We start from the raw sequence: 56963 nt of genomic DNA on the forward strand, positions 1-56963 counted from the left end.
CTGGTCGCCCGCATAGGCCGCCGCGCTGCGGGCAAGTCCGGCACGGGACAGAAGATCTCGGTGTTCATTGGCCGGGAAGCTGCCGGAGACGTTGGTCAGATCGGCCCACGGGAAGAGGGTCACCAGACCCTCCGGCGGTACGGCGCCCTCGTCAAGTATTCGTCGCACCAGAGACATGGCGAGTCCACCTCCGGCCGACTCACCGATGATCACCGTAGGTCGGTCGCGCGCCACCTCCGAATAGACCGCCCATGTGTCATCCAGGGCCGCCGGAAACGCATGCTCCGGCGCAAGCCGGTAATCGACACTCACCAGTTCTGCGTTGTTGGACCGAGCCAACCCGGTGTGAGACCGCGCCGCGACCGAACTGCCGGCGACGAACGCCCCGCCGTGTACATGGAAGATCAACCCTGGGCCGGCCCCGGCCGGCCGGAACCAGCGAACGGGTACGCCGGCCACCCTGTCGGTGGACTCCTCGACTCCGTGCGCACGCCGCTGGCGCATCTCCATCGATCGGGTGATCTTGCGTGTTCTGTCGAGGTCGTGGGGGCCACGTGCCCTTGATGCCGCCAGCAGAACGAGCCTCTGCAGAATGGCGAGTCGGCAGCTCGGACCGGGTGACATGGGTTCGGGCATGAGCGCCCCTCCTTCGCATCGGCAACGTTGTGATCAAGCAGCATTCAGCAGCAGCATCAGGCCGACGGCGACGAGGATCACCGCCAGGATCGCGGCGTTATGTCGCTCGAGGGCGATCCTGAGACGGTGTAAGGGCCCGTCCATGCGCTCGCGCCAGATCGAGTAACTCAACACCGGCAGGATCACCGTCAGACTTGCAAGAACGGCGAACGCGGCCACATCGGCCCACGCGTGCACGCCGACGGTCGAGCCGATACTGAATCCGGCTGCGGCGCAGATGGACAGCACCTTGGGGTTGACCATCACCAGAACCGGGGCGGCTGCCAGCGCCCGCCGGGCGGTGACGGAATCCAAGGCGCGCAGCCATGCCGGTGCGTGAGCGGCGCGGCCGCGGCGCATCCAGGTGAGGACACCGGCGAGTACGAGGAGCACCGCCAAAGCCATGATGGCGGGTCGTACCCACACCGGCGCTGGACCTCCGGCGGTGGGCAGGCTTCCGGATAATTTCACGAACAGACCGGTTACCACGGCGAGGGAGAACGCCCAGCCTGCGGCGAAGGACCAACCCGATGCCAGTGGTCGAGGCGTGTGCAGTATCAGGATTGCGGGAACCACCGAGGCGGGCGATACGGCGATGACGAGGGCCAGAGACATCAGCTCTGCCCACATTGCACCCTCGCAGCCGTCGACCGGTCGAATAAATAATGAAACCTCATTATATACCTACTCACCGTCGATCAGTACGATCAGTCAATGCCCACGGAGTCGGACTGCATCGGGGACCGGGCGCGCAGGCGCGGCCGCAACAGCAGCGGAGAAGCGACGCGCATCAAGCTCATCACTGTCGCGGAGACGATGTTCGCCGACCGCGGGATCGCCGCCGTGAGCCTCAATGAGATCAGACTTGCTGCCGGACAAAGCAACGCCGCGGCGGTGAACTATCACTTCGGATCCAAGAACGACCTCATCAAGGCGATTCTCGAATACCGGCTCGAACGCATCGACAGAGAGCGTGGACGGCTTCTCGACGATGCCCTTTCGGCCCGCCGACCGGCCGAACTCAGGGGCCTGCTCGAAGCATTGGTCCTCCCGCAGATCGACAGCATCAACAGGGGCGAGCGGCATGTCGAGCTGGTAGCCCAGCTGATGTTCCACGGATACGCCGAACCGGGCGGGCATGCGTGGATTCTCGCCGATCCCACCATGACCGAGCATGGTCAACGGCTCAACCAGATTCTCTGGCAGCATCTTTCGAAACTTCCCGAAGTCGTCGCCGCGGCGCGACTTCGTTTCGTCTACACGAGTTGTCTGAACGCAGTCGCCGACCACCAGCGCCAGCGCGCAACCGCGGCCGGCGCACCGCCGACAGCCGTCTTCGCGTCCGACCTCATCGATTCCCTGGCAGCTATCATCCGCGCGCCGGCATCGACCCACACCGTCGACGCAGCGAAACGTTGACGGCGCCGCATCACTCCGACTTGAGCGCAGCCTCGAGAAGTTCCCTGCCCGGCACCGAGTCCAGATCGGATTCGACTGTCACCGAGAGCAATCGACCACCCCACTCGAACGGCGGCCGGTAATCGGCGCAGACCGGCAAACCACGGTCCCGACCCAGGAGCAATGCTGTCCCGCCATGCTGCCAGACATGGGGCAGCGTCAGCGGTGTGTACACCGATCCGACGACGGTATCGTCGATCACCGCTTCCACGCGCGTCCCGCCATCGAGGCGATGCAGCCGACAACCCGCGTTGTGCCGCCCCGTAATCAGCAGTCGATCCGATTGCACCCGGACATCGCCGCCGGGTGCGGCGATCGCAATATGCAGCCTGGAGTCGATCACGTACGCCGAAAGTCCGCCGGTCCAGTTGCCGATCGCAAACAACACACCGTGAGCCCCCTCCGGAGGAACCTCGATATCGGCGAACAACCGGCTGTACAACAGGGGGAGCGCTTCATCGACGACGGGTCCGCCCGCCGGCCGCAACACCACGCGTTGCCCGGGCGGAAAGTCCGGCCACACCATCCCTGCTGCCCGGGCCACCAATGAGTCAGTCAGCGGTAACACGTCATGGCGGGCGGCCTCGAGGTCCCACAATGCGATCAGACGCGAGACCACGTCGGGGTGGGCTACCGCGACATCGTGAGCTTCCGAAAAATCGTCGGAGCGAAACAGCGACCACCGATCGGCGGTGAAGTCGCGGCTTCCGTCGAGCAACACCTCCTCGTCCATCACGCCCTGGCTCACGTGGTCGGTCGTTGCCTTCCAGCCCTCGGCGATGATCGATCGAGAACCGACGACTTCGAAGTACTGAGTGGATCGGGGCGCGGGCGCCTCGCCGTCATCGAAGGTCGGAAGCAAGCTTGCGCCGTGCATGGCGCTGTCGGCCGTTGCGGAAGCCGACGTCGGCAGCCGCACTCCGCATGCCTCCAGAACCGTCGGCATGATGTCGATGGCGTGTGCGAACTGCGTTCGGACGGCGCCACCGTTGCGAATGCCACGCGGCCAATGTGCGATCAGCGGTACGCGTGTGCCGCCGAGCCACGCGTACCGCTTCCACAGCCGAAACGGTGAGTTACCGGCCCATGCCCAGCCCCACGCATAGTGGGGGTATCCCGCTGCTCCGCCCCAGTCGGTCAGCTGGTCGAGGTTGTCGGCCGGTGATTCCGGTACCCGATGGGTAAATCGGTGCTCGTTGCTTGTTCCCGCGACACCGCCCTCCGCACTGGCCCCGTTGTCGCTCATGATCAGGACGAGGGTGTCATCGAGGACATCGAGTTCTTCAAGGGCTTTGAGCAATCGGTCGATCTGGCTGTCGGTATGGCTGAGAAATCCCGCATAGACCTCGTGCATGCGCGCGTACACGGCGCGTTCGTCGCCGGTGAGAGTGCTCCAGGCGGGTACCCAATCGGGCCGCTCGGTGAGGGTGGTGCCCGCGGGCACCACCCCTTCGGCGAGCTGGCGCTCGAACACCCGGTCTCGCCAGGCGTCCCATCCGATGTCGAAATGCCCTGCGTAGCTGTCGGACCACTCCTTGTGAACGTGGTGCGGCGAATGCATGGCACCGGTGGCGAAGTAGAGGAAGAACGGTTTACCGGGCGCGGACTGCTGCTGGCTGATCACCATTCTGATCGCCTCGTCGGTGAGGTCTTCGGTCAAGTGGTAACCCGCTGGGCGCACATCTGGCCCATCGATATAGGAGTTGTCGCGTACCAGCTGCGGGTCCCAGTGGTTGGCGTCGCCCAACAGGAAACCGTAGTAACGCTCGAACCCCAGCCCCAACGGCCAGCGGCCGAATGGACCGGCGCTCGTCCGCTCGCCGCGCGGTGCCAGATGCCACTTTCCGACGGCCATCGTGCTCCAGCCGGAATTCCGCAGTAGGCGCGGCAACGTCGGCGTCGAGTCCGGGATCTTGCCGGTGTAACCCGCGTGCGCGGTCGGGATGTCGGCGAGAAAGCCCATCCCGACCGAATGGTGGTTTCGACCGGTGAGCAACGCGGCCCGTGTCGGCGAACACAGGCCGGTGACGTGAAAACGGTTGTACCGGAGCCCATTTCTGGCCAGGCGATCGATGGCCGGAGTACGGATGTCGGAGCCGTAACAGCCCAGCTGGGCGAAGCCGAGATCGTCAAGGACGATCATCACCACATTGGGGCGCCCAGATCGTGTATCCACGTCGTGCCCGTCCATGCGCCACCTCAGCTCACCGCGAGATAATTAATGATCCTTCATTACTATCATGGAATCGCTTCGCCGGCACACGTCAGCTCCCGATCACAGCGCGGTCGTCCCTCGTATGCTGGCGAAGGCAAAGTCATCAAGATCGCATAGGCATCGAGGAGGACCGGCACTGTGACGCTGGACCGAACCCGACCCAGCGTCACCGTGTGCCGAGGGTGCTGCTGTGGCACGGCCAAGAAGCACCCGCGTATCGACCACGAGGCTCAACTTGCCGAGCTTCGCGATTTGGTTCGAGGCGTCGCTGATCTGCGGGTGACGGATTGCCTTGGCCCGTGCGAGCGTTCGAACGTCCTGGTGGTTTCTCCGTCGAGTGGTGGACGCCGCCAGGGCGGACGGGCGACCTGGCTCGGCCAGGTATTGGACGAGCGGACGGGGTCGGCGATTGCCGACTGGCTGCGCGACGGCGGGCCCGGCGTCGCCGATCTCCCACCCGGCCTGCGACGTCATCGTTTCAACCGGCCGAAAGACGCTTGAGACACGGTCATTCAAGCGAGGTGGCGTGGAGAGAGCTGGGTAGTCGCCGAGATGACAGCGGCGAGCCTTGCCTCAGACGGCAAAAGCCGTGAGGTCGGCGCCCGCGCGGGTGTGAGTCGAGGTGCCCCATATCGGCACTTCGCCGACAAGGACGGCCTACTCACGGCGGTGGCGGCCGACGGCTGGGAGCGCCTCGCGGACGAGATGGCGCAGTTGCGCGCCGATGCCGGTCTTTCACCCCTCGAGAAGATGCGGACCGCGCTGGCCACCGTGGTCACCATGAGCCGACGCCAGCCTCACCTGTACCGCCTGATGTTCCGCCCGCCAGAGGGCGATCCGCCATGCTCCTGACGGGTGTACATGGTGCGGTGGGAATGGAGATGGGCGGGCTTCTGCAAACCGACAAGTGGCAGACCACGGCCGACGAACTCGTCGAGAGCCTGCTCGCCCTCGTGTATGACGCGGCTCGCCGCGGTCGCGATTGAGCGGTCGACACGCGCCGCCGGCTGTGCCTGGAATCCAAGTCCGGGGGAGCGGGAGGTCCCTGTGAGTCACTGGATGCACACTTGACTCCGTGAGCCCCCACGAACCTCTGCCGACCCCGACCCTCGTAGCCGTCTGCGTGGTGATGGCGGTGTTGGCTGCCCTGGTGAATCGCGTGGTCTTACACGGATCGCCGTGGGCGGCACCTGTCGCGGCGCTGCGGGCTGCGGTGCAATTGGCCGCCGTGTCAGCCGTCTTGGTGGTCGCTTTGCAAAAGCTGTGGTCCTCGGTAGTGGTGCTTGCAGTGATGTTCACCGTCGCATCGTTCACCGCCGCTAGGCGCAGCCAGGCGCGGCACGGCGCGGGGTGGTTGGCCGTCGCCGTGGCAGCAGGAATGGTCGCCATCATTCCGCTGCTACTGCTCACCGGCATGCTCCCACTTGCCGGTGTCGCCCTGGTTCCAGTGTTCGGCATCGTGCTCGGTGGCACCATGACCGCAACTGCAGTCGCGGCTCGACGTGCTCTGGATGCCTTGGGGGAGCACCACGGCGAGATCGAGGCAGCACTCAGTCTCGGCTTCTCGGAACGCTTCTCGCGGATGATGGTGATTCAACGACCCCTCTCGGATGCGCTCATCCCCAATCTCGACCAGGCCCGCACCGCCGGGTTGGTAACCCTCCCTGGCGCATTCGTCGGTGTTCTGCTGGCGACGGGGTCCGCCGCCCAGGCCGGCGCAGTACAAGTCCTCGTTCTGATTGCGCTACTGCTGGCACAGGTCTGTGGAGTGGCAGTAGCGGGTGAGCTCGTCGCCCGCGGATCGATCACGCGATAGGACCCGTAGCGACGAGATGGACGGCCCGACGCGGTCAGTATCGCGGCAGTCTGGGCATCCTCGGGAGTGAGGGGAGACCCTGTCTCGCACGGGATGATGGTGAGACAACGGCTCCGGGAAACGACGCGTCCATAAGTTGTTCACAGCCGCGACCCGTGGAGCGCACAGGATCACCGGGAAGCATGAACAAGTGCCGCCCTCTCCGACGCCGACGCCGGTCCCAAGCCCCGTCGAGCTCCCCAAAGATCTCGTGGAGATGAGGAACGGAATCTCGTTGCTGGAGGGTTGGCTGCCCCTGACCATCGAGATCGTCGTCGTCGTCGCACTGGTCGTGGCCATCGGGTGGCGGACCAGGCGATGGCGGCTGGTGTGGTTTCCCATATGTGCCGCGGTGGCCGTGCTGGTGGCAGTGGCGGCCCGCACTTATATGAACGATCAGGGCCTGGCCTCGGACCCGGCGCCGTTCGCGCTCTGGGTGTGGATCGCGGTCTTCGGCCTGGCCGTGGCGGTCGGCGTGTTCGGCTGGCGCAGCGCACGCCGGTGGCGACGGATCATCTCGGTGCTGGTGATCCCGTTGACACTGTTGACCTCGGCGCTGGCCCTCAACCAGTGGGTCGGCTACTACCCGTCGCTACAGTCCGCATGGGGAGCCCTGACCGCGGGCCCGCTGCCCAACGAAGTCGCGGCCTCGGATCTGCCGGCGCTGCGCAACACCGAACCCACCACCGGCAAGCTGGTCAAGGTCGACATCTCCGATGCCTCCAGTGGATTCACACACCGGAGCGAGTACGTGTACCTGCCGCCGGCCTGGTTCGCCGGCGACACGCCGCCGACCCTGCCGGTGGTCATGATGATCGGCGGCGAGTTCAACACTCCGGCCGACTGGATACGCAGCGGCGATTTCGTGCCCACGGTGGAGGCCTACGGCGCCGCACACGGCGGGCAGCTGCCGATCTTCGTGTTCGTCGACACCGGCGGGAGCTTCAACAACGACACCGAGTGCGTCAACGGTCCGCGCGGCAACTCGGCGGATCATCTGACCGGGGATGTTCGTCCCTATGTCATCTCCACGTTCGGGGCGTCCGCGGCCGCCACGAACTGGGGAGTGGTCGGGTGGTCGATGGGCGGGACGTGCGCCGTTGACCTGGCCGTCATGCATCCCGATCTCTTCTCGACATTCGTTGACATCGGTGGTGACGTGGGTCCCGTGTCGGGCACCGAGGCACAGACCCTCCAGCGGCTCTACGGCGGGGACAGGTCAGCCTACGATGCGTTCGACCCGCGGACCGTGATGGCCAAACATGGCCCCTACAGCGGTGTTTCGGGGTACTTTGCGGCCACCATAAAACCGGCCAACGCCGAGGCAGTGATGAAGGATTCCTCGTCGGGCGGGCACCATTCCGGCGGTGAGGGTCTCGGCGGCCGCGATGAGATGGGGCCGCAAGGTCCCGAGGCCGAGGCGGCCGCCGACATCCTGTGTGACGCTGCTCAGAAGGTCGCCATCACCTGCAGCGTGCACAAGACCGTCGGCTTCCACTCGTGGCAGTTTGCTGCCTCCGCATTCGCCGACGCGTTGCCCTGGCTGGTCGAGCGGATCACGCCCGCCACGCGAGCCGTCGAAGGCTCACATGCGTGAACTCTTGCATCCAGGCTTCGCAGTGGCAGGTCACGCGACGATTGGTCGAGCAATATCAGTTGGGTCAGTTCACGGTGCGGTAAGTGAAACCCGTCGGCTGCAGTGCGACAGGGGAGAAGCCTTGATCGCCGGCCTGGCCGGCGTCCGGTCGTCTCGCATATTCCAGCCGATATCTGAGTCCGTCTGATTTGCTGTGACATGCGAATGAGAGGGAGATCCAGCACCTCAACTCGGGTCCACCAATACGGGAAATACGACTGTCCTGGTGCGCCACGCGAGTGGCAGGTGCCTCTGGTCGCCGACTCCCATATAGAGCGGCGGCAGCAGCTGCGAGACTGGACGCATGAGTACCACACCGCAGTGCTGGCTGACCGACATGGATGGCGTCTTGGTCCGGGAGGAACATGCCCTACCAGGGGCCGCGGAGTTCCTCCAGGCGCTCAGCGACCGGCAGCGGCCCTTCCTGGTTCTCACCAACAACTCGATCTTCACGCCACGTGACCTGGCGGCCCGGTTGGCGCGGTCGGGCCTGATTGTGCCCGAGGAGTCGATCTGGACCTCGGCCCTTGCGACCGCGGCCTTCCTGCACAACCAGCTGCCGGGCGGCTCGGCCTATGTGATCGGCGAGGCCGGCCTGACCACGGCGCTGCACCACGTGGGCTACACGTTGACCGACGTCGGTCCGGACTTCGTCGTGCTGGGAGAGACGCGCACGTACTCGTTCGAGGCCATCACCAAGGCGATCCGCCTGATTCTCGGCGGGGCGCGTTTCATCGCCACCAACCCCGACGTGAGCGGTCCATCGGCGGAGGGTCCGCTGCCTGCCACGGGCTCGGTCGCCGCGCTGATCACCAAGGCGACCGACAGGGAGCCCTACTTCGTCGGCAAGCCGAATCCGATGATGTTCCGCAGCGCGATGAACCGCATCGAGGCCCATTCGGAAGGCACCGTGATGATCGGCGACCGGATGGACACCGACGTGGTTGCGGGCATCGAGGCCGGGCTGGAGACAATCCTGGTGCTCACCGGCTCGACGACGCGCGAGGAGATCGAGCGCTATCCGTTCCGACCCAGTCGGGTGTTCGAATCCATCGCCGACGTGATCGAACTCGTCTGAAGCGACGTCCGCGGTCGCGGTGGCATCCTGATCACGAATGTCGTCGGGGACACTGGCATTCGAACCCCAGGTTGGACCTCGGGTGCTGCATGGTTCGCCGGATGCACCGCGCGTAGACTAGTGGTAACCCGCCATATTCGATCCCGCCGTATTCCATACGTTGCGCAGCAGCGGATGGGGTGGAATTTGACAGGGGAGAGGCAATGATTGCCGACCAGATCCCGCAGGCGGCCCTGACCGATACGCTACATCGGCCTGCGGGAGGATTGTTTGCTGGTGGCCATTGCGCATCGAGGGCCGACGAGCCGTGGGCCAGTGAGGATTCGGCAACATCGCTGAAGCCCGGCCCCTTCAAGAATCGCCCTCAGCCTCATGATCCGATACGGTGCCGATCCTTGGGCGCTCAGCGTTCGCTGACCCACAACGGAGTCGACGCTTCGAATGGCGATGAAGTGCGTAAACTCTTCCCGTGGCTGAGCCCCGCGACGACACCGACGAGCCTTATCTACGGCGGACACTGGGTGACCTCCCGCTTCCGACGCAATTCGCAACCACACTTCCCACCGCCAACCCCCGGCAGCTTCCGCTGGCGGAGCTTGAGCCCGAGGTCCTCGAACGGCTGGCCGCCGAGTTTGTCGCGTGGCGCAGCAATAGCACGAAGGTCCACTTCTACGGTCGGCGCGGACAGACGCAATACGGGCTCGACATCGTGGAACACCTGGGTGAAGCCAGACCGACGCTGTATCAGGTTCGTCGGCTGCAGTCGCTGCAGGCCAACGACATCACGGGCGCCGTCCGCGACTACGCGGGCGATCCTCACCCGCATCAACCTCGGCGGTTCGATCCAGACAAGTTCGTCCTCATCACCTCTGGGGAATTCGATTCCGACACCGCCAACGTCGATGCTCTCGATGCGCTGAACGTCGAGTACGGGGGCGATCTCGAGGTGGAGGTGTGGGGAGCGGAGACGCTTTCGCGTGAACTGCGTAACTACCCGCGGCTCGTCCATGCGATGTTCGGTCCGCACTGGGCCGACGCGTGGTGCGGATGGCGTCCCACCGATCGCGAACTGGCAGTCCCGAATGCGTTGGCGTTCACAAACGATCCGGCGAGCGTGCTCGGCGTCAGCGCCACGTTGTTAGCGGCGTCGACTGACGAACCGACCCGGCCGCGTGAAGCCGCCAATGCCTACCATCAGGTCGCCGAAACGTTCGAAGCCAAGCGCTTTCCGGCACACGCCACGACCATTCGGCTCAGCGAGGCACGGGCGCTACGCGCGGCGGGAGACTCCGACGACGCATTCGATCTGGAGTTCGCCGTTGCGCTGCAGCACGTTCGGAGTGGGACGCCCTACTTCGAACCCTCGTCCGAGACGCTCCTTCAGAGGGCCGTCACTGAACCGCAGCAGGCCAAGGCGCAGTTGATCGGGACGCTCACCGAGTGGGCTGAGCATGGCGTGAACCTCGAACATGCGATCCCGGCGCTGTCGACCTTGCACTCGGAGGCCGACGACGCGTTCACCGAACTGTGTCTGATGACCGTGGAACACGCCCTCGTCGACGGTCTGTTCGACTTCGATCCACCTCGTTCATTATCGGCCGGCGTCCGGTCCGAGGACTTGTCGGGCGATCTCGACACCTTGCGCCGCCTGCTCGGCGCAACAACGTCTCCAAGCGATGCCGTCCTGCGCGCTAGGTTGGACTGCGCCGTCGCCGATGCGTCATTGCGGCTGTCATCCGGTCCGGCCGCGGTGGACGCCGCATATTCCGCGGTCGCGGCCGTGGCGATGCAGTCCGGTTACCTGCACGCCACGGGCTTGGCGAAGTCACGACTGGCTTACGCGCACGCGCAACGAGGTGGCTATGAAGCAGCACTCACCTGGTGGAGGAGTTCCATCAAGGACGCGTGCGAAGCCGCCTTCAACGGTGACGCTCGGCAAGCCCTGCTGTCGGTGAGAGACCTCGAGAGCGCTCATGGGGAATTCCCCACCCCCGTATTCGATTTGATGGCCGCGCTCGTCGGCGACGCGCGAGTCCTGGCGCAGCGATTCGATCCACAACTCGCCGCGCTGGACGCGGCGCACCGGCACCGGCTACCCGATGCCTTCGGTGACGCCCGACGATTTCTTTGGGAGGCGCGGCTCGCGGGCCACCACGACCGGGTGCGAGTTGCGACCACGCTCTTGGCCGACGTGCTCGAGGCAGGCGGAAGGCCGTCGGCGGCAGTCATCGCACACGTCGCTGCGGGCGAGGCCGACGAGGCAGAGCGGATAGCTCGGTCACAGGACCCGATCGACCTCAGCGCGTGGCTAGGCACCGGCGACGACCGGCGCCGGTCAGCCGTCGTACGAGTGATTGGAGCGCAGGCTGATCGCTACCCAGACGGCCTGGTTCCGTTCGTCGCGGCGTTGCTGCTCGAACACGCAAAGGACCTCTGGTCGGAGATTTCGCTCATGGCGCCCTGCCCGACGTGGGACGCCATCAAGGCGTTGCGTGATTTCGGTTTGCGTATCCCGGCGCTGGCGATCGACGGCATCATCGAACTTGCCCGTCCCACGATCGAAAACCCCAACCTAGTAGGAGCCGAGACGATCGCCGAGCTGCTGGTCAACGCCTACTGTGCCGTACCGAGCCGGCGGGCACACCTGGCGGAAGTACTCGGTGCGCGCATGGCACGTCAGGAAGCGACGCCCGAGCTATGGGACGTTGTCCAGCAGATCCCCGAAGACGCCCGCAGCGAGATCGAAGCGCACGTCGTGTCGGCTGCGACGGCAGGACTGCGCGATGCCATCGCTTGTGCGGCGGCCTGGGGCCTCGACACGTTGCCCAACCAGATCGGCGCTCGCCGAGTGGCCGCGCACCTGTTGCGGCGCCCGCTCAACACCAACGTTGGACGTCAGGTCTTGAGTCACAACGAGGCAGCCACCGTGAACCTGCTGCTGGGGTTGCTGTCGATCGATGGAGCGGACGTCATCGAATTCGACCCGCGCGAGTTCACCCCGGAGCGGTGCGGGCCTGCAGCTGGCGTGATCGCCGCGATGGGCGCTGCCGAAGACAGGGAAGGTGCCGAGCCTAATCCTCCTGCCTCCGGGTCGGCATCCGCGACAGCGGTCGATGAAGCGGCGCAACTCGCCGCCGGGCCACCTGCGGAACTCGCGGCCGCGGTCACGCACAAGTTGTTGGCGATCAGCGAAAACAACCTCGAGGGTGCCGGCACGCGCGCTCACGCTATCGACGCCGTAAGTCGATTGGCCGAGCACCTCGACCCGACAACGGTTTCGGCTGCGGTCCGCGCCGCGAAGGGGGTCTTCGACGATCCGCTTTATTCACCGATCGACCAGCAAAATCGAACATGGGACCACGATCTGAGCCGCATACGCATCGACACCGGCCAACGGCACCTGCGCGCGAGGGCATTGAGGGCCGCCGCGCACATGTACCGCGTCGCCCGTGCGTCGGCTACGAATCCGCTGCCGACGGATACCGACCTAGTCGTCCATCTCACTGCCGGCGCTTGCGAGATGCTGGCAACCGACGATCAGGCGAACCGCCGTGCCGGCGCCGAGGCCCTCTTCGATCTGGTCGAGTCGGGCGACGTCGCGTCCGACGTCCTGACGGTCCTGCTTGGCGATCGCGATGGAGTCATTCGTGCGGCTACAGTGCGCGTGCTCCAGCCAGCCGCTGGCTGGATCGAGACCCTAGCCGGCGACCAGGATGCACGAGTGCGGCGAGCAGTTGCTGGTCTACCAAATCTGACGGACGCCGTTCGTAAGGCCTTGATGGCCGACCCCGACCCGTCGGTCAGCCGACGTGCGCGGGGCGAGGACACCGATGTAGCGCCGGGGTCCTCATCGGGCGACTAGCCGCATTGCCGATCCACGGATCAAACGCGCATCGAATTCGTGGTTCGCGGCTTCCTAACGGGGAACAAGGGCATCATTGAAACGGATGGGACGCATTGGCTATGGGACTTTCCGTCATTCATGGCGGTTATGCCTTATCTGGGGTCCGTACTGGCCCGGTAACCGACTTCTGTTCGTCGCCGACGCACCGTGAGCATCGTCGCTACGTTGCGAGTCGAATGGTGCGAATCGGGGCATGGGCAAACTGGGCGAGCACCTCGTGAGGGTGGGCCAGGAGCGAGGCCATGAGCCGAAAACCCTGGTGGTATTCGGCAGGGTCCTCGGTGTCGGCAAGTGCGTCGCAAAATCGTTCATGGACTTGCACGTTGACCGTGGGTAGGTACTCCGACTCAAGAATCATTTTCAGCTCATCCCAGATCTGCTTGCGTTGCTTGCTGTAGGTACCGAGCTGATCTGCTACTGCTTCGATCTCCAAGCGTCTTGGGTCAGCAGGATCCGGAAACGTTCGTTTCAGAGCGGAGGGGAAGCGCAGAAGCATGTCGTCGATTCCGGTCGTGTCGGGGCGAAGCGGCGCAATCTCAGAGAGAGCATCGACCGCCTGGCATGTTGCTGCGGCGGCTGCGGCTGTTTCGTCGGCGACTGCCTCGACGGGGATTTCGATTGTGGACACGGTGGCGATCACGGCGGGGTGAATCGCCATGGAGATCGAGCCGTGAGCTTCGTTTACGTTGACGTAGCGGACAGCGCGTGCGCCACCGTATTCGTCATCAAGCTTCGACAAGGGGACATTACCTAACCAGTCGGTAGGTTCTTCGCCGACGCCGGGCGCGAGGTCGCCTGGCTCCAGGTCGATCTGAACACGGTGTAACCAATACGAGCGTGGCGAACCATCCCGGTCGTCCTGGTCGTGGAGTCTGCGCAACATATTTTCGATTGCGGCTTCATAAGTGCCGACATGCAAGGCCATAGAAGTGTGCCGCTCGAGTAGCTCTTCCGGAGTGGACCACCCCCGCGAAAAGGCCCGCGCATTGGCGGTCCGCTTTCTGTAGGCATCAGCGTAAGCCGCGTCGTCGGGCCAGTTTTCGTACGTGCTGCTGTGATACCAGAACAGCTTGTCGACCCAATCGTCCTGCAGAGCGGCGTCGTCGAGATTGCGCAGCACCGGGCGCAGCTCGGTCACGTCAACTTCGGTGTCGCACTCGCCGCAACGCGAAAAGTCGGCCCGCGGTCTTGTTGCGGTAGAGGTCGTTTGGAGTTCGTATAGGTCCGCGGCAATGTTGACCCGCGTGCCGCAAGCAGCGCAATCGAACCAGTAGCCATAGTCGAACCCTGTCAGCGGCTGCTCAGCGAACTCCAGCTCGTCCACGGCTTCATCATGCCAGCAGCAAGCGACACGGCGCGTTGGCTCCAAGGGTGACCCGGCGCATGCCGGCCAGCGTCAACTCGACTGAGACGCCGATGGCATTTCGAAGACCAGCCAGCTCCATTGCGAAAGCCCTCAGAGGCAACGGAACCCACCTAGTCGTGGTCGGTTCCTCGGGAAGAAGCTGTTTGGGTAATGATGTGCATCGGTGCGGCACTGAAGCCGCTGGGCCTGCCGGCCTCGCTGAAGCGGAGACCCAGGCGCTCACTGCGCATCGGCCGGAGTGCTCACTTTGTGCCGTCGCTTGATATCCCTCAGCATGTCGTGGCAGATCTTCAGATCGGCAGGCTGAGGTGGACTTGTGTCGTGGTCGGAATCGTTGAGAATACGAGCAAGAGTCGTCCACTGTCCCGGCTCGTTGGGGGCCTTGGCGTGGCCGGTGACCAACGGGCGAAGCTCTCTTAAGTTCTTATTGTCGTAGTCGGAGAGCGAGGCATCCACATCGCCTGCGGCAGCCCGCGCCGCTACCAGAATGTGTTTTGCAAGCCTCTCCGTTGCAATCCGGAGACTGTTTCCCGCGGCCCTTCGATTCTCTATCAGCGGTGAACTCATTTGACTGGAGGCGTCGAGCATGAGGCGCTCAAAGTCATCGCCTGTGCGGACGATGCGCGTGCCAACTCGTGGATCAAGGAGATTGGCGGAAAATTCGTTGATGCCTAGATGCTGATGGAGAGTTTGAAGCGTTCGGGCAAGCTCCGCGTCATGTGTTGCCACGATCACCTGGCGACCATTCTCGAGCAATTTTGCGACGACAGAGCCTGCGAAGGTATAGCGATGCTCCCGGTCGGAGCCTGGTACTGGGTCATCAAGGAAAATGGCAGGGCAGTCCAGCAACTGGCATCGAGCCAAGAAGGCTGCCAAGCCTAAGGCGTTGACCTGGCTATTACTGAGTACGGCGAGCGCGTTGCGGATCACTCCATTGCCAGCTGGCTCGGGCACTAGCGACGCCGTCAAGTCGAGGTAGCGGTTTCCCGAGCCGCGCCGGGAAATGCGATCGAACACGGTTAGTTCGTTGGGACGCATCAGTGACCACCAAGTCCGAATCTCGTCGGCCATCAGCTCGAGCTTTCGGTCGAGGACCTTTTTGATGGCGCTGACAATGACGCGTTGCGCCGCCTTCAAACGAGTGGTGCAGCCATCCGCGTTCCTTTGTCGAACGATGGCCTGCCACACTAATTCGGTATTGCTTGCAAGCTCAGTGAGCACCATCCAGCCGTCGGTCGCACTCAGCGCCGAGAGTTTAGGCTCCACGTCCTCAATACAGACATCTGATGCCGCAAGCGATCTTTCGACTGCCGATACGTGCTTGTTCAGGGATTGTCGAATGACGTCGTCGCGTTGCATCAGCTCGGTAATGTCTGGCGCCGGGACGTCAAGTAGCTGTTCAAGTCGATCGACGATTCGCCCGAGGACGGGCTGCACTGCCTCTATTGCATCGTTGAGGTCGTTGGCCGCGGTCTTGAGTAAAATCGCCTCCGCCACGGCAATATCGAAGGCCTCGGTGCTACCGCCCACTTGGAGGATCGTTCCGCTGTATGCACTGCGCTGCTCGTCGGTCCACGATGCAGCGGTCGGTGTTGTTTGTGCTGACCAGTCTCTGATCGCTTTCAGATCAGCGCCAAGACTGAGGACTGCGGCGCGAAGCGCGGATCCAGACTGCGTAAGGCCTTGTTGGTCGGCTACCTGCCGCCGAATGGCGGAAAGTCGCTCGGCCGTCAAGGCATTGGATGTCTGACACAGCGGGCAATCAATGGGGTCGTCACCGTCATGTTGCACGACCACATTGACACTGAGCGCGGCCGTGAGAAGCGGCAACACGTCGGCGAGGGATCGCTCTAGGCTGCCTGCAAGCGTGCTGTAGTCGGACAATCGCGCTGTTAGCGCTGCTTCGTCGGGCCGCGCTTGCTCGTGCTTTCCAGATCTCGTGATCTCGATGTGAATACCTGGCTGAGGATTTCGACTTGGCCGTAGTTGGCGAACGGGCACAACGCTGTTCTGCCGCGAAGCAAGCTCGCGCTGGACTCGCTCAATTGCCGTGACGAGCGGTTGCTCATCTGGTACGTCTTCCGATGGGGGCGGCACGACCGTGTTCAGCATTGTCAGCATGAGAGTCGCGAGTTGCTGTTCACTCGTCACCTGCGACGTCGTCCGTATTGGCGACAACGCTGGGACTGAGGCAAGCGAGTCAAACTTCTGAACCAACGACTCTCGCGGTCGTGCTTCTCTTTCGGTGACGAGGGAGGCGATTTCTGTGCGTACTAAGTCCAGATCCGCGACTTCGAGCATTGCTTTGAAGTAGTCGCTTCGATCACCCGGCTTGGCAGAAACCGCGTAGCGCAGTGCATGTTCAAGAAGTACGGGGGCAGCCAGAGGAGGATCTGATAGGTGAAGACCGACGTCGGTCACAGACTCGGTCGTTATCCCGTTCACTGTCAACGTGCTCTCGCAGTCGGTAGCTCCGCGATAATCGACGTTGAGTTCTCGGCGGATAATCGCCTCAGTCCCATTTGCGTCGAGCAATCCCACTTCTACGTAGACCTTAGCCGCCGGACCGATATGTGCATTGCGCAATGCCCCTTCGAACTCACCCGGGCTACCGCCGGCGAGTTGACGCCGCGAAATTGTGCCGGTGTGAAGAAATTCAAACGCCTCGGCCAGGCTCGTTTTTCCTTGGCTGTTGTCTGCATGGATGACCGTCAACCCAGCGCTTAGCTCAACCCGCTGTGGCTCGACACCGTATGACCGAAACCCACAGACTTCGATGTACGAGATCGTCAAGAGCGTGCCTCACCCGTAGAATTTTCCCGCTCATCAGGCCCGTCCCAACCGCTAGCGATTCTCCGAAGGTTCGCTTGAACTTCCGGCAAAGAAGAGGCTGAAAAAGCCGCCACCAATTGGGCTGCGTCCGAGTCCTTTTCGAGCAACTGAGCGAGCTTGTCCAGGTTAGGTATGAGGTCATTCATCGAATTCTCCATCTTGATTCGGTGCCGTCTGCAAGCGCTTCGTTAGCCAACCGGCCCAACGCCACTCGGCCCCGGCGACACGCAGTGGTAGCCATGCAGCGATCCTCACCTTTGCGCGCCTGGGGACTTCTGCAGTGTTGAGTCAGCCGGGTTTTCGCTGTCGTCGTGGTCATGGTGCAGGCGGTCGCATAGCCCGAGACCGGGGCCCGTCAAGTACCCCTCAAGATCAGCGTCTTTAAAGTGTTCTGCCCACGACGTGTACGTTGGCTCCGACCGCCAGTTACAGGCACCGCAGACCGTGGACTCGTAAAAACCTTCGCGAGAGTCATCCTCTTCGATGTCCTCCTCCAGTTTGTAAGATTCGCACCTCGGGCACCGCTCAGGTTCTCCATCTTCGTGTCGGCGGATCAGTTTGCCGAGACTCGAAAGAACATGCGCTGTAGCTTCGAGCACGAGATCTGCGTCGTATTCGTTTGCGTTACTGTTGTGTTGGAGCCACACGGCTAGGTCCCAAGTCTTCTCGGCGAGCGCCTTCATGTAAGACCGCATGCGCCCTTCGGTGAGCCTGTCGGCGAAGATACTGGCCCAGCCTTTGAAGTCCGCGGCCTTCGGCCGTTCGGCGATTTCACCAACCCATTCTGAGTCAGCGTGTTCTTTGGCCACTGCGATAAGTGCGTCTCGGCATTTGATGCCGACTGCCTGGTAGTCCTCGGCTTCCGTCGCCTCGTTCATAGCCTGAAGTGCCTGACGATAACGACGCCAGGACGTCGGAACGTGTACTTCGTCCTCGTCCGCAAGTTCCGATCGGCTACGTTCAGCCATCATCACGCCAAGTCCGATATGAAATGTCAATGCATGTTCGGCCTTTGGGAAATCCGTCTGTAGGTAGAGGTTGGTCGGGTCGGTGACCACCCACCATCGCGTCGATGCGCCATGGACGTCGTAGATTTCGTGGGTACGACCAAGGACACGTTGCGACCCAATCTTCTGGACCAACCCGGCTTGGTCGTCATCGGGTGACTGGGTATTGACGTAGTCCCGGATGTAACGCTCTTCACTCTCAGTTAGATCCATCAGTCCGTTCACTCCTTGACGGTGCCGCGTTTCGCGAACCTGCGTAGTTTGTCCAGGTCGTCCCGGCCAGATCCGCGTGTTTCTGGGTGACTTGATCGCTGTAGCCGAGCATTTCGGCGACTACGGGAGCGGGGACCTCGGAGACTAGCGCTTGTAGAGCAGTGTTCCGCGCGCCTTGCAGGTTGATGCCAAGTGCTCGTAGCCGCTGCATAATGGCCTGCGGGTCAATGTGTCGGCCGGGTCGGCTGCTGGTGAAAAGCCAGGGTGTGCCTTCAGCTCCGCCGGCGGTGCGCAGGTTAGGGCGATGGCGAAGGTGGTAGTTGAGCTGGGAGGCGAATGGCTCCGGAACGGGGACGGGGTTTTTTCCCAACGCGATGCTGGTCTCGCCATCAGATCGGGTGATCGCGGTCGTTTGCAGGGCGGCGATCTTGGTGAGCGGTTGGGCGTAGAGAAGCAGCAGGACGCCGGCAACCCGGTAAGGAAGGCTATCGGAGTCGCCGGTGAGCAGTTCTTTGAGCCAGGCCAGTCGTTGGTCCTGCGTGATTGTAGGGGTCGTTCTCGCTTGTCGGAATCCGATCTGCACCGCGACGTTGAGCTTGCTTCTCTTGGCCCAGATGAAGAATGTTCGGATTAGGTGACGGGTGGTCGGGCCTGACGCAAGGTACTCGTCGACGTCTTGTTGTGTGCAGTTGGCGATGGTGCGCCGATGAGTCTGTTCGAGCCAGGTGAGGAACTTGATGGTCTCTGTGACTTCTTGTTTCGCGGAACGCTTTGGGCCATCTGAAGATTGGCCGGGTCTAGATTCACTGCGCAGACGTCGGAGATGGTGCCAGGTTGCGAACTGTTCGACCGGGGCGCGAACTGCGGGGGAGTCGATCGCGTCGAATTTGTCAGCCAGCCAGACTTCGAAGCGTGCGAGGTGTTCATCGCGTTGTGGGAGCAATCCGTGGTGTTGCAGGAGGCTGCGCAGGTGATCGATGTGGCGGCCGGATCCTGCCGCGGTGAGGCCGTCGTGGGTCAGTGGTATCGCGCCGGAGGTGATTCCGCCGAGCAGTTCGAGCACTTGTTGGTTGCGTTTCCAGGTCAGGATGCTCTCGGGCCGATCCACGGCGCAGAGTACTTCGATGAGTGCTTGCATGGCAGCCATGTCGGCGGGGTGGTGCAGCAGAATTCGGCAGAGGTCATCGCGCAAGGCGCAGCGAGCGCATTCGCCCCGGCGGTGAAGTTCGCCTTCTTGACCGCAGGTCTTGCAGGTGAAGTCGCCCGGAATGCCGGCGCACGTCAGGCAGACCGGCCGTGCGTCGTTGTCGTCAACTCGCCCGGGGAGGACACCCTCATGTCCGCAGGCTGGGCAGATGCCGCGGGTGCGCATGGCGGTGTAGAAGCAGCTGTGGCAGAGCTGGTCCTGCGGCCAGTTGACCCGAAGTGTGTTGGCTAGGCGGTGGCATCTGCTGCATTCGAGGGCGCCGGTAGTGACGCGTGGTCGACCGCGGGTTGTGGATCGCGGTGTGGGGTTAATCGTTGCCATCGGTGATGACCCGTGCTCGTCGAGGTCGGATGGACTTGTTGAGTTCGACGACATTGGGTGGTGCAGTGGTGCCCGAGGCGGTCTTCTTCTTGCGAGCATCGGTGGCCGTGACGGTGACGAGGTCGTCGACGCCGCAGCCGAGGATGTCGCACAAGGCGGCTAGCAGCTGTAGGGCAACGCGTTCGGGACGCTGGTGCACGATGCGGTAGACCTGGGGCCGGGACAGCTGTATGCCGCGTTCAGCTAGGCGGGGGATGAGGTCGGTGCTGTTGTGCATGCCGTGCGCGGCCATCAGCTCGGCGAGGCGCCAGGTGTAGTCGACATCGCGTTTCACGTCTCCCCTCCAATTGAGAGAGCGTCTTTGATGGTCTGGTCCAGGACGCGGCGCAGAGTGCGGGTGCGGAAGTCGCTTGAGACGCCGGTGTAGAGCGAGGTGGTACTGGCGTATTCGTGTCCGGCCTGGTCCTGGACGAATTTGGCGTCCCAGCCGTCTTCGATGAGGTGGGTGATGTAGGAGCGGCGAAACGAATGCAGGTCCAGGCCCGCTGAGAGTTCTAGGTCGTTGCAGTACCGCCGGAACCGGCGTAGCAGGGTTCGCTCGGCGACCAGGGCGCCGCGCTCGCTGGGGAAGAGGTCGATGCCGTCGTCGAGGTAGGGCTGACCGTGGGTGAGCCAGTCGCTGATGATGTCCGGTGTCCAGGCGAACACCGTCAACACGGTCCTGCGCTTGGGTGGGGAACCCTTCTTGGCCTTGCCGTAGCGCACCTTCACCACGCCGAAGCGGCCGAACTCCGGGGCGTGCGGGTTGCGAGAGAAGTCGACAGTCTGCAGGTGCCGCAGCTCGTTGACGCGCACGCCGTAGGAGTAGGCCACCTTGAACATCACGGAGTCCCGGTAGGCCGGTAGCCACCCCTTCTTCCTCGAGTTGGCGATCAGCGTGACCTGATCGTCGGCGTGGTCGAAGAAGTCCTGCAGTTCCTGTTTGGTGAACGGGCGTTTCTCAGGATCTTGTTCGTTGTCCTGGACGTGGGTGGCGGTGTTCCACGCGAAGAACACCTGAGCGGGGTGCGTGCCGAATCGTTGTTCGCACACTCGGTCCCAGCCGTAGTCCGGGTCGGCGATGTAAGAGCAGAACAAGCGAAGGCCGTTCTGATAGCCACGCACCGTGGATTGGCGGCGGCCCTTGATGCCACGCAGATCGGCGAAGAATTCCTCGGCGATGGCCGGCGTCCACGACCAGGGGAACTCGTTGGTGTGCGCGATGAACCGGCGAACCAGACCGATACGCCCGTCGATGGTGTCGTGGTCGAGGTTGCGGCACAGTTGCTGGTTGCGCCAGCCGTCCAACATCTCCTCGACCGTTTGGACCTCAGGATGCAGCAGCGGGACCGAGCCCACCAAGAACACACGACCGCTCTTATCGACGGGCAATTCAAGCCTCCTCGGTCGTCTCATCTGATGCATCATTGAATCATCTAGTGAATCCTTACCACATCGGAGCTGGTAGGTCCATCGTGAAACGAATGTTGATAGGCGCGTGTCGCGACAGCTACACCGGAAGGAGGTGGTGTCGATTTGATGCAAACCGCAATAAACCGTTGGGGTCAAGGCGGTTTGGCCGAATTGACCCAGTGCGGCGGGCGAGGGCCGCTCAGAACATGCGTGATTCATCAGATGAACACGGCGTAGTTTAGTTGACATAATGTAGATTATCGGCGAAATGATATTGCTGCTGGATGCAAGCGGTTCGCTCAGAAGCCGGGAAAACCTGGTAGCTGTCCGATTTCTCGTCCTCCCTTCCGGAACGATCTGACAGTGACATCCGCCCAGGTCTCTGCACATGCACCTGCGGAACTTCGGCCGGCGTGGCCATGGCGCCGAGTCTGAATCCATGACTATCTGACAACGTCGGACAGAACGATCGACAGTCCAGGACTACCCGACAGCGGCGGACACTCCGCGTCTTCGAGGTCCAGCCGCAACCGTACAATTCGTCACTGTGACGTTACGTAAGTGGTGCAGCCCGACCCCTGTCGCGCCGGCCGTCGATGAGATACCCGAGTAGTTCCAGCGGTTCTTGGATCATCGGCAGGCAAGTAAACCCTCGGCGCACACGATGAAGGCCTATCGCCCCGACTTCTTCGCCATTGCCAATCTGCTTACCGGTGGTGAGCCGGGCCCTCCATTCCGGGACAATCTGCCGGCGCCACCTACTACCCAGGGCCCCGTCCATGCTCCTGCGCAACTTGGCCGGGCGCAACCATGGCGCCGAGTCCGAGTCTATGACTATCCGACTGCGCTGAACGGCCGGCACGATCGGCAGTCCAGAACTACCCGACAGCGGTGGATACGCCGCGCCATCCACCATCGGCACCTACGGGCGAATTCGTCACTGTGACGTTACGTCCGGTCTGTGGGCGACCTCAGGCCACAGGCCGCGGCGGAATCGGGAGCCTTCAGTGACGAGCCAAAGGCTGACTAATTCGCCACTGCGTCGCGCAGGAACAAGACAAGTCCCAGGGACTTGCAAGCCTTGTGTGGGCGTCGGATTTTGATGCGCTGGAGGTGGCCGAGGTGCCCTTAGGCTGGTAGCCGGCACCATTGAGGGCGGTGGGCGCGATGGAAGGATTCCTGGCGGTGTGGTCGATCGGCGAGACCACCATGGGGCACGGGGCACCACAGGACCGAGCGCAGTTCGATCAGAGTTGGTGCCACCGACTACGCGCTGTTGCAGCGCAGCGAGGGTGCAGTCTCGAACGAACGGGCAACACGCAGAGAGGACCAGGATGATCGGGCCACCCCCTGCTTCCCCGATGTGGCCGCCGCCACCGCCACCGCCGCAGCCGTCGGTTCGGCGCAAGCCACGCCCTCGCTGGCCCGCGGTGGTAGCCGCGGCCAGTCTCGGGGCAGCCGTAGCCGGCTTGCTCACCACCCTGATCACCGTCGTGGCAACCCCGGCACCGACCCCCGCCGCAACGCCCGCCGCGCCTACCATCACCGAGACCGCAGGACCGCCGCCTTCACCGCCACCACTGCCGGTCGCCCAGGCAGATGCACAGACCTGCCACGCATGGGGCACGGCCAACACCTTGGTAAATGCAGCCACGGCCGCGATGCAGGTCATACCCGACGGCTCAGACATCACCAGTCCCGCGGTCCAGAGCAACCCCACCTGGAAAGCGTCGGTGAGCCGCGCTAGCGGCTTGTTCGGGCAGGCGGCGGACACTTTCGAGTCGCAGATCGCGCCCGGAACCAGCTCGCCGCTAGCGGGGATTGCGGACCTAACCGTGAGCTCGCTACGCACGCTGTCGGAGGCTTACCAAACCTTCGACCCCGTAAGTGGCCACTCAGTGGCTGTGTTCCAGGCAGCCCAGCAAGCAATGGATTGGCTCTGCCGTTGACCCGCAACATTTTTGAGGTGCGTGGCTCTCCAACTCCGCAGCGTCCGGATGACCCGGCCCCTGGGCAACCGCCATTAGGCAGCCCTAAGCGGTGGCCGGTGCTGATTGTCGCCGAGGCGATCGGCGCAGTCATTGCCTCGGCTGGGGCTGCTGTCGTTACAGTACATGTTCGGAGCACTTCCGACTCCCAACAAGCTTCGAAGCCCGCGCCGGTGACGGTGACGGTGGCTGCTCCCACCTCCGCTCCGCCGGCTCCGGTGCCGGTGGATCAAGCGAATCGCCAAACATGCCAGGAGGGTTTCGTGGCCACTCAGGCCCCAACGAAGTCGGCTGTTGCGTGGTTGTCCGTTCTCCCCACCGCGGTTAAGGTCCTCGATCCAGTCGTCCAGCAAAACCCCGAATGGGCTGGTGCGGTACGGAAAGCTGGCCCTTACTACTCCCAGGCAAGCGAAGCCCTGCGGGCAAAGATTGCCCCCGGCACTACACCCGTTCTCGTACACGCCGCTGACACCGCAGCGAACGCCTATCGCGTACTGGGCGACTCCTACTCCACGTTCGAGCCCATTGTAGGGAATGCCCACGACCTCGCGGTGGAGGCCTCAGACCAGATGGCTGTTCTGTGCACACGCTTGGCGCCTTAATCGAAGTGAACATACGCGTGATTAACCACATGGACGTAGGACAGGGTCTGGGCTATTCCCATGAGTGAGAACAGATTTGCCGCAGACGTACCTTACCCACCGCCGCCACCTGGCAACACAACGTGGCCACCTAGCCCGCCGCCGAGCGAGCACCGCAACTGGCCCCTTCTCTTGGCGTCGGCGGTGATCGGTGCCGTTATCGCTAGCGCGACGGCTGCTGCTTTTACCTTTCACATGCGTGGCGACCGTACTGTGACCACCGAGTCACCGGCGCCTGTGACGGTTACTGCCGTCGCACCGACCACTCCGTCACCGGTGCCGCTCCCCGCTCGGGACGCAGACCGCCAGACATGCCAGAAGGGATGGCTGGCGGCGGGACGCCTTATCGACTCCGCCACCGGTGCTCTTGATGCGCTTCCGGAAGGAATGCGGATCGATGATCCTGCAGTCCAGACCAACCCAGAATGGTCGGCAGCCGTGATCAAGGCGGGTGACTTCTACCATGAGGCAACCGAAGCGCTGCACCAACAGATCGCTCCCGGGACGACTCCTATCCTGCGCGAAGCCGCGACCACCGTCGTCAAAGCTCTGCGCATCCTGGCAGAAGGAACATCTGAGGCGCGCATCAGCGGCAACGCATTCGAGATCGGCAACGAAGCCGCGGCCCAGCTGGGTGTTCTCTGCACCCGGTTAGCACCATAGTCGATGGACCGGGCGGCTTGCTCGACATCGGCCGCGTCGAGGAAGCCGCAGCCATGCCTATCGCCTAGTTTGAGAAGGCGGAGGTCCCAGTTCAAGTGTGATCGTTCGTGAGCTGTGGGGCTGGGTTGGCCGCCAGCGCGCCCGAGCCCGGGCGTGGCACGCAGTCCGGCCACATCGCTTCGCATGGTGGAATTGATGCGTGCCCGCTGACCCTCACATTCGTACGGGATCCGGCGTCGTCCGCGGCCGGTGGGATGATGACGTCGCCGTCTTCCGCGGTATCCCCTACGCACAGCCGCCCGTCGGCGCTCACCGATTCCGGCATCCCGTCGCGCCAGCCTCGTGGGACGGCGTACGTGAAGTAGCTGCGTTCGGGCCACCCTCGCCGCAAGCCGGGACGCCGTCCGCTGACATCAACGCAACGTGGTTGACCCTCAACGTCTGGTCCCCCAGTCTCGGCGCGACCGGGCTACCGGTCATGGTCTGGATTCACGGTGGACGATACATAGAAGGGCACAGCGCCAACCCCCACCACAACGGAGTTCGACTGGCGGCCCACGGTGTCGTCCTGGTAAGCCTCAACTACCGCCTCGGTGCCGAAGGATTCGCCGAAATCTCCGGGGCTCCGAACAATCGTGGCCTGCTCGATCAGATCGCCGCACTGCAATGGGTCCACGACAACATCACCGCGTTCGGCGGTGACCCGCACAACGTCACCGTATTCGGGCAGTCCGCCGGCGGCGGCAGTATCGCGGCGCTACTCACAATGCCTGCAAGTGCCGGCCTTTTCACGCGTGCAATCGCTCAGAGCATGCCGGGCACATTCTTCACTGAACGGCTGGCTGCCGCAGTGTCAGACGAAATTGCCGGCGAACTCGGTGTACAGGCCACAACGACAGACTTGCAACGCTTTTCACCACAAGCGCTCGCCGCGGCCAGTGAGAGACTCTTGCGTAAAATGCCTCACTTTGCCGACTCGTGGGGTCCGATGGCGATGACCCCGACACCGTTCTCACCCATCGTCGACGGAACCACACTGCCCGACGCCCCATGGCGCGCCCTCGCCGATGGCGCCGCTCGCAGTATCGACCTGCTGGTCGGGCACACCCGTGATGAGTACTCCCTGTTTCATCCGTGGCGCGGCAGAGATGTCTCCGACGAATTGCTGACCGAAACCGTGCAGCGACTCGCTCATCACTCATGCCAGCCAGGCGATTACCGCGCGGCATACCCTGATGCCAGCTCCACGGATCTCTACGAAACAGTGAACGCGGACTGGCTGTTTCGCATGCCCTGCGAACATCTCGCCGCCGCCCACCTTGCAGGCGGTGGCACTGCCCGCCTGTACGAGATGGCATGGAGTTTCAACCCTGCGGACGGCGCTTCACACAGTCTCGACATGCTGCTTGTCTTCGGCACATTCATGCGTGAGGACATCACCAGCCATCCCTCGGCGCTCCCCGGGGCGGCAGACGAGTACGAGCAGGTATCGCGCACGATGCGAACGGACTGGGTCGATTTCGCGACCCGCGGCGCGCCCACATGGCCCTCCTACGAGCGGTCAGGCAACCGCACCACACGCGTCTACAACACCGATACCACCGACCGCCCCTACCCCGAAGAAGTGTCACGTCGACTCTGGGCACACCACCGCTTCGACGCCCTCGACTTGTCGTAATCGAAGGCGTCAACTGTGATCAGCTCCTCACATCACGTGTGCGCCGAAACTCATCGGTCAACGCAACGCCATGTGGCGTGGCGCCATAGCCCTGACCCCAGAAGACATCCACGGCGCGATCCACCGCTTCAATCGGATCGAACTCCTTGGGCCGCGCCATAGAGGCGACGCTATCAGTCGATGTCGACCTTCCGGTCCAGAACTCCGTCGTCGTCGAAGCGCGGTGCGGGTGCGGTGTCTCAGCCGTTGGCGTTCCAGAGGAGCGGCGCCTGGTGGATCCATGTGGGATCGTCGACGGTGTCGACGAGGAAGGCTGCAAGATCGGCACGGTTGATGCGCGAGCCAGGTTTATCGGTTCCGCGCACCGCGGCCCGCACGGGTCCACCGGCCGGCTTGTCGGTGAGCGCGACCGCCCTGACCAGAGTCCAATCGGTAGCGGAGGCACGCACGACCTCATCGACGCCACTGTGGTCGACGAAGCCGGCCTTGATGTTCGAAATGTTCACGAAGAATCTGGCGAACGGGCTGATGCGGTTCCAATCGTCGCCGGCACCCATTGAGGAGTTCACGACGATTCGACGGATGTCCTGCTCGGCCATCACTGCCAGGACGTTGCGGATTGCCTCGGTCATGAACATCGGCGGACTGACGGCCTTGGCCCACGGATTGTCGGATGCGCGCGAGTTGTTCAGCGTGCTGATCACCGCCTCCGCACCCTGAGCGGCCTGGCGGATGTCTTCGATGTTCGCCGGTGAGCCCGCGATCAGGTCGACGCCGTCCGGGGCGCTCACGGCGTCGGGGTTACGCACCAGGGCCCGCACATGATGGCCACGTGTCACTGCGTGCGCGAGCACATGGACGCCGGTGCGACCGCTGCCGCCGAGGACAAGCAGATTTGTCATGTGTTCTCCGTTTCGATGGATTGCGCGCCAGTCATACGAGACGCAGCAGCGTCTCCACCCTTTACTTAATGGACGAATGCATATGGCTGAGCTGAAGCGATATCAGGTTCCGGCCCGTGCCAGCTGTGCGGCGTTTGCATTGAGTTGCTCGATGATCGGTCCGGCAACAAACAGCGCAAGCCGTAACGCTTCTCGATCGCTCGTCGTCAATGTCGACAGTAGGGCTTCGAGCTTCTCGTTGTCCTCGATACGCAACCGGCTCAGCAGATCTCGGGCATCGTCGGTGACGGCGACGATTGTCGCGCGGCCATCGTCAGGGTCGGCCACGCGAGTTACCAGCTTGCGGCGTTCGAGGCGCTGAATCAGCTGGGTCATTGCCGGCTGACTTATGCGGATGGCCTCGGTGAGCGCCGTGAGCCGGGTCGGACCCTCGACGCTCAATGTGTGCAAAACCTCCATCGCGGATACGCTGAGCTCTTCGCGATTGAGAAGATGCCTTGTCGCCAAAAGTGCAGACTGCCGGATGGCTTCGGCGAGTCGGTCAGTGCCGTCTTTGTCCGTGGCCATGTCCTCAATATACATCATGTTGCTATGTATATTCTCGCAAAGGTCGAACGGCGCGACGGCTACGCGACCTTGTCGGCGTCGAACACGCCGCGCTTGTCAGCGGATTCTGATACCGGAGATGGCGCGAGAGATCACCAGACGTTGAATCTCGGAGGTGCCCTCGAAGATGGTGTAGATCTTGGCATCCCGGAACCACCGCTCCACGGGATGTTCGCGGCTGTACCCGGCGCCACCCAGGATCTGCACAGCCCGTTCGGTCGCCCACACGGCCACCTCGCTGGCCTTGAGCTTAGACATCGAGCCTTCGCCGGCCTCGAAAGCTTTACCGGACGAGGCCATCCACGCTGCGCGCCACACCAGCAGGCGGGCGGCATCGATCTCGGTACGCATATCGGCCAGCGCGAAGGCGATCGCCTGGTTGTCGATGATCGGACGACCGAACGCATTTCGCTCCTTGGCGTAACCAAGGGCATACTCGTAAGCGGCCCGCGCAATGCCCAGCGCTTGCGCACCGACGATGGGTCGGGTGAATTCAAAGGTGCTCATCGCATTCTGGGTGCCGGTGCGAGCGCCTTCCCGCGCGCGGGCCAGCCGCTCGTCGAGCCGGTCCTTGCCGCCGAGCAGACAACGCCCGGGCACCCGCACGTCGTCGAGGAACACATCGGCGGTATGCGACGACCGCAGGCCCAGCTTGAGAATCTTACGGTTGCCGACCAGCCCCTTGGTGCCTTCCGGGATCACGAAGGTGGCCTGCCCGCGGGACCCCAGCTCGGGATCGACCGACGCGACGACAACGTGTATCGCGGCTACTCCCCCGTTGGTGATCCATGCCTTCTGGCCGTTGAGCACCCATTCGTCGGTGGCCTCGTCATAACGGGCCCTGGTGCGCAGATTCGACACATCCGAGCCGGCATCGGGCTCGGACACGCAGAACGCCCCGAGTTTCGGGTCGGACTTGTCCCCGAGGCACTGCGGACCCCATTCGGCGAACTGTTCCGGAGTGCCCGCGGACAGTAGTCCGCCCAACGCGAGGTTGGTTCCGAAGAGCACCATCGCCGCACCGGCATCGCCCCAGAAGAGCTCCTCGGCGACCAGACACATCAGCAGGCCGGTCGGGTCGGCGAAGAATTGGTTGAGCGCATCCCAGCTGTACAGTCCGATATCGGCCGCCTCTTTGAGCACCGGCCACGGAAGTTCCTCGCGCTCATCCCATTCCGAGGCGGCCGGGCGCAGGACGTCGGCGGCGAAGCCGTGCACCCACTTCTGCAGATCGCGCTGCTCCTCGGTGAGATCCAGGTTGAAGGCCATGCGGTGTTTCCAATCGTCGAAGGTGGGTGGTCAGTTGGAGGCTGCCTCGTCGGCCACGGCCTCCCGTGTGATGCGTTCGAACTGCTCGGCCATGGCCGCCGAGAGTGCTGTGGCCGCCGAGAGCGGTCGCACCATCACCGTGAAGTCATCGATGAGGCCCTCATCGTTGACGTGCAGAAAATCGCAGCCGGTGACCTGCTTTCCGCCGACGACCGCGTTGAACACCAATGCCGAGTCACGACCACCGGTGTCGGTGATCTGTCGGACATAGTGAAAGTCCTCGAATACCCGCAGCACCGCGCGCAGGATCGCCGCGGTGATCGCCTTGCCCGGATAAGGGGCGAATGCGACCGGGCTGGTGAACACCACATCTTCGGCGAGCAGGTCGACGATCGCCTGCTCATCGCGCGCCTCGACGGCCTGACGGAACCGCTGCATGCGGACCACCCCTTAAATAGTCACCAAATTGAGTAATCGCCCATGACACTAACCACACCGCTGTCTAGTTGTCCAGAAGTGACTAATCAACTTGTTGACCAAATGTTGTAGGGTCCAGGCCATGGCGCTTCGCGATGCGGTACTGGCCTCACTTCTCGAAGGCGAGGCATCCGGCTACGACTTGGCCAAACGCTTCAACCGCTCGGTGGCCAACTTCTGGACCGCCACTCCCCAGCAGCTCTACCGCGAACTGGAACGCATGGACGAGCAGGGCCTCATCGAGGCGCGCGTCGTCGCCGAGGGACGTCGACCGGCCAAGCGGCTCTACAGTCTCACCGCGTCCGGCCGAGAAGCGTTCCGAGCCTTCACCCGTGAACAGCCCACGCCCATCGCGATTCGCGATGATCTGTTGGTCATGGTGCAAGGCCTCGACGCCGGTGACGTGACGACGATCCGCGATGCCATCGCCAAGCAAATTCATTGGGCGACCGAGAAACTCGCCGTCTTGCAGAACCTGCAAACGCGCATGCTCGGAGATCGTTCCGAGGACGACTACCTGGCGAGCACCGGTGCCGCGGTCGGCCCCTATCTGACCCTGCTGCGGGGTATCACCTTCGAACAGGAGAACATCCGCTGGGCTGAACGCGCCTTGGCGGTGATCGATCGCAAGTAATCGCCCTGATTCACCGAGGCCGTTGGGCGATCTGCTGGCCGCGCTGCTCGGGCCCGGGCATGGGCACAAGCAGCCGTTCCGCATTTCTCACACCTGATTCGGGGTGTGATCGACACAGACGGCTCACGACGGGATGGCGACCGCGGTGTCGCGGTAACCGCGCGGATCGCGGCCCGTCCAGGCGATGAGCCGCTCGATGGCTGGAGCATCCTCGGGCACCGGGACCGCCTCGGCGAACGGTACGGTGACCTCGTCGAACCCCCTTGCCGCCGATATCTCCTGGTATCGGGTCAGCCGGTTCTCCACCGGCAGCATGCCGCGCATTGCGGCGAATGCCTCCTCCACCACCTCGTCATCCCATCCGGGCCGCTGCCCCGTGGCGACGGCCAGGTCCCACGTATGAACGGTCAATTCGCTGACGTAAGAGGCCAACACGTTCGCCCCGTCACCTTCGATCCACGGTAACGCCATGGGTCGGTCGAGCACGGCATCGTCCATCCACGCGCCGACGGCTCGCTCCGCCGACGCCCGCCACGCGTCGAGACGGCGATCATCGGTCACCGGATCGTCCTTGACGGCCAGCGGATTTGCGCCGTCACCGAGGGCGGCGATTCTCTCCAGCACACCGATGAGGTGAGCCAGCAGTGCTCGCACATCCATCCCCGCACATGGCGTGGGATCCGTGAACTGCGGCGGCCGGACGCCGGCGACGACTCCCCCAGCCGTGGCAATGGCGCGCGCGAGAGTGCGCCGGGGATCGGTATTGACGTCGTTGCGGAAGCTTGAGATGTTCATGTCGTCATTGTGCGGACCGAAACCGGTCATCTCGTGACCAGTTTTATGTGTCATTGTGATGGCATGCGAGCCGACCGGCTGATCGCCATCCTGCTCCTGTTACAACAACGCGAGCAGGTCACCGCAACTCAGGTCGCCCAGGAGCTGGAGGTATCGGAACGCACCGCGCGGCGGTACACCTGAGGACCTCACACCGCATGCCGCACCAGCACTCACGTCGTGCGGTAGGTGGCGATCTCGATGAGATTGCCGTCCGGGTCGGTGCAGTAGTACGACGTCATGTCACCTTGTGCGCCGATCCGGTGAACGGGGCCTTCGGTGACGGGCACTCCCACCTCGGCCAGATGGGCCGCGATCTGCGATGGTGCAGCATCGGCGATCACGCACAGATCCAGCGAGCCGGGGGCATCCACCGCCCCGGTTGGCCAGCCCTGCGAACCGGTGGGTCGCAGGTTGAACTTCTGGCCACCGAACATCAACGCGGTGCGGTCGCCGCGAAAAACCTCGCGCCGCATGCCCAGCACCCGCTCATACCACTCGGCGGTGACCTCGATATCGCGACAATTGATCACTACATGGTCGATTCGATCGATGGCGAAAGTCATACCCCACGCTACCGGCGATCACCATCGATCGTGGCAGATCACATCCGGCGATGATGCCAAGTGAACTGCGCAACAACAATTGTGGATACAGGCCAGGTCTGGTCGAGCTGGGGCATCAGCTCACCCGTAGGCTCAGCGGATGCACAACGTGGTTCTGGCCAGCCCGGCGGTAGCCGCGGCGCTGACAGCAGGGCTGACGGTCTACGCGGCTTTGATTCTCGTGAGCATCGCGGTAGCCATCTATTACGCACGCAGGCAACGGCGTCGGCCGGCGATCGCCACCGCGGTGCTGGTCGGCATACTGACCTTGGGCGGGCTGATCATGGCCATTGTGAGCAGCATTTCTTGAGTGGCTGGTGGCCTACCGCCAGGAGAACGCTCATGCGCAGCAGTGCACCTACACGAAGGCGTCGCGGTGGGCGATCGCCCATTCGCGATAGGTGACCGCATCGCGGCCCGTGATCTCCTGGACCGCGTGCGTCACCACGGCGTGCTCGGTGGTCTCGAACTCCCACTGGGCCATGAGCAGATCGAGGTACTCCGGCGGTATCACCTGGCCGTAGAGCGCGCGCGCTTCACGCTCGGAGAGCACCGTGATACCGATGGGCTCGCCGATCGCCTCGCCGATGAGCCTGACCTGCTCGTGCATGGTCAACGAGTCCGGCCCGGTGAGCACAAGCTTCTTCCCGTCGAGGTGTGGTGTGGTGATCGCCCGGACGGCGACCGCGGCGATGTCCTCGTCGGTGATCGGCGCCTGTTGGGAATCAGGAAAGGGCAACCCGACCATGCGATTATGGCGAATCTGCTGTGCCCAGAAGCGGATAGCGTTGCGCGCGAAGGCACCCGGGCGCAACGAGACGGTGGTGAAGCCGCCACCGCTGATGGCGTTCTCCACGGCGAGGTGCCGTTGTTTGTTGTATTCGACGAACGGTTCGTGGCGAGTGGTGTCGATGGTGGAAAGCACCACCACCTTCGTCACACCGGCCGCGCTCAGTTCGTCGACCAGTTCGGGCAGCACCTCGTGTCGGGTGAAGCTGAACAGGAACACGCAATCGATACCCTCGAGTGCCGGTCGCATAGTCGCCGGTCGATCGAGATCGCTGGAAAATATTTGCGCACAACGCATGTGATCTGATCGCGGATGACGGCACGTTGCCCGCACCTGCACTCCGCTGCCGTGCAGTTGGTCGATGATGGCAGAGCCGACCCCGCCGCTGGCGCCGGTGATGAGCACTCTCATGGTGTGTCCTTTCTTTACTGATGAACTCGACAGTAAGAAGCACGTCTCATCAACGCCAATAATGATCTCTGATATGAGAGATTCATCGTGTGAATCTTTCCGGCGTCGACCTGAACTTGCTCGTTGTCTTGCACGCAGTTCTCCAGGAGCGCAGTGCGACAAAGGCGGCGACCCGGCTGCATCTGACCCAACCCGCGGTCTCGAATGCGTTGGCACGGTTGCGGGTGCTCCTCGGCGATCCGTTGGTGGTGCGCTCCGGCCGAGGCCTGACCCCCACCCCGGCGGCGCTGGCAATCCAGCCCCGACTCGACGCCGCACTGCAATTGGTGGAGGGCATCGTTCGCGACCTCGATGACTTCGATTTGAAGACGACGACCCGCGAATGGGTCATCGCATTCGCCGACCTGTACGGCCCGCTGGTGCTACCGGGTCTGGACCGGCTGCTTCAGCAACGGGCCCCCGGGTCCGCCATCAGGGTCGCACCGCTGGACCGCATCAGCGTGGTCGATGCTCTGGCCACCGGGGAGATCGACCTCTACCTGGGAATACCTACGACGATCCCGTCGGCATGGCACTCAGAACCCGCGTTCGTGGACGACATGGTGGGCGTGATGTCTGCACACCGTCCCGATGCCGGGATCGGTATGACACTCGAACGCTTCGTCGATCTGCCGCACGCACACGTCCAGATCAGCCCGGGCCGGGGCCGCGAGGTCGACGATGCCCTCGGTCGGTTGGGACACGCACGACGCATATGCTTCACGGTCTCGCACTACAGCTCGCTGTTTCCGATTGTCGAGAACGGTCGGTGCATCGCCGTCGTGCCACGAAGCCTTGCCCGTCACCATGCGCAGCGCTCGGCGATCACGCTTTTCGAGCTGCCGTTGCCACTGCCGTCCTACGAGGTGAGGTTGTTCTGGCATGAGCGGGTCGACAACGACCCCGGGATCGCGGCCCTGCGTGCAGTTTTGCGTGACGTGCTCGATGCCTTGCCGCCAGACTGAGACACTGCGGTCAGCCCCTGGAGAGTGCCCGGCTCATCTCGATGATCAGTCGCGCATTGCTTGCCGACGGGGTCGCCGGATGCAGAGCTTGATGCAACAGCATGCCGCGCAGCGCCGCCACCGCGACGGTCGCCATGGCCAGCGCCTGCTCGGTCCCGTTCCCCTCGCGTTCGGCCGCCGAAGCCAGCATGGCGGTCAAATCATCGAGCGAATCGATGAACTCGCCGAAATTCTCGGGGCAGTACGCGGCCAGCGCCGCAACGTGAAAGAACCCGCGTGTGCGCGAGAGTTGTCCGGGTCGGGTGTACGTCCGCCACATCGCCGCGATCAGGTCGTCGAAACCACCGTCCACGGCGACCTTGCTCAGTGTTCGATTGTCACGTGACCGCCGAGCCGTGAGCATGGCCGCCAAAACCCCAGACAATGAACCGAAGTGGTAACGCAGTAGCGCGTGGCTGGTCTGCGCACGTTCGGCAACCTCTCGCAGTGACACGTCCGGTGACGGAAAGTTGTCCCCGAAGGCGTCGAGCAATGTGACCAGCAGGCGTTCGCGCGCATCACCTTTGCGGTCGGAGCTTGACACGGTCATACGACTAGTTTATCCATTGGATAAGTTATTTTCCAGTGGAAAAACTGATGCCGAGGCTGTGAGGGACGTTCTATGAGTTCGATGTGGCATGGGTGTCTGCCCGACACCGACTACTTCGAGATCCACTCCAGCGGTGGCCATGGCTATGGCGTATGGGTCACCGCACCGCCGGGCTACACCCCGTCCGCGCAAGCACCCGTCGTCTATGTGCTCGACGGGAACTGGGCAGTCGGCATGACGGCACCGCTCATCGTCACCCAGTTGGATCCGTTACAGCGGATTCAGCCCTACATCCAAGTGACCATCGGCTACGCCGGCGAAGAAGCAAACGACTGGGATCGACTGCGCAACAGAGATTTCGTCCCGCCGGGTGAGCCGATCGCCCCAGAACTCATCGATGCCGTCGAGATGGGAGTGCGCGACGGCACGAGAACCCGCCGGCAAGCCGATGCCTACGTTGCAGAGCTGCGCGATGCGCACGCTGACGTGTTCCTGACGTTCATCACCACGGATCTTCATCCCCGCATCGAACGCGAATATGGCACGGCTGCCAGCGGACACGGCATCTTCGGCTACTCATATGGTGGGCTCTTCGCGATGTATGCCTGGCTTGCCGATACCGGGCTGTTCGACAGCGTCGGAGCCGGAAGCCCCGGCGTCATCGGCGCAGACAGCCAGATCTTCACGATGCTCGACACCATGGGTGACACCCGGCCGAAGGCAAGACTCCACGTCACAATGAACGATCGAGAGCTGTTGGGCGACTTGACCGTATATCAGAAGCTCGCGAGGAACGTCACAGACGTCCTGCATCGACTACTCCCCTGCGACGGCGTCAGTGCCGAGATCTTGCGCGAGACTCATGTCACCGGAATGCAGGCGTCGTTCCTGAGCTACCTCAGGAACTGCCGCCCGCTGTGATGCCACGGTGTAGATCGATGAGTTCGACGAGATGTCGGTGCACATCGTCCAAGGGCGCTGTGGAGCGTTGCGCGATGGCCATGACCACCGCCCCTTCGATGGACGCGATGGCCATGGTCGCCAGGCTTGCACGGGCCTCTTCGGGAATCCCGTTGTCGCGCAGAGTTGCCGTCAGCAACTGACCCCACTCGGCGAAGACCGTGGCGGCAACCTCAGCGGCCTCGGGCGAGTCGCTGCGCCCCAATGCCGCCGCAACGATTGGGCAGCCGGCCGCAAAGTCCGCGGCCACCAGCATCGTCTTCCATTGGTTCACGAACGCCGAGAGCGGATCAGCGGCACCGTTGAGCGCGGCGATATAGGACCCGATGGCGGCGCCTGCGCGCGCGGTGGCCGCCGACACCATCTCGGCCTTTCCGCCAGGAAAGGCCAGGTAGATGGAGCGGCGTGAGACGCCGGCACGATCGAGCACGGCGGCGATCCCCGTTCCGGCAACACCGAATCGCTGGATCAGGTGGATGGTGCTCTCGATGAGTTTGTCGCTCGCCGCCATTCGCCGCGACACCCCTTTCGTGATGACCATCACACGCAATCGGTCGTTGTCACTATACCAATCGGTGTACTAGCGTCCGGTAAACCAATCGTTCTACCAACGGAGGCGCGACCATGCTGGATGGCCAACGATGGATGGTGGTCGTGGTTGTGGGAGTCATTGCCATCTCGGCCGCGGTGATCGGCTCGCTGAGGTTGCGCGACATTCCGGATCGCGCCATCGGCCACTCCCCTCCCCCACATGCTGTGTCCGCTCCGCGCGAGCGACTCGTCGAGTACCGACTGGACGGCGATCCCGGTCGCCACGCCGTGGTGTCCTACCTCACCCCGGAAGGGCACGTCGTCGATGCCGATGTGGCCCTGCCGTGGCGCACCCAGGCACCCATCAGCACCCTCACCGCCGCCGTCGGCCTCGCCGCTCAGACCAGTGGCAGTCGTCTGCGCTGTGAGATCGCCGTCGACGGGCAATCACGAATCCGTCGAGAGGCCATGGCGGACGCCGCCGTCGTCAACTGCTCGGTACCGGCGGTCTGAACCATGACCATTCCCAAGGCCCTTCGCGGTATCGCGGGCGAACTGCGACGCCCGATACGCATGAGCGGCGTCCGCACTGCCGCTGCGGATCGTCCGTGGTGGGCGCGAGTGCTGTACGGATTGTCACTGCCCATCGTGCTCGGCTGGCTGGTCGTCGTCGGCGCCCTCAACATCGCCGTGCCGCAGCTGGAAACGGTGATCGATCAGCACGCGAAGTCATTTCTCCCCGACGAGGCGTCCGCGGTGCAGGCGCTGGTCAAGATGGGCGATCACTTCGGCGGCGGCGGCAGTAACAACTTCGTGTATCTGCTCGTCGAGGGCCAACAGCCGCTCGGCGGGCCGGCGCGCGACTACTACGACGCGGTGGTCCACAAACTCACCGCCGATGAGCGGCACGTGAGTTCGATCATGAATCTCTGGTCGGATCCCGATCTCGCACCCGCCGCCCAGAGTGCGGACGGCAGAGCGGCCTACGGGCTGGTGAACCTCACCGGAAACATGGGCACCGCAGCCGCGATGGAGTCCACCCGCGCCGCGCGCGACATCATCGCCTCGGTGCCGGCACCCGAGGGTGTCTCGGCACACATCACCGGTCCATCGGCAGTGGTCAACGACGAGTTGGTGGCCATCTCGGATTCGATACTGCGGCTCATCATCCTGTGCTCCGTCTTGGTGACCGCCGTGCTGTTGGCGGTCTATCGTTCGCTGGTAACGGCCTTGGTGCCGCTGATCACGGTCGCCGCCAGCCTCGGCGGTGCCCGCGCGTTGATTGCCCTCTTCAGTCAGATGGAATTGATCAGCGTGTCGATATTCGCCGCGGCACTATCGGCCGTGGTGGTATTGGGCGCCGGTACCAACTACGGAATCTTCCTGTTGGGGCGGTACCAGGAGGGCCGCCGCCGCGGACTGGACTCGGAGGCCGCCTTCTACGCGGCACTCAGCGGTGTCGCACACATCATCATCGCATCGGCACTCACGGTGGCCGGCGCCATGGCGTGTCTCACGCTCACCAGGCTGTCGATCTTCAGCACGTCGGGACTTCCCTGCACCATCGCGATTGTCGTAACGCTCTGTGCAGCATTGACATTGGGACCCGCTCTACTCGCGATTCTGATCCGGATGGGATACGTCGAGCCCCGCGGCGACGGCTCCGCCCGCCGATGGCGACGCATCGCCACGGCAGTTGTGCGGTGGCCGGGGCCGGTGCTGACCGGAGCCACCGCCATCTTGCTGGTGGCGATAGCCTTCGTGCCGATGTACCAGCCCAGCTACGACGAACGGCGCGCGCAGCCCACCGATTCCCCCGCCAATGTGGGGTTTGCGGCGGCCGACCGCCACCTGCCGCCCAATGTCATGGCACCGAGCGTTGTGATCATCGAAGCCGACCACGACATGCGCAACCCGGCCGACCTGATCGCTCTGGAACGGTTGACCGCCGCCATCGCCGGCCTGGACGGTATCGACACCGTCCAAGGCATGACCAGGCCGCTGAAAGCGCCGATAGCGCAGGGCACTTTGGCAAGCCAAGCCGGCTACATAGGCAGCCGGATCGAGCAGAGCGCAGCACTGCTGAATGCCCGGTTGGGTGACATCGAGGCCGTCGAAGCCGCCCTCGACGGCCTCGACGGATCGGCCAGGGAACTCTCGAGCGCTCTCTCCCAGGGGCAGAGCGGCGCCGGCGACGTGGTCTCGGCCATGACCGTGCTGAAATCCGAAGCCGTGAACCTGACCTCGAAGCTGGCCATCGTGCAGGATGCCAGCGAGCCCGCTGTCAATGTTCTCAGGGGCCTTCCACAGTGCCAGTCGATCGAGGTCTGTCAGGGCGCGTTGACCGGATTCTCGCTGATCGATGACGTCCGCGGACTCGATGAGCTGTCCGCCAAGGTCGAGCAGGGCACCACCGCGGCCGCCGCCGCCCTTCCGCACGCGGCGTCGCAGATCCCGGCCATCACCTCGGCGATTACTCAAGTGCGGCAGGTGATCCAACCGCTCAAGAGCAGTCTGCAAGCGCTCATCCCGCAGACCACTGAGATCACTGCTTTTCTTGACGAGGTCAGCCGCTCCTACGCCGAGGGCGCACCGTCCACCGGGTTCTTCCTACCTGCCCAAGCCATCGACAGCCCGCTGTTCCGCAGCGCAGTCCCCTATTTCTTCTCCTCCGACGGCACCGTGACCCGCATGGTGGTCACGCCCGAGATCGAGGGATTCAGCCGTCAGGCAATGGATTTGAGCGAGCGCGTGATACCCGCTGCGCTGGGTGCGATCAAAGGAACCTCGTTGCAGGGTGCGACCGTGAGTATCGGTGGCCCCGGCGGGACACTGCTGAACATCGAATCCTTTGCACACGAGGACTTCATCGCCATCGCGGTCGCGGCATTCGCGTTCGTGTTCTGCGTCGTGCTGGTGCTGTTGCGCAGTCTCGTCGCCGCGGTGGTGGTTATCGCGACGGTCGGGATCTCCTATCTGGCGGCGTTGGGGCTGGGCGTGTTCGTCTGGCAGAACCTCGTGGGCAACCCCCTGCACTGGGCAGTTGCGCCGGTCGCATTCTCCTTTCTGGTCGCTGTCGGTGCCGACTACAACATGTTGCTGGTGAGCAGGATGAAAGAGGAGATGGCCGCCGGTACGAGCACCGGCTTGATCCGCGCAATGGTGGGCACCGGCAGCGTGGTCACCACCGCCGGCCTCACCTTCGGGGTCACCATGTTCGCGATGCTCGGCAGTTCGGCCACCAACATCGCCCAGATCGGCACGACCGTCGCGTTCGGGCTGGTGATCGACACGCTGATCGTTCGTTCCGTGATGGTTCCGGCCATCGCGCGGTTGTGTGGCCGATGGTTCTGGTGGCCGACGGCATTCGTCAGAATGCCCGCGCACGCCGGGCCCGCATCACCCACACTGGACCCGACGAGAAATGCACGGGAGGAACGACTACACACATGACCGGCGCCGCCGAATTCGACTACGTCATCGTGGGTGCGGGCAGCGCCGGCTGCCTGCTGGCGAACAGGCTCAGCGCCAACCCCGGTCAACGAGTGCTGTTGGTCGAGGCCGGTGGTCAGGACGACTGGTTCTGGATCAAGATCCCGGTTGGCTATCTCTACACCATCGCCAACCCGCGGACCGACTGGTGTTACATGACCGAGGCCGATCCTGGCTTGGCGGATCGCAGCATCATTTATGCGCGCGGCCGGGTGATCGGCGGTTGTTCGTCGATCAACGCCATGATCCATATGCGCGGACAGGCCAGCGATTACGCCGCGTGGGCGCAGGCGACCGGTGATGACCGATGGCTGTGGGGCGGTCGCGAAGCTGCAGGCCAGACGCTGTCGATCTACAAGCAACTGGAGGACTACTTCGGCGGCGCCGATGACTTTCACGGTGCCGGTGGTGAGATCCGTGTCGAGCGACCGCGGGTGCGCTGGAAGATTCTGGACGCCTGGCAGGCCGCCGCCGCCCAGGTGGGGATTTCCCCCATCGAGGAGTTCAACCGCGGGGACAACGCCGGCAGCGCGTACTTCCACGTCAACCAGCGCCGGGGACGACGCTGGTCGATGGCCGACGCGTTCCTCCATCCGGTCGCCCACCGGCCGAACCTCACCATCTACACCAAAACGCAAGCGGTACAGCTGTTGACGGACGAGCAGGTACCCGACAGCCTACGACGTGGCGCGTGGACCACCGCCAAGCATCGGGCCACCGGCGTCCGGCTGATCAAAGACGGGCACTACGTCGACGTAAGGGCCAGGCGCGAGGTGATCCTCAGCGCCGGTGCCATCGGATCACCCCACCTCATGCAGGCTTCCGGTCTGGGACCGGCCGGGCTGCTCGCGGCACATCAGATTCCGGTGCGCGTCGACCTGCCCGGCGTCGGCGAGAACCTGCAGGATCACCTCCAGCTCAGAACGGTCTATCGAGTCCATGGCGCTCGCACCGTCAACACGCTCTATCGCAACCTGATCACCCGGGCCGGAATGGGATTGCAGTATCTGTTGACCCGGTCAGGTCCGATGACCATGCCGCCGTCGACCCTGGGTGCCTTCGCGACCAGCGACCCGAGCCGCACGAGTCCGGATCTGGAGTGGCACGTGCAGCCGCTGTCGCTGGCCAAGTTCGGCGAGCCGCTACACCGGTTCGGAGCCATTACTCCCTCGGTGTGCAACCTGCGGCCCAGTTCTCGCGGCCACGTACGACTGACGAGTGCCGATCCCCTTACCTATCCGAAGATCTCGTGCAACTACCTGTCGACCGACGATGATCTTCGGGCCGCCGTGCAGGGCTTGCGGATGACGCGCACCATCATGGCGGCTCCGGCGCTGGCGCCCTACCGTCCCGAAGAGTTGCTACCCGGCCCGCAACTGGTCGGCGATGACGACCTGCAGCAGGCGGCCAGGGAACTGGGCACCACCATCTTCCACCCGGTCGGCACCTGCGCCATGGGCGCCTTCGATGCCCAAGGGCGACCGCGGTCGACCGCCACGGTGCTGGACACAGATTGTCGGGCGTACCGAGTCGCCGGTCTTCGTGTCGTCGATGCTTCGGCGATGCCGACCATCACGTCCGGGAACACCAACGCGCCAGTGATGTTGATCGCCGAGCGAGCCGCGAGGGCCATCCTGGAATAAACCGGGCCGCGGTCGTACTTGGCTCAAGAGTCCTCCTCCCCTGACTCTGGAGTGTTCATGAACCGTCCCGTCCGCGTCGCCGTCCAGGTACAACCAGGTGGTACACCCGACTACCGCACGTGGCGAGACGCCGTAGTGGCCGCCGACGACCTCGGTGTCGACGTGATCTTCGGCTACGACCACTTCCACCGGCCCGCCATGAAGGGCATCGTCGACGGCAAGCCCGTGATGTTCGACGAGCAACCCGACGTCGCGAACTTCGAAGGCTGGACCGCACTGGCATCATGGGGCGAAATCACCTCGCATGCCGAGATCGGGCTGCTGGTCACCGGCGTCGGATACCGCAACGCCGACCTGCTCGCCGACATGGCCCGCACCGTCGACCACATCAGCGGCGGCCGCCTCATCCTGGGCCTGGGCGCCGGATGGTACGAGAAGGACTATCTCACATACGGTTACGAGTTCGGCACCTTCGGCTCACGCTTCGACCTGTTCGACGAAAGCCTGATCCGCATCGAGAACAGGCTTGCGGCTTTGATACCGCCGCCGGTACGTCAGCTTCCGATTCTCATCGGCGGGACAGGCCCCAAGCGTTCGCTGCCGGCCGTGGCCAAGCATGCCGACATCTGGCACGCGTTCCAGGACCTGGATGGCTTTCGTCGGTCCAGCGACCGTGTCGACGAGTTGGCGGCGAGTTTTGGCCGCGAATGTACCGATATCGAACGTTCGACACTGTGGCAGGACCCGGAAAGTGCCGACGCCTTCCGCGAAGCAGGCGTCACGTTGTTCCAGACCGAACTCACCGCCGACGACGGTTACGATCTGGCAGCACTCAAGCAGGTGCTCGCCTGGCGCGACAACGGGTGATCGCGATCAGCCCGTGATATCCCGGCCGATCAACCGCCGCGCAATGATCCACTGCTGCAACTCGTTGGCGCCCTCGAATATCTCAAGGATCTTGGCGTCGCGGTACATTTCCTCCAGCCGCACCGACTCGCCCGTCTCACCGACCTGCCGAGCGAACCCGAGCGCGCCGTATATCTGGATCGCCTCTCGCACAACATCGTTGGCCAAGCGCGTCCCGTATGCCTTCGCCATCGCAGCCTCCGGCTCGGCGGTCCTGTCGCCGCGATCGACCAGGGTCGCCGCCTTCTGATACAGCGTTCGAGCACACTCGATTTCGGTGGCGCGTTGGGCCATGACGAATTGCCAGTGCTGCATCGCACCCAGCGGAGCGCCGAACACCTGACGGGTGCGCAACCTGTCGACGGCCAGGTCCACCGCCGCCTGGGCCACTCCCACGCCCGCAGCACCTATCCCGATACGTCCTCGTACGAGCGCCGACAGCGCGACCGCCATCCCGCCGCCCGCTTCACCCAGCAGATTCGATCGTGGAACGTGCACGTCGGTGAACTCGATGTCGGCGGTGATCTGGCCGCGGTGGCCCATCTTCAGATCCGGCGTGCCGATCCGCACACCCGGTGACGAGAGGTCGACGAGTAGCATGGTGGCTCGATCACTGCCCTCGCCAGCCCTCACCAACACCGAGACCCATCCCCTGGCGACACTGTTGGTGATCCACCGCTTGCGACCGTTGACGATGAATCCGTCCGACGTCTCCTCGGCCACAGTCCGCAGGCGTGCGGCGGTCAGATCAGAGCTGGTGTCGGGCTCAGTGGTCGCGAACGCGAAAGCCATGCGGCCGCTGACCAATTCGGGGATCAGGCGGGCCCGCAACTCGGCCGAGGCGAATGTCAGTGTCTGCGGTACCAAAATACACTGGCCATCGAATACACCCGCCAACGACGAAGAGTGGTAGGCGATCTCTTCGGTGACGGTGCATGTGCCCAGCATCGGATGCTGCAGGCCCATACCGAAATCCGCGCCGAACGGAACCCCGAAGAGACCCTCGTCCGCCAGGCCCCGGAAGGCCTGCCAGGGGAAGCTCTCCGTCGACTCTTCGCGCTGTCCGATCTCGCGGGCGTAGGGCACCACCGAGCGGTTGACGGCGTCGCGAGCCAACTCTCGCACGCGCACGATTTCCTCGGGCAACCAGACGTCGTGCGTCATACGGTCTTGAGTACGTTCGATCACCGGATCACAATAACAGTCAGCTATGACCGTTATGAAGACTGCATATCTGGCCGTTCCGACAGCATCCGGACGGCCATGTCGTTCCACAACCGAAGGTGCGGATCGGTATCGGCATTGCGCTCGCCGATCGAGTAGGTCAGCGCCACCCCGCGCATGCTGCTGAAAAGCAACTCACGCAGGTCGGGAAAGGCTGGATGACTGCTGTGCACCGGCCCGAACATCGTCGCAATGACGTGTTCGATGGCCCGGCCGAGTCTGCGCTCGGCCTCCGCCAACCCCGCGCGCAGCCCGGGATCGGTCCGCGCAGCTGTCCAGAGTTCCATCGCCGCCCAGAAGTACGGTTGCCGAAAAGTACTCCACAGCAGGCTGATCGCATAGTCGATTCGCGCGGGGCCATTGGCGGCTCCTTCGGGTACGGCAGCGTCGAACCATCGTTCCATCTCGGCGACCCGTTCGATGGCCAGGTGCTGTGCAGCAGCGACCAGCAGGGCGTCCCTGGACGGGAAGTAATGCAGCAGCCTGCCGCGGGACACCCCCGCCAACTGTTGGATGACGACGGTGGTCGCACCGCTGTAGCCGTTCTCCACCAGAGCGCGCACCGCCGCGTCGAGGATCAAGGCGCGACTGTCGGCGCGCCGGTCGGGGCGCGAGACGCGTGCTGCCCTCGGGTGTACCACCACGGTGACAGCGTAGAGCAAACGGTCATCGTTGACTGCTAAGCCCATGGACAACTCACTTGGGCGTATTAACAACTCATTTGAGCTGTTATGGTCGATCCATGGCTATCGAGACACCTGGCAGAACGATCAGGGCGGGGCGCCGCGAGTGGTCGGCGCTCGGAGTGCTGGTGTTGGTGGTGACACTGCTCGCGATCGACGGGACTGTTCTGTATCTCGCCGTTCCCTCGTTGACGACCGATATCGGACCCAGCGCCACGCAGTTGCTGTGGATCGGCGACATCTATTCGTTCGTGTTGGCCGGCCTGCTGATCACGATGGGCAATATCGCCGACCGCATCGGCCGCAAGCGGCTGCTTTTGATCGGGGCCGCCGCCTTCGGGGCCGCGTCGACACTTGCCGCCTTTGCCCCGGACGCCGGAACACTCATCGTCGCCCGCGCCTTGCTCGGCATCGCGGGAGCCACCCTGATGCCCTCCACGTTGTCGATCGTGCGGGCAATGTTCGCCGACGCGAAACAACGCACGACGGCCATCGCCATCTGGTCGGCCGGCGCCATGGCCGGTGCGGCTGCCGGTCCGCTCGTCGGAGGCCTGCTGCTGGAACACTATTGGTGGGGATCGGTCTTCCTGATCAATCTGCCGATCATGGCGCTGGTGCTGATCGCCGGCCCCATCCTCATCCCGGAATCGCGCGGCGATGCCGCCAAGGGCATCGACATATGGTCCTCGCTGCTGTCGATCGCGGCCATCGTGCCGCTGGTGTACGCGGTCAAGCACTGGGTCGGTAGCGGCTGGGACGCCGCCGTTCCCATGGCCGCGCTCGTCGGAATCGCAAGCGGCTGGCTGTTTCTCCGGCGCCAGCGGACGCTCACCCATCCGCTACTGGACATCACACTGTTTCGAGTTCCGGCGTTCGCCGGTGCCGTCGCGTCCAACGGATTGGCCATTTTCGCGTTCATCGGACTTCTCTACTTCTATTCGCAGTACCTGCAACTCGTGCGGCAGTTCGGTCCGCTGCAGGCCGGGTTGGCCGAACTACCGGGCACGCTGGCGTCGATCGCGGTGATCGCCGTCGTCGGTGCCGTGAGCACCCGGCTCGGCGCGGGGCGTGCGATCGGACTCGGGCTGGCAACCGGAGCGCTCGGATTGACGGGTATCGGCCTGAGCGTGTTCCACGCCGGCTACTGGCCCCTGGCCCTTGCCCTCGTCGTGATCGGATTCGGCATTGGTATCGCCATGACGTTGTCGACCGACGCGGTCGTGTCCGCGGTACCGACGGAACGCGCGGGGGCAGCGTCGGCGATTGCCGAGACCGCCTACGAGCTCGGCACCGCGTTCGGCATCGCGGTTCTCGGTTCGCTGCACTTCCTGATGTACCGGAGTCATCTGGACCTGCCGGCGGGAACTGCACCGGCGGATGCCGAGTCCGCGAATGCCTCGCTGGCCAGGACGATCACGACGGTGTCGGACCCGGTGGTCGTCGAGCATGCGCGTGACGCTTTTGCCACCGCCGTGCAGACAACGGCCTTCACCGCGGCGGGTCTGCTGCTCCTTGCCGCCGTGGCAGCATGGCGGGTGATCCCGTCGGATCGCACCGGTATGCGAAAGGACAGCCATGGCGGCAAATGAGCCGACGGCCACCCGCGACAAAGAGCGGACCCGGCGGGCGATACTCGTCGCAGCCGAGAAGATGTTCTCCGAACGTGGATCCAAGGCCAGTCTGGCTGATATAGCGACCTCGGCCGGGGTGACCCAAAGCGGTCTTCGGCATCATTTCCACAGCAGGGAAGCACTGCTTTTCGGCGTGGCCGAAGACATCGTGCAGCGCTACTGGACCGAAATCCACAACATGGTCGATCTCTCCGAAAATCGGCCGGGAAAGCTGATGCGTGCCTACATTCGCGCACTGACCGGTGCCGATGATCTGCTCTCGACAATCCTGGACCCCACCAGTCTGAGTGCGGCCCTTGGGCACCCCGAGATCTTCGATGATCTGTTCCGCCGAGACGCTGCGCGGTGGCGTGCCGCGCTGGCCGCAGACGGATTACCGATGGACCTCGTACTGGTCATCCAACACGCCGCCGAGGGCCTGGCGATGGCCAGGAAGAGTCCATACCTGACCGAGGCGGATCTGCAGGCGGCCCGAACCAAGTTGCTCGCGATGACCGACGATATCTGACCTTTCTCCGATGCTCGGGTGACGGGCGGCTAGTGTCTTCCTCGGCCCTCACCCCCACCGACGAGTACGACGGATGACTGACCCGAACGAGCTACCGCCGGCCGAACCCGGCCACACGCCGCGGCGAGTCATGACCATCGCCGGTTCGGACTCCGGTGGAAGCGCGGGCCTGCAAGCCGATATGCGGACCTTCGCCATGCTCGGCGTACACGGTTGTGCCGCAGTCACCGCCGTGACGGTGCAGAACACCCTCGGCGTGAGTGCCTTCCACGAAGTGCCCACCGATGTCCTGGCCGGACAGATCACCGCGGTGGCCGGCGATATCGGGATCGAGGCAGCCAAGACCGGAATGCTGGCCTCGACCGAGATCATCCGAGCGGTCGTGGCGACCTGGCGCAGCGCGGGCCTCACCGGATCGGTCCCACTTCTCGTCGACCCGGTGTGTGCATCCAATGTGGGCGAGCCCCTGCTGCATCCCAGTGCGCTCGACGCCATGCGTCACGAGCTCATCCCCACCGCGACGCTGATCACGCCCAATCTGGACGAGGTTCGGCTTCTCGTCGGTATCGAGGTCGTCGACGACGCCACCCAACGCGAAGCGGCCCGCGCGCTGCATGCACTGGGACCGCAGTGGACCCTGGTCAAGGGGGGCCATCTGCGCACCTCACGGATCAGTTCCGATCTGCTGTTCGACGGTGTCGACTTCCACGAGTACGCCGCGACGCGGGTCGACACCCGCGACGACCACGGCGCAGGCGACACACTGGCCGCGGCGATCACCGCAGCACTGGCTCACGGCCACGCGGTTCCCGAGGCCGTCGGTTTCGGGAAGCGGTGGGTCACCGACTGTATTCGCGCCGCGTACCCACTGGGCCACGGCCTCGGAACGGTCAACGGGCTTGCCAGACTGCTGGACGACGGCAGCGCTTAGGAATCGGATAAACCGGGTAATTCACCGACGCCAATTTCGCTGGGCTCGACATCTGGTCCCGCCCAGCAGCCGTACTAGCAGAATCGAGCCGTCAGATGACCGTCCTTCGAATCGCCCGGACTCTCCCGCTTGCGGCCGCCGTGTCGGGCGCAGTTCTCTTCGGCGGGCTGACCGCCTGCAGTTCCGACAGTGAGGCACCGGACAGCACGACCACCACCTCGACCACGGAATCGACGATGACGACCACGCCGTCGACCGGCGCGGCCACCACCACCCTCGCGCCGTCCTCGCCGATGCCGCCGGCCGGTGGCGGCGCCGATGCCGGCCCGGGCGGAGCCACCGCCAGCGTGCCGGGGGCCAGTGCGGGAGCCGGACCCGGTGGCGCCAACGCCGGCGTCCCCGGTGCAGGGGCCGAGGCCGGACCCGGAGGCGCATCCGTCGGCGTTCCCGGCGCCGGCGCCGAAGCGGGACCGGGAGGCGCCTCTGCAGGTGTTCCCGGTGCCGGAGCAGGTGCGGGCCCCGGCGGTGCCGGCGCGTGCGTCGGCTCCGTCTGCGTTGGGACCCCCTAGCCCAATCGGGACGTGGCGGCCCGACGGCCGCCACGTTTCGAATGTATGTGCGATGGGCATTCGGTGGGCATGAGCGAGCACACCACATCAGCACCGCAGGAAAACGCCGAAAAGGACACCTCGGAATGGGTCACCGGGGACGAACCGATGACCGGCCCGCAGCGCAGCTATCTGCACACCCTGGCCCAGGAAGCAGGAGCCGAGTTTCCCGACGACGCCACCAAAGCCCAGGCATCGGATCTCATCGACGCGTTGCAGGCCGAAACCGGGCGTGGATGACAGCGACCACGGCGAAATGCTCCACCACCGGATGGTGGTGGAGCATTTCGTCCTGAAATCTCAGGCCGATGCGACCTCGGTGGCCAGCCGGGACAGTGTGTCATCGAGCTGCCCCTGCGTGACCAGCGGGAACTTCACCTTCTCCAGTAGTTTCTTGTCCGTCACCTTCGACCAGTCGTAAGTGTGGCGTACCAACGTTTCATTCGGCCCCTGAGATTCCAGCTCCCACAACCATTCCCACCCCGGAGGCTCCGTACCGGCCGGTGCGGTCTGCCACGCGAGCAGCTTGTCCTTGGCATAACCGGTGACGTGGTTGTCGGTCTGGTACTCCCCGCCCATGTGATCACCCTGCATGTTCATCGTGAACACCTCGCCCACCTTCTGTATCCGGTCGGCATGATCCACGCTGCGCACGAATCCGGAGCCATCCAGAGCGGGATGACGGTGCGGATTGGACAGCACATCGAAGACCGCCGCCACCGGTGCGGCGATGGTTCGTTCCACAGTGACTTTCTCGTTGTCGGTCATAGGTTCACACTGCCCAAACTGGAACCATCGGAAACTCCGCATGGGCTTGCTCGGTGCAGATGCCGAACGATCCCCGCCGTTGCGCGTGTTCGGCGAGTTGTACTGTGCTGGCCATGCGCACACCAAGAAATCCCGACGGTGATGCACCGCTGTGGAAGCGGATGGCGTTCGAACTCAAATGCGCCGTCAAACGCCGGATCGCGCCGAAAGGGGTGCCCGTCACCCCACCTGACGAGCCCTACCTCATCGTCGCGATCCTCGGCCAGTCCAACGCCTTCGGAATGGGTCTACCGCTGGACCCCGAGGGCGCCGACCGGCCCCACCCCAGCGTGCACCAGTGGGCCAACAGCGGCCCGTCGAAGAACACCGTCGTGCTCGGCGCCGACCCGCTGTTCCACGAAACTCCCGCTCGGCGAGTCGGTTTCGGAGTCACCTTCGGCAAGGCCCTCGCGGACGCGACCAACAGGGCCGTCCTGCTGGTGCCATGCGCCCGCGGAGACACATCGTTTCACCCGAAGAACGGCTACACCTGGGACATCGCAGACACCGCAACCCGCCGCAATCTGTACCGCGAAGCGGTGCGGTCCATCGACGCCGCGCTGGATCACCGGCCCGGCAGCACAGTCGCCGCCGTGTTGTGGCACCAGGGTGAATCCGATGTGCCCCTCATGTCTGCGCCGCAGTACCAGCAACATCTGGACGCGCTGTTCGACGATCTGCGCGCCCGGTACGGCGAGGACACCCCCATCATTCTCGGCGGCATGGTCCCCGAGGAAATGGAACGCAGCGGCAAGGACTACCCGCCCATCGACGCCGTGCACCGTGACACGCCCAATCGCCGACCCCGCGCGGCCTTCGTACCGGGCAATCGCGGGATGTTCAACAGCGATGTCGACCGGCATTACAACGCCGCGGGAATCCGCGCGATGGGCCACGATATGTGGCTGGCCTATCAGCGCATCGCGGCCGACGATCTGGCCGAGTACCGCCGCTGAGTCAGCGGCGGCCCCGGTACCGACCGCTGCCCGACGGGCACGCCGTTGCACGGCCACCCGTTGGTAGGAAATCCCGCCAGAATCAGTCCAGATCGAAGCGGTCGTTGTTCATGACCTTGACCCACGCCTTCACGAAGTCCTCGATGAACTTCGTCTGGTTGTCCTGCTGTGCGTACACCTCGGCGATCGCCCGCAGCACGGAATTGGAGCCGAAGACGAGATCATTGGCGGTCGCTGTCCACTTCACCTCGCCGGTGGCGCGGTCGTATCCGGTGTAGACATTCTCGGCCGACTCCGAACCCTTCCACTCGGTTCCCATATCGAGCAGGTTGACGAAGAAGTCCGTCGTCAGCGCTCCCGGCCGGCTGGTGAACACACCGTGCTTTGTCCCGCCGTGATTCGCACCGATGGTCCGCAGTCCACCGATCAACACGGTCATCTCCGGGGCGGTCAGGTCCAGGAAGTACGCCTTGTCGACCAGCAACTGCTCCAGCGCCGCCTTCTCACCGGCCCGGACGAAGTTACGGAATCCGTCGGCCTGAGGTTCCAGCACCGCGAAGGATTCCACATCGGTGTTGTCCTGGGTGGCATCGGTGCGACCGGGCGCGAAATGCACCGTGACGTCGAATCCGCCGTCCTTTGCCGCCTTCTCGATGGCAGCCGATCCGGCCAGCACGATCAGATCGGCCAGCGAGATCTTCTTGCCGCCCTGTGCTGAACCGTTGAAGTCCTGCTGAATCTTCTCCAACGTCGGCAACACCTTCGCCAGCTCGGAGGGCTCGTTTGCCTCCCAGTTACGTTGCGGCTCAAGACGAATACGTGCACCGTTGGCGCCACCGCGCTTATCGGTACCGCGGAAGCTCGAGGCGGCACCCCATGCGGTCTTCACCAATTGGGGCACCGACAGCCCGGATTCGAGCACCTTGCTCTTCAAAGTCGCGATATCGGACTCGTCGACCAACGGGTGGTCGACCGCGGGTACCGGGTCCTGCCACAGCTGCGGCTCGGGAATCCACGGGCCGAGATAGCGGCTCACCGGGCCCATATCGCGATGCAGCAGCTTGTACCAGGCCCTGGCGAAGGCCGCATTCATCTCTTCTGGATGATCCAGCCACCGCCGGGTGATCTGGCCGTAGATAGGGTCGACCCGCATGGACACATCGGTGACCAACATCGTGGGTTTGCGGGGCGGCCCACCGAACGGGTCGGGAATGGTGGCCTCGGCATCCTTGGCCTCGAACTGCCATGCGCCGGCGGGGCTCTTGGTCAGCTCCCATTCGTTGCCGTAAAGGATCTCCAGGTAACCGTTGCTCCATTGGGTGGGGGTGGCGGTCCAGACCACCTCGAGCCCACTGGTCACCGTGTCGTTGGCGTTGCCAGAACCGAAGGGGCACTTCCAGCCGAGTCCTTGCTGCTCGATGGGTGCGCCCTCGGGTTCCGGGCCGACGTTGACGTCGGCGGCACCGTGGGTCTTGCCCAACGTGTGACCGCCGACGATGAGCGCCGCGGTCTCCTCGTCGTTCATGGCCATCCGGCCGAATGTCTCACGGATGTCATGGGCCGCCGCCAGCGGATCGGGCTTGCCCTCCGGACCTTCGGGATTGACGTAGATGAGACCCATCGTGGTGGCACCGAAGGGCTCGGCCAGGTTGCGGTCGCTGTCGTTGCTGCCGTCGTAACGCTTGTCGGTGCCCAGCCAAGTGTCTTCCTGCCCGAAGAGCACCTCCTCGGGCTCCCAGATGTCCTCGCGACCGAACCCGAACCCGAACGTCTCGAACCCCGCCGACTCAAGCGCGACATTGCCGGCATAGACGATCAGATCAGCCCAGGACAGCGCGTTGCCGTACTTCTGTTTGATGGGCCACAGCAGCCGCCGCGCCTTGTCCAGGTTGGCATTGTCGGGCCAGCTGTTCAGCGGCGCGAAGCGCTGCGCGCCCTGCCCGCCACCGCCGCGACCGTCGTAGATGCGGTAGGTGCCTGCAGCATGCCAGCTCATCCGGATGAAGAGCCCTGCGTAGCTGCCGTAGTCGGCCGGCCACCAATCCTGCGATGAGGTCATCAGCGCCAGCATGTCGGACCGCAGCGCCTCGAGGTCGAGTTTCGCGAAGGCCTCGCTGTAGGAGAAGTCGGCACCGAGCGGATTGCCCTTCGGGTTCTGCTTGTGCAGCACCGAAACGTCGACCTGCCCTGGCCACCAGTCCTGGTTGGTCAGCGGCGCATGAGATCTCGGCTTGGGCGAATCGATGACGGGATTCTCGGACTCACTGCCGCTGCTCGTCTTTGTGTCGGAGTGCGGAGGCCGGGCATCAGAGGTGTCGGACATGAAATCGCCTTTCGTCGGGTTTCGTGCTGGCTGCACAACGTGGTGGCATTGATCAGGAAGAACGCTTTCGAACACACGCGGGACAGAGACCCCAATAGATGACCTCGGCCTCGTCGATCTCGAAACCGAGATCATCGGAGGCCGAGAGGCATGCCGCCTCGCCGACCGCACAGTCGACGTCGGCGATGGCCCCACAGGACCGGCACACCACATGATGATGGTTGTCGCCGACCCTGGACTCGTAACGGGCTGTCGCGCCAGCCGGTTGGATTCGGCGCACCATACCCACGGTGGTCAGTGCACCGAGCGCGTCGTAGACGGTCTGACGTGATACATCGGAAAGCACCCGCCGGGCAGCATGGAAGATCGTGTCCGTATCCGCGTGCGGATTCTCTTGTACGGCGTCCATGACCACCAGCCGGGGTCGCGTGACGCGAAGTCCGGCCGCTCGCAGCATCGTCGCGCAATCACCAGCGTCAGCCATCATGTTTCAGTGTGACCCCTTATGTGGAAGCAATCAAGAAATTGGCGAAAAACGTTGTGTTTCCTGAAGAGATATCTGGCCGGTCAAGTCAATGAACGAACACGCAGGTCCGAGCGGCGATCACCAATTTGTTGACCGCCGCTCGGCGTCACTCAACGAAAACGCTGTCCGACAATGACTTTCGCCGATCGATCGGTCAGTGCACCTGCGGATCCGGCGGGTTGTTCGCGGAACGCCCGGTAGCCGCATCGCGAACATGGTCCATGGTCGCGCTCACCATTCCGACCGTTTTGAGCACGCCCGCGCTCGGCGGGGTGTCGGGATGCGGGCGGGTCGGAGCGATCTTCTTTGCCCGCTCCAACTTCTCCCCCAGCTCCATGAGCCGCTCACGCGAGACTGCGGCTTCGAACTTCGGCCACACCACCTCCTGCTCGAAGGCGATGTGCTCCCGGCCGAGGGCGACGAATTTCTGTAGCGCCTGCTGATACTCAGGATCGCCGGGCGCACCGTCTTCCAACGTCTGGAGTAGCTGCTTGCCCTCTTGCTCCTGTTCCACGGCGCGGTCCGCCAGTTCGTCGCCGTCCTCGAGCACCTCCCGCACCGCCGGCCAAAAGTACTGTTCTTCGATTGCCTCGTGCTGAGATTCGGCGATCACCAGGTTGGTCACCATCGTCTCGAGGCCACTGCGCTGCGCGCCCTCACCGGACGGCGCCCCGTCGAGCACCTCCAGCATCCCCAGCACACTTTTGTGGTCTTCCCGCAGAAAGGTCAAAGCATCCATGTCCGCTCCTCGTCCTCGTCGATCCGGTGGCTCAACTCGTCGCGGCGTGTTGCTCATGGGTGAACGGCTTGTCACCCTCGACGGCGGGTTGACCGTCGGGATTACGCTCGGCCCCGGTGTTGCCGCGCAGCGCCGTCCCCAGCCATTGCCGCTCGGGATCCTCGACGTAATCCCATTCGATGCCCTCGGGCCACGGACCCTGACCTTCGTTCCACGGTCCGCGCACGGATCCGTCGCCGTTGCTCATGTTGAAGGCGACGTTCTGGAACCGCGGATCACCCGGCAACTGTCCGGGCGGGAAATTCACCGGCAACTCGTTGAGCGCGGCGGTGAACTGCTGATAGTGCGCGATCTCTCGGGTCATCAGGAACGTCAACGTGTCCTGGATACCGGGATCATCGGTGAATTGCTTGAGGTATTCGTAGACGACCTTGGCTCTGGACTCGGCGGCGAGGTTGTTGCGCAGATCCACCGCGGGATCACCGTTGGCGTCGATGAATGCCCCGGTCCAGTTGTTGCCCGCGGAGTCCTTGACATCAGGTCCCCCACCACTGAGGACGAGGAACATCGGATTCACGGCGACCTGATGGATGGCCTGCTCCTTGCCGGTCTTGCTGGCAACCGCGGGCATCCACTCACAGCGCTTGTGGGCGACCTTCAAATCGTCGTTCAGACCGTCGAGCAGCATCGTGATGGTGGTACCGACGATCTCGAGGTGGCTGAGTTCTTCGGTCGCGATATCCATGAAGAGGTCGTACATCTTCGGGTTTTTCTCGCGCAGGACGAACGCCTGGGTGAAGTACTGCAGGGCGGCGGTGAGTTCGCCGTTGGCGCCCCCGAACTGCTCCATCAGCAACGATGCGAAACGCGGATCCGGCTCGCTGACCCGGACTTCGAACTGCAGATCTTTGTTGTGGGTGAACATATCGCCTCCTGGGCACGATTGACCGTGATCCGCGACCGGGCAGGCGGTCACGGATAGCACTGGCTGTTTGGCCACAGATCCAACTGGGCTGTAGATCGCGGTAGCCGGGTGTACCCGAGCCCGAAGCGCCCAAACATGGGCGCGAAAGCACGATGCGGGCAGAGTCAAAGGCGTTGCCCGCCAACCGCTTGCCCGCGTTTGCGAACTGCGTCGGCCGACCAATACTGTGGTCCACGTGCAGTCTTGGCACGCCGGCAGGCTCAGTTCCCGACAGGCCGATCTGGTCGAACGCTGGCTGATCGCACCGCGCGTGATCGCCGATATGAGTTGGGACCAGCGCGGCACCGTCGTACTCGATGTCGACTGCCCGCAGGGCCGGGTGGTGATCAAGGCCGGCGGACCCACCGACCATCACATCGCCCGGGAGATCACGGCCTACCGAACCGTGGCCGATGCCCTGAGCCGAACCGGCCATGCTCCGCGGCTGCGCTACCGTGACAACACCGCGAAACTGCTTGTCATCGATCACCTACCGGGCGAGCTCGCGCAGGGATCAGCAGCCGAGTTCGCCGCGGCGACGCACCACACCGCAGGCCGGCTCCTGCGCACCCTCCACGATGTGGAACACCGCCTCGACCCGGACTGGGAGACCGCCGAGGTCACCAAATCGCTTGCCTGGCTGGACAAACCGCACCGCATAGCGCCACGCACCGAATCGGCGCTCCGGCGAATCCTGCGAGATCACCGCTGCCGCCCGGTGACGGTGGTGCCCACCCACGGTGACTGGCAACCCAGAAACTGGCTGGTGGACTCCGGCACCGTCCGCGTCATCGACTTCGGCCGGTTCGCCTGGCGACCGGCCGCGACCGACTTCTGCCGACTGGCCGCCCAACAGTGGCGCACCGAGTCGGCCCTGGAGTCCGCCTTCGTCAACGGTTACGGAGCCGACCCCCGTGAACCCGACCGCTGGCGCATCCTGGCGCTGCACCAAGCGATCGGCACCGCGGTATGGGCACACCAGGTCGGCGACAGCGATTTCGAGCGGCAAGGGCACCGCATGCTCGACGACTCGCTGTCCGCGTTCTGAACCGGCCGCTGCAACTAGCGCAAGGCACCCAGATTCTGGACCGACTTGCGCACATCGGAAGTCAACATCTTGGCCACCAGCGTACCGATCGGCCCGCTGAGCAGGCCGCCGGACAGCTCGGCCTGCAGATGCAGATCGGATCCGGGGTCGTTGTCGGAGACCTCCATGGTCAGGGTTATGTGCACCCCGCCGCGACCGGTCCCGCGCATACCGATCAACCGCGGCTCGTCGTAGTCGGTGACCTGCCAGTGGATCGTGTTGCGGAATCCCTTCACCTTGATCAGCGACGAGACCTGTGTTCCGACGTCGATCACCGCGGGTGGAGGACTGCGCCAGCCACCGAAAATCGTCAGCCATTCGTCGAAGCGCTGCAGGTCGGAGGCGAGTTTCCAGGCCTGCTGTGGTGTCAGATCCGACGAGACCGACACATCTACTTTCGCCATTTCGACTCCGCGTGGTTGGGGCTGTAGAACCCCCGGGTTACCCGATCTCGCGGCACGCCACCACTGTGATCTGGGTCACATACCCCGCTCTGCGTCCTCGGTTTCGTCGACGTTCACCGGTTCTACGTTCACCGGTTCTACGTTCACCGGTTCTACGTCGCCACGGCGCACTCGTACCCGGAAGCGTTTGGTGCCCCAGGTGTCCGAAACGGTGAAATGGACCCGCTTCGGATTGCCGAACACCGTGGTTGACGCCACCGTCCCGATTGTCCCCTCCGGTACGACCGGCACGTCGATACCCTCCAGTCGGCGACACGCCGCCACCGTGTCACCCGCGCGAAAACCCGTCATGAGATTCCCCCCTCGACTGTGTATTCCCCGCATACAGATTGGCCGTACTCGGCGCTGGGTGCAACCGATTAACGTTCCCTACGAGCATCATTGGCGTACCGGCGGCCGTGTTCGACGCGACGCTTCGACACATTGCTCGGACACCTACGCGTCACGGTCCCAACCGCCGCAGGTAGCGTGACCGGGGTGAACTTCACCCGTCTGCCCTCCGTTGTCACCATGGCGGCCTGCGCCGCGGCCGCTGCCATGACCCTGGCCGCCTGTGGTTCCGATGCCGACGCGCCCGCGGCGAGTTCGTCGACGGCCGCGGATGTGTTCAGCGCTCCGAGCGCTCCCGCAGTCCAGCCCACAGCAACCTCCGAGGGCTGCCCGACCGCGCCGGCTCCGGCCGGCGGTACCCCCGAGTGGACCCTGTCGGGCACCACGGGCAATGTTGCGGTCATCGGATCGACCGACACTGCCGCGCCGTCGGTGACCGTCGACGGACCGTTCAGCGTGACCGAAACCCAGGTACAGACGCTCAAGCCCGGCGACGGCCCGGTTGTCGCCGAGAACGCCACGGTGCTGGTCTGCTACATGGGTGTCAACGGTCGCGACGGATCGGTCTTCGACAGCAGCTACAAGACGGGCGCTCCGGTGGACTTCCCGCTCGACGGCGTCGTCACCGGATTCCAGAAGGCCATCGCCGGCCAGAAGGTCGGGTCGACGGTCGCGGTCGCCATGACCCCTCAGGATGGCTACCCCGAGGGTCAACCGGCAGCCGGGATCCAGAAGGGCGACACCCTGGTGTTCGCGATCAAGATCCTGGACGCGATGAGCTGACCCGGGCGGTCAGCGGGCGCGTCGAGCCAGCTTGGCCGGCTCCATGACATAGATGGTCTTGCCCTGCTGGCGTATCCACCCACGGTTGGCAAATTCCGACAACGCTTTGTTGATGGTCTCGCGCGACGACCCGACCAGCTGCGCCAGCTCCAGTTGGGTGAGTTCGTGATCGACGCGTAGTCCGTCCCCGTCGGGGCGGCCGAACCGCTTCGTGAGATCAAGCAGTTGTTTGGCCACCCGGCCCGGCACGTCGGTGAAGATCATGTCGCACAGATCGTCGTTGGTGCGCCGCAGCCGGCGGGCGAGCACCCGCAGCAGCTGCTCGGCGATCTGCGGTCGTTCCGCGATCCAGGCGCCGAGCGCCTGCCGTGGCACCGCAGCCACCCGTACCTCGGTCAGGGTGGCCACCGTGGCGGTCCGCGGCCCGGGGTCGAACAGTGCCAACTCGCCGAAAGTGTCTCCGGGACCCATCACCGCGATCAGACTCTCCCGGCCGTCGGCGGTGCGCCTACCGACCTTCACTTTGCCCTCTACGAGCACATACAACCGGTCTCCGG

Annotated in this window: 56 protein-coding genes (2 of these 56 cut by a window edge); 26 read left to right on the forward strand and 30 right to left on the reverse strand. The window is 64.0% G+C overall.

What is annotated here, in order from left to right; genetic code table 11:
* Both FBY28_RS00550 and FBY28_RS00555 read right to left on the reverse strand, forming a co-directional pair.
* Positions 1-636, reverse strand: the 5' portion of a protein-coding gene (locus FBY28_RS00550; protein WP_141863492.1) for an alpha/beta hydrolase. 261 nt of this gene lie to the left of the window's left edge; the window shows 636 of its 897 coding nt (coding positions 1-636); the start codon lies at positions 634-636; its stop codon lies beyond the left edge, outside the window.
* 33 nt (positions 637-669) lie between these two features.
* A complete protein-coding gene (locus FBY28_RS00555; protein ID WP_160145445.1) occupies positions 670-1290 on the reverse strand; it encodes a GAP family protein in 621 nt (206 codons plus the stop codon).
* Between the two features lie 99 nt (positions 1291-1389).
* Between FBY28_RS00555 and FBY28_RS00560 the strand changes: the two genes are divergently transcribed.
* Positions 1390-2094, forward strand: a complete 705-nt coding sequence (locus FBY28_RS00560) for a TetR/AcrR family transcriptional regulator (protein WP_141863494.1) — start codon at positions 1390-1392, stop codon at positions 2092-2094.
* A 10-nt stretch (positions 2095-2104) separates the two neighbouring features.
* Here the strand turns inward: FBY28_RS00560 and FBY28_RS00565 are convergent, their stop codons facing one another.
* The gene (locus FBY28_RS00565; RefSeq protein ID WP_286177594.1) at positions 2105-4309 is read right to left on the reverse strand and encodes an arylsulfatase; all 2205 of its coding nucleotides are present in this window, start codon (positions 4307-4309) and stop codon (positions 2105-2107) included.
* Between the two features lie 177 nt (positions 4310-4486).
* On the opposite strand from FBY28_RS00565, the gene FBY28_RS00570 reads away from it, so the two are divergent.
* The 7 genes from FBY28_RS00570 (at position 4487) to FBY28_RS00595 (ending at position 12779) form a co-directional block, all read left to right on the forward strand.
* A complete protein-coding gene (locus tag FBY28_RS00570; RefSeq protein WP_216847403.1) occupies positions 4487-4849 on the forward strand; it encodes a hypothetical protein in 363 nt (120 codons plus the stop codon).
* A gap of 51 nt (positions 4850-4900) precedes the next feature.
* Positions 4901-5200, forward strand: a complete 300-nt coding sequence (locus FBY28_RS25920) for a TetR/AcrR family transcriptional regulator (RefSeq protein WP_216847404.1) — start codon at positions 4901-4903, stop codon at positions 5198-5200.
* Positions 5191-5334, forward strand: coding sequence for a hypothetical protein (locus FBY28_RS25925; RefSeq protein ID WP_216847405.1), 144 nt, complete (start codon positions 5191-5193; stop codon positions 5332-5334). The genes FBY28_RS25920 and FBY28_RS25925 overlap by 10 nt, the downstream gene beginning before the upstream one ends.
* An 89-nt stretch (positions 5335-5423) precedes the next feature.
* Positions 5424-6164: an ABC transporter permease gene (locus tag FBY28_RS00580; protein ID WP_141863496.1), complete on the forward strand. Its 741-nt coding sequence runs from the start codon at positions 5424-5426 to the stop codon at positions 6162-6164.
* Between the two features lie 256 nt (positions 6165-6420).
* On the forward strand, positions 6421-7800 hold the full coding sequence (locus FBY28_RS00585) for an alpha/beta hydrolase (RefSeq protein ID WP_216847406.1): 1380 nt from the start codon (positions 6421-6423) through the stop codon (positions 7798-7800).
* A 343-nt stretch (positions 7801-8143) separates the two neighbouring features.
* The gene (locus FBY28_RS00590; RefSeq protein ID WP_141863497.1) at positions 8144-8917 is read left to right on the forward strand and encodes an HAD-IIA family hydrolase; all 774 of its coding nucleotides are present in this window, start codon (positions 8144-8146) and stop codon (positions 8915-8917) included.
* 469 nt (positions 8918-9386) lie between these two features.
* On the forward strand, positions 9387-12779 hold the full coding sequence (locus FBY28_RS00595) for a hypothetical protein (protein ID WP_141863498.1): 3393 nt from the start codon (positions 9387-9389) through the stop codon (positions 12777-12779).
* A 202-nt stretch (positions 12780-12981) separates the two neighbouring features.
* On the opposite strand, the gene FBY28_RS00600 is transcribed toward FBY28_RS00595, so the two are convergent.
* From FBY28_RS00600 to FBY28_RS00625, 6 genes are all read right to left on the reverse strand, one after another.
* Positions 12982-14145 (reverse strand): hypothetical protein, encoded by a 1164-nt coding sequence (locus tag FBY28_RS00600; protein WP_141863499.1) that lies wholly within the window; start codon positions 14143-14145, stop codon positions 12982-12984.
* A 261-nt stretch (positions 14146-14406) separates the two neighbouring features.
* Positions 14407-16980 carry an ATP-binding protein gene (locus tag FBY28_RS00605; RefSeq protein WP_141863500.1) on the reverse strand — a complete coding sequence of 858 codons (2574 nt, stop codon included), beginning with the start codon at positions 16978-16980 and terminating at the stop codon, positions 14407-14409.
* Positions 16981-17270: 290 nt separating this feature from the next.
* A complete protein-coding gene (locus FBY28_RS00610; RefSeq protein ID WP_160145447.1) occupies positions 17271-18239 on the reverse strand; it encodes a hypothetical protein in 969 nt (322 codons plus the stop codon).
* Positions 18226-19611, reverse strand: a complete 1386-nt coding sequence (locus FBY28_RS00615) for a site-specific integrase (RefSeq protein WP_286177598.1) — start codon at positions 19609-19611, stop codon at positions 18226-18228. Before FBY28_RS00615 ends, FBY28_RS00610 begins: the two co-directional genes overlap by 14 nt.
* 142 nt (positions 19612-19753) lie before the next feature.
* Entirely contained in the window at positions 19754-20101 is a 348-nt protein-coding gene (locus tag FBY28_RS00620) for a helix-turn-helix domain-containing protein (RefSeq protein ID WP_141863502.1), read from the reverse strand.
* The gene (locus FBY28_RS00625; RefSeq protein ID WP_174241510.1) at positions 20098-21198 is read right to left on the reverse strand and encodes a tyrosine-type recombinase/integrase; all 1101 of its coding nucleotides are present in this window, start codon (positions 21196-21198) and stop codon (positions 20098-20100) included. Before FBY28_RS00625 ends, FBY28_RS00620 begins: the two co-directional genes overlap by 4 nt.
* A 2794-nt stretch (positions 21199-23992) precedes the next feature.
* On the opposite strand from FBY28_RS00625, the gene FBY28_RS00640 reads away from it, so the two are divergent.
* Both FBY28_RS00640 and FBY28_RS00645 read left to right on the forward strand, forming a co-directional pair.
* The gene (locus FBY28_RS00640; protein ID WP_216847408.1) at positions 23993-24511 is read left to right on the forward strand and encodes a hypothetical protein; all 519 of its coding nucleotides are present in this window, start codon (positions 23993-23995) and stop codon (positions 24509-24511) included.
* A 199-nt stretch (positions 24512-24710) separates the two neighbouring features.
* Positions 24711-26189 carry a carboxylesterase/lipase family protein gene (locus FBY28_RS00645; RefSeq protein ID WP_216847409.1) on the forward strand — a complete coding sequence of 493 codons (1479 nt, stop codon included), beginning with the start codon at positions 24711-24713 and terminating at the stop codon, positions 26187-26189.
* 19 nt (positions 26190-26208) lie between these two features.
* Here FBY28_RS00645 and FBY28_RS25930 read toward each other — a convergent pair whose 3' ends face one another.
* The 5 genes from FBY28_RS25930 to FBY28_RS00670 all read right to left on the reverse strand — a co-directional run bounded on the left by FBY28_RS25930 (position 26209) and on the right by FBY28_RS00670 (position 29404).
* Positions 26209-26349, reverse strand: a complete 141-nt coding sequence (locus FBY28_RS25930; protein ID WP_216847410.1) for a hypothetical protein — start codon at positions 26347-26349, stop codon at positions 26209-26211.
* Between the two features lie 79 nt (positions 26350-26428).
* Positions 26429-27091 (reverse strand): NAD(P)-dependent oxidoreductase, encoded by a 663-nt coding sequence (locus tag FBY28_RS00655; RefSeq protein WP_141863505.1) that lies wholly within the window; start codon positions 27089-27091, stop codon positions 26429-26431.
* A gap of 102 nt (positions 27092-27193) precedes the next feature.
* Positions 27194-27658: a MarR family winged helix-turn-helix transcriptional regulator gene (locus tag FBY28_RS00660; RefSeq protein ID WP_141863506.1), complete on the reverse strand. Its 465-nt coding sequence runs from the start codon at positions 27656-27658 to the stop codon at positions 27194-27196.
* Positions 27659-27754: 96 nt separating this feature from the next.
* Positions 27755-28966, reverse strand: coding sequence for an acyl-CoA dehydrogenase family protein (locus FBY28_RS00665; RefSeq protein ID WP_141863507.1), 1212 nt, complete (start codon positions 28964-28966; stop codon positions 27755-27757).
* A gap of 30 nt (positions 28967-28996) precedes the next feature.
* A complete protein-coding gene (locus FBY28_RS00670) occupies positions 28997-29404 on the reverse strand; it encodes a nuclear transport factor 2 family protein (protein WP_141863508.1) in 408 nt (135 codons plus the stop codon).
* Positions 29405-29525: 121 nt separating this feature from the next.
* On the opposite strand from FBY28_RS00670, the gene FBY28_RS00675 reads away from it, so the two are divergent.
* Positions 29526-30077 (forward strand): PadR family transcriptional regulator, encoded by a 552-nt coding sequence (locus FBY28_RS00675; protein WP_141863509.1) that lies wholly within the window; start codon positions 29526-29528, stop codon positions 30075-30077.
* Positions 30078-30200: 123 nt separating this feature from the next.
* Here FBY28_RS00675 and FBY28_RS00680 read toward each other — a convergent pair whose 3' ends face one another.
* Positions 30201-30872 carry a TIGR03086 family metal-binding protein gene (locus FBY28_RS00680; protein ID WP_141863510.1) on the reverse strand — a complete coding sequence of 224 codons (672 nt, stop codon included), beginning with the start codon at positions 30870-30872 and terminating at the stop codon, positions 30201-30203.
* A 63-nt stretch (positions 30873-30935) separates the two neighbouring features.
* Between FBY28_RS00680 and FBY28_RS00685 the strand changes: the two genes are divergently transcribed.
* Complete coding sequence (locus tag FBY28_RS00685) at positions 30936-31055, forward strand: HTH domain-containing protein (protein WP_286177600.1); 120 nt, start codon at positions 30936-30938, stop codon at positions 31053-31055.
* A gap of 29 nt (positions 31056-31084) precedes the next feature.
* Here FBY28_RS00685 and FBY28_RS00690 read toward each other — a convergent pair whose 3' ends face one another.
* On the reverse strand, positions 31085-31477 hold the full coding sequence (locus tag FBY28_RS00690) for a VOC family protein (protein WP_141863511.1): 393 nt from the start codon (positions 31475-31477) through the stop codon (positions 31085-31087).
* A gap of 139 nt (positions 31478-31616) precedes the next feature.
* On the opposite strand from FBY28_RS00690, the gene FBY28_RS00695 reads away from it, so the two are divergent.
* Entirely contained in the window at positions 31617-31826 is a 210-nt protein-coding gene (locus FBY28_RS00695) for a hypothetical protein (RefSeq protein WP_141863512.1), read from the forward strand.
* A 48-nt stretch (positions 31827-31874) separates the two neighbouring features.
* Here FBY28_RS00695 and FBY28_RS00700 read toward each other — a convergent pair whose 3' ends face one another.
* Positions 31875-32717, reverse strand: a complete 843-nt coding sequence (locus FBY28_RS00700) for an NAD(P)H-binding protein (RefSeq protein ID WP_141863513.1) — start codon at positions 32715-32717, stop codon at positions 31875-31877.
* A gap of 89 nt (positions 32718-32806) precedes the next feature.
* On the opposite strand from FBY28_RS00700, the gene FBY28_RS00705 reads away from it, so the two are divergent.
* The gene (locus FBY28_RS00705) at positions 32807-33721 is read left to right on the forward strand and encodes a LysR family transcriptional regulator (RefSeq protein ID WP_141863514.1); all 915 of its coding nucleotides are present in this window, start codon (positions 32807-32809) and stop codon (positions 33719-33721) included.
* Between the two features lie 10 nt (positions 33722-33731).
* Here the strand turns inward: FBY28_RS00705 and FBY28_RS00710 are convergent, their stop codons facing one another.
* Entirely contained in the window at positions 33732-34310 is a 579-nt protein-coding gene (locus FBY28_RS00710) for a TetR/AcrR family transcriptional regulator (protein ID WP_141863515.1), read from the reverse strand.
* A gap of 234 nt (positions 34311-34544) precedes the next feature.
* Here FBY28_RS00710 and FBY28_RS00715 point away from each other — a divergent pair, with 234 nt between their 5' ends.
* Positions 34545-35231: an alpha/beta hydrolase gene (locus FBY28_RS00715; RefSeq protein WP_353618504.1), complete on the forward strand. Its 687-nt coding sequence runs from the start codon at positions 34545-34547 to the stop codon at positions 35229-35231.
* Here the strand turns inward: FBY28_RS00715 and FBY28_RS00720 are convergent.
* Positions 35209-35781, reverse strand: coding sequence for a TetR/AcrR family transcriptional regulator (locus tag FBY28_RS00720; protein ID WP_141863517.1), 573 nt, complete (start codon positions 35779-35781; stop codon positions 35209-35211). The genes FBY28_RS00715 and FBY28_RS00720 overlap by 23 nt on opposite strands.
* A 143-nt stretch (positions 35782-35924) precedes the next feature.
* On the opposite strand from FBY28_RS00720, the gene FBY28_RS00725 reads away from it, so the two are divergent.
* Genes FBY28_RS00725 through FBY28_RS00740 form a run of 4 tightly spaced genes read left to right on the forward strand, consistent with a single transcriptional unit; the run spans position 35925 to position 41803 of the window.
* The gene (locus tag FBY28_RS00725) at positions 35925-36314 is read left to right on the forward strand and encodes an MmpS family transport accessory protein (protein WP_160145448.1); all 390 of its coding nucleotides are present in this window, start codon (positions 35925-35927) and stop codon (positions 36312-36314) included.
* Positions 36315-36317: 3 nt separating this feature from the next.
* On the forward strand, positions 36318-39254 hold the full coding sequence (locus tag FBY28_RS00730; protein ID WP_141863519.1) for an MMPL/RND family transporter: 2937 nt from the start codon (positions 36318-36320) through the stop codon (positions 39252-39254).
* Entirely contained in the window at positions 39251-40936 is a 1686-nt protein-coding gene (locus FBY28_RS00735) for a GMC family oxidoreductase (protein WP_141863520.1), read from the forward strand. The genes FBY28_RS00730 and FBY28_RS00735 overlap by 4 nt, the downstream gene beginning before the upstream one ends.
* 57 nt (positions 40937-40993) lie before the next feature.
* On the forward strand, positions 40994-41803 hold the full coding sequence (locus FBY28_RS00740) for an LLM class F420-dependent oxidoreductase (protein ID WP_141863521.1): 810 nt from the start codon (positions 40994-40996) through the stop codon (positions 41801-41803).
* 6 nt (positions 41804-41809) lie between these two features.
* Here the strand turns inward: FBY28_RS00740 and FBY28_RS00745 are convergent, their stop codons facing one another.
* Both FBY28_RS00745 and FBY28_RS00750 read right to left on the reverse strand, forming a co-directional pair.
* Positions 41810-43006 (reverse strand): acyl-CoA dehydrogenase family protein, encoded by a 1197-nt coding sequence (locus FBY28_RS00745; protein WP_141863522.1) that lies wholly within the window; start codon positions 43004-43006, stop codon positions 41810-41812.
* A gap of 53 nt (positions 43007-43059) precedes the next feature.
* The gene (locus FBY28_RS00750) at positions 43060-43710 is read right to left on the reverse strand and encodes a TetR/AcrR family transcriptional regulator (RefSeq protein WP_216847411.1); all 651 of its coding nucleotides are present in this window, start codon (positions 43708-43710) and stop codon (positions 43060-43062) included.
* Between the two features lie 98 nt (positions 43711-43808).
* Here FBY28_RS00750 and FBY28_RS00755 point away from each other — a divergent pair, with 98 nt between their 5' ends.
* The 3 genes from FBY28_RS00755 to thiD all read left to right on the forward strand — a co-directional run bounded on the left by FBY28_RS00755 (position 43809) and on the right by thiD (position 46819).
* Complete coding sequence (locus tag FBY28_RS00755) at positions 43809-45338, forward strand: MFS transporter (RefSeq protein ID WP_141863523.1); 1530 nt, start codon at positions 43809-43811, stop codon at positions 45336-45338.
* The gene (locus FBY28_RS00760; protein WP_141863524.1) at positions 45325-45888 is read left to right on the forward strand and encodes a TetR/AcrR family transcriptional regulator; all 564 of its coding nucleotides are present in this window, start codon (positions 45325-45327) and stop codon (positions 45886-45888) included. The genes FBY28_RS00755 and FBY28_RS00760 overlap by 14 nt, the downstream gene beginning before the upstream one ends.
* Positions 45889-45961: 73 nt before the next feature.
* The gene (gene thiD / locus FBY28_RS00765; RefSeq protein WP_141863525.1) at positions 45962-46819 is read left to right on the forward strand and encodes a bifunctional hydroxymethylpyrimidine kinase/phosphomethylpyrimidine kinase; all 858 of its coding nucleotides are present in this window, start codon (positions 45962-45964) and stop codon (positions 46817-46819) included.
* Positions 46820-46910: 91 nt separating this feature from the next.
* Here thiD and FBY28_RS25935 read toward each other — a convergent pair whose 3' ends face one another.
* A complete protein-coding gene (locus FBY28_RS25935; protein WP_141863526.1) occupies positions 46911-47207 on the reverse strand; it encodes a hypothetical protein in 297 nt (98 codons plus the stop codon).
* 250 nt (positions 47208-47457) lie between these two features.
* On the opposite strand from FBY28_RS25935, the gene FBY28_RS00775 reads away from it, so the two are divergent.
* Positions 47458-47667 (forward strand): DUF3072 domain-containing protein, encoded by a 210-nt coding sequence (locus FBY28_RS00775; protein ID WP_141863527.1) that lies wholly within the window; start codon positions 47458-47460, stop codon positions 47665-47667.
* Positions 47668-47727: 60 nt separating this feature from the next.
* On the opposite strand, the gene FBY28_RS00780 is transcribed toward FBY28_RS00775, so the two are convergent.
* A complete protein-coding gene (locus tag FBY28_RS00780) occupies positions 47728-48195 on the reverse strand; it encodes an SRPBCC family protein (protein WP_141863528.1) in 468 nt (155 codons plus the stop codon).
* 113 nt (positions 48196-48308) lie between these two features.
* On the opposite strand from FBY28_RS00780, the gene FBY28_RS00785 reads away from it, so the two are divergent.
* Positions 48309-49190, forward strand: a complete 882-nt coding sequence (locus FBY28_RS00785) for a sialate O-acetylesterase (RefSeq protein WP_216847412.1) — start codon at positions 48309-48311, stop codon at positions 49188-49190.
* Positions 49191-49272: 82 nt separating this feature from the next.
* On the opposite strand, the gene katG is transcribed toward FBY28_RS00785, so the two are convergent.
* The 4 genes from katG to FBY28_RS00805 all read right to left on the reverse strand — a co-directional run bounded on the left by katG (position 49273) and on the right by FBY28_RS00805 (position 53703).
* Positions 49273-51513, reverse strand: coding sequence for a catalase/peroxidase HPI (katG, locus tag FBY28_RS00790; protein WP_141863529.1), 2241 nt, complete (start codon positions 51511-51513; stop codon positions 49273-49275).
* Positions 51514-51565: 52 nt separating this feature from the next.
* The gene (locus FBY28_RS00795) at positions 51566-52000 is read right to left on the reverse strand and encodes a Fur family transcriptional regulator (protein ID WP_216847413.1); all 435 of its coding nucleotides are present in this window, start codon (positions 51998-52000) and stop codon (positions 51566-51568) included.
* Positions 52001-52193: 193 nt separating this feature from the next.
* Positions 52194-52778 carry a hemerythrin domain-containing protein gene (locus FBY28_RS00800; RefSeq protein WP_141863531.1) on the reverse strand — a complete coding sequence of 195 codons (585 nt, stop codon included), beginning with the start codon at positions 52776-52778 and terminating at the stop codon, positions 52194-52196.
* A gap of 31 nt (positions 52779-52809) precedes the next feature.
* Positions 52810-53703 (reverse strand): manganese catalase family protein, encoded by an 894-nt coding sequence (locus FBY28_RS00805; protein WP_141863532.1) that lies wholly within the window; start codon positions 53701-53703, stop codon positions 52810-52812.
* 235 nt (positions 53704-53938) lie between these two features.
* Between FBY28_RS00805 and FBY28_RS00810 the strand changes: the two genes are divergently transcribed.
* Positions 53939-54790: a phosphotransferase gene (locus tag FBY28_RS00810; protein ID WP_141863533.1), complete on the forward strand. Its 852-nt coding sequence runs from the start codon at positions 53939-53941 to the stop codon at positions 54788-54790.
* Positions 54791-54804: 14 nt separating this feature from the next.
* On the opposite strand, the gene FBY28_RS00815 is transcribed toward FBY28_RS00810, so the two are convergent.
* The gene (locus FBY28_RS00815) at positions 54805-55233 is read right to left on the reverse strand and encodes a type II toxin-antitoxin system Rv0910 family toxin (protein WP_141863534.1); all 429 of its coding nucleotides are present in this window, start codon (positions 55231-55233) and stop codon (positions 54805-54807) included.
* Between the two features lie 75 nt (positions 55234-55308).
* Positions 55309-55491: a hypothetical protein gene (locus tag FBY28_RS00820; RefSeq protein ID WP_141863535.1), complete on the reverse strand. Its 183-nt coding sequence runs from the start codon at positions 55489-55491 to the stop codon at positions 55309-55311.
* A 279-nt stretch (positions 55492-55770) separates the two neighbouring features.
* On the opposite strand from FBY28_RS00820, the gene FBY28_RS00825 reads away from it, so the two are divergent.
* Positions 55771-56406 (forward strand): FKBP-type peptidyl-prolyl cis-trans isomerase, encoded by a 636-nt coding sequence (locus FBY28_RS00825; RefSeq protein WP_216847414.1) that lies wholly within the window; start codon positions 55771-55773, stop codon positions 56404-56406.
* A gap of 9 nt (positions 56407-56415) precedes the next feature.
* On the opposite strand, the gene FBY28_RS00830 is transcribed toward FBY28_RS00825, so the two are convergent.
* Positions 56416-56963: the 3' portion of a Crp/Fnr family transcriptional regulator gene (locus FBY28_RS00830; protein ID WP_141863536.1), read on the reverse strand. It continues 127 nt past the right edge of the window; the window shows 548 of its 675 coding nt (coding positions 128-675); its start codon lies beyond the right edge, outside the window; it ends in the stop codon at positions 56416-56418.

This window comes from Arthrobacter sp. SLBN-53 (assembly GCF_006715585.1).
GTDB lineage: Bacteria > Actinomycetota > Actinomycetes > Mycobacteriales > Mycobacteriaceae > Mycobacterium > Mycobacterium neoaurum_A.

Bases quoted from the DNA above. Each gene is read 5' to 3' on its own strand.
- FBY28_RS00655 (WP_141863505.1), bottom strand. From the start codon at position 27,091: ATGACAAATCTGCTTGTCCTCGGCGGCAGCGGTCGCACCGGCGTCCAT.
- FBY28_RS00740 (WP_141863521.1), top strand. From the start codon at position 40,994: ATGAACCGTCCCGTCCGCGTCGCCGTCCAGGTACAACCAGGTGGTACA.
- FBY28_RS00695 (WP_141863512.1), top strand. From the start codon at position 31,617: ATGCACAACGTGGTTCTGGCCAGCCCGGCGGTAGCCGCGGCGCTGACA.
- FBY28_RS00590 (WP_141863497.1), top strand. From the start codon at position 8,144: ATGAGTACCACACCGCAGTGCTGGCTGACCGACATGGATGGCGTCTTG.
- FBY28_RS25920 (WP_216847404.1), top strand. From the start codon at position 4,901: ATGACAGCGGCGAGCCTTGCCTCAGACGGCAAAAGCCGTGAGGTCGGC.
- FBY28_RS00560 (WP_141863494.1), top strand. From the start codon at position 1,390: ATGCCCACGGAGTCGGACTGCATCGGGGACCGGGCGCGCAGGCGCGGC.
- FBY28_RS00555 (WP_160145445.1), bottom strand. From the start codon at position 1,290: ATGTCTCTGGCCCTCGTCATCGCCGTATCGCCCGCCTCGGTGGTTCCC.
- FBY28_RS00715 (WP_353618504.1), top strand. From the start codon at position 34,545: ATGACGGCACCGCTCATCGTCACCCAGTTGGATCCGTTACAGCGGATT.
- FBY28_RS00815 (WP_141863534.1), bottom strand. From the start codon at position 55,233: ATGGCGAAAGTAGATGTGTCGGTCTCGTCGGATCTGACACCACAGCAG.
- FBY28_RS00665 (WP_141863507.1), bottom strand. From the start codon at position 28,966: ATGGCCTTCAACCTGGATCTCACCGAGGAGCAGCGCGATCTGCAGAAG.
- FBY28_RS00780 (WP_141863528.1), bottom strand. From the start codon at position 48,195: ATGACCGACAACGAGAAAGTCACTGTGGAACGAACCATCGCCGCACCG.
- FBY28_RS00675 (WP_141863509.1), top strand. From the start codon at position 29,526: ATGGCGCTTCGCGATGCGGTACTGGCCTCACTTCTCGAAGGCGAGGCA.
- FBY28_RS00690 (WP_141863511.1), bottom strand. From the start codon at position 31,477: ATGACTTTCGCCATCGATCGAATCGACCATGTAGTGATCAATTGTCGC.
- FBY28_RS00610 (WP_160145447.1), bottom strand. From the start codon at position 18,239: ATGGATCTAACTGAGAGTGAAGAGCGTTACATCCGGGACTACGTCAAT.
- FBY28_RS00710 (WP_141863515.1), bottom strand. From the start codon at position 34,310: ATGACCGTGTCAAGCTCCGACCGCAAAGGTGATGCGCGCGAACGCCTG.
- FBY28_RS00775 (WP_141863527.1), top strand. From the start codon at position 47,458: ATGAGCGAGCACACCACATCAGCACCGCAGGAAAACGCCGAAAAGGAC.
- FBY28_RS00670 (WP_141863508.1), bottom strand. From the start codon at position 29,404: ATGCAGCGGTTCCGTCAGGCCGTCGAGGCGCGCGATGAGCAGGCGATC.
- FBY28_RS00760 (WP_141863524.1), top strand. From the start codon at position 45,325: ATGGCGGCAAATGAGCCGACGGCCACCCGCGACAAAGAGCGGACCCGG.
- FBY28_RS00795 (WP_216847413.1), bottom strand. From the start codon at position 52,000: ATGATGGCTGACGCTGGTGATTGCGCGACGATGCTGCGAGCGGCCGGA.
- FBY28_RS00785 (WP_216847412.1), top strand. From the start codon at position 48,309: ATGCGCACACCAAGAAATCCCGACGGTGATGCACCGCTGTGGAAGCGG.
- FBY28_RS25925 (WP_216847405.1), top strand. From the start codon at position 5,191: ATGCTCCTGACGGGTGTACATGGTGCGGTGGGAATGGAGATGGGCGGG.
- FBY28_RS00700 (WP_141863513.1), bottom strand. From the start codon at position 32,717: ATGAGAGTGCTCATCACCGGCGCCAGCGGCGGGGTCGGCTCTGCCATC.
- FBY28_RS00680 (WP_141863510.1), bottom strand. From the start codon at position 30,872: ATGAACATCTCAAGCTTCCGCAACGACGTCAATACCGATCCCCGGCGC.
- FBY28_RS00735 (WP_141863520.1), top strand. From the start codon at position 39,251: ATGACCGGCGCCGCCGAATTCGACTACGTCATCGTGGGTGCGGGCAGC.
- FBY28_RS00755 (WP_141863523.1), top strand. From the start codon at position 43,809: ATGGCTATCGAGACACCTGGCAGAACGATCAGGGCGGGGCGCCGCGAG.
- FBY28_RS00720 (WP_141863517.1), bottom strand. From the start codon at position 35,781: ATGGCGGCGAGCGACAAACTCATCGAGAGCACCATCCACCTGATCCAG.
- FBY28_RS00800 (WP_141863531.1), bottom strand. From the start codon at position 52,778: ATGGATGCTTTGACCTTTCTGCGGGAAGACCACAAAAGTGTGCTGGGG.
- thiD (WP_141863525.1), top strand. From the start codon at position 45,962: ATGACTGACCCGAACGAGCTACCGCCGGCCGAACCCGGCCACACGCCG.
- FBY28_RS00585 (WP_216847406.1), top strand. From the start codon at position 6,421: ATGAGGAACGGAATCTCGTTGCTGGAGGGTTGGCTGCCCCTGACCATC.
- katG (WP_141863529.1), bottom strand. From the start codon at position 51,513: ATGTCCGACACCTCTGATGCCCGGCCTCCGCACTCCGACACAAAGACG.
- FBY28_RS00730 (WP_141863519.1), top strand. From the start codon at position 36,318: ATGACCATTCCCAAGGCCCTTCGCGGTATCGCGGGCGAACTGCGACGC.
- FBY28_RS00685 (WP_286177600.1), top strand. From the start codon at position 30,936: ATGCGAGCCGACCGGCTGATCGCCATCCTGCTCCTGTTACAACAACGC.
- FBY28_RS00615 (WP_286177598.1), bottom strand. From the start codon at position 19,611: ATGCGCACCCGCGGCATCTGCCCAGCCTGCGGACATGAGGGTGTCCTC.
- FBY28_RS00660 (WP_141863506.1), bottom strand. From the start codon at position 27,658: ATGGCCACGGACAAAGACGGCACTGACCGACTCGCCGAAGCCATCCGG.
- FBY28_RS25930 (WP_216847410.1), bottom strand. From the start codon at position 26,349: ATGGCGCGGCCCAAGGAGTTCGATCCGATTGAAGCGGTGGATCGCGCC.
- FBY28_RS00805 (WP_141863532.1), bottom strand. From the start codon at position 53,703: ATGTTCACCCACAACAAAGATCTGCAGTTCGAAGTCCGGGTCAGCGAG.
- FBY28_RS00745 (WP_141863522.1), bottom strand. From the start codon at position 43,006: ATGACGCACGACGTCTGGTTGCCCGAGGAAATCGTGCGCGTGCGAGAG.